The sequence below is a fragment of the Citrobacter freundii complex sp. CFNIH9 genome (assembly GCF_002903305.1).
GTDB lineage: Bacteria > Pseudomonadota > Gammaproteobacteria > Enterobacterales > Enterobacteriaceae > Citrobacter > Citrobacter portucalensis.
This window is the reverse complement of sequence record NZ_CP026241.1, coordinates 1-55,328: the sequence shown is the minus strand read 5'-3', so window position 1 is coordinate 55,328 and position 55,328 is coordinate 1. Positions and strand designations below refer to the sequence as shown.

Annotated in this window: 63 protein-coding genes and 4 pseudogenes (1 of these 67 running past the window's edge); 58 read left to right on the top strand and 9 right to left on the bottom strand. The window is 55.9% G+C overall.

What is annotated here, in order from left to right:
- On the top strand, window positions 1-320 hold the end of the coding sequence (locus C2U43_RS26315; protein ID WP_022652237.1) for a DNA cytosine methyltransferase. The gene continues 1,114 nt to the left of window position 1, outside the view; only the last 320 of its 1,434 coding nucleotides appear in the window; its start codon lies off the left edge, out of view; the stop codon is at window positions 318-320.
- 33 nt (window positions 321-353) lie between these two features.
- Here the strand turns inward: C2U43_RS26315 and C2U43_RS26310 are convergent, their stop codons facing one another.
- The 6 genes and pseudogenes from C2U43_RS26310 to C2U43_RS26285 form a co-directional block, all read right to left on the bottom strand.
- On the bottom strand, window positions 354-1,562 hold the full coding sequence (locus tag C2U43_RS26310; protein WP_032430834.1) for a type II site-specific deoxyribonuclease: 1,209 nt from the start codon (window positions 1,560-1,562) through the stop codon (window positions 354-356).
- 154 nt (window positions 1,563-1,716) lie between these two features.
- Complete coding sequence (locus C2U43_RS26305) at window positions 1,717-3,843, bottom strand: tyrosine-type recombinase/integrase (protein ID WP_022652239.1); 2,127 nt, start codon at window positions 3,841-3,843, stop codon at window positions 1,717-1,719.
- Window positions 3,827-4,831 (bottom strand): annotated as a pseudogene (locus C2U43_RS26300) (tyrosine-type recombinase/integrase). Before C2U43_RS26300 ends, C2U43_RS26305 begins: the two are co-directional and overlap by 17 nt.
- A gap of 73 nt (window positions 4,832-4,904) precedes the next feature.
- Window positions 4,905-5,132: pseudogene (locus C2U43_RS26295) on the bottom strand (Y-family DNA polymerase); the annotation flags it as partial.
- Complete coding sequence (gene umuD / locus C2U43_RS26290) at window positions 5,132-5,554, bottom strand: translesion error-prone DNA polymerase V autoproteolytic subunit (RefSeq protein ID WP_022652242.1); 423 nt, start codon at window positions 5,552-5,554, stop codon at window positions 5,132-5,134. The pseudogene C2U43_RS26295 and the gene umuD, both read right to left, overlap by 1 nt.
- Window positions 5,555-5,733: 179 nt before the next feature.
- Entirely contained in the window at window positions 5,734-6,405 is a 672-nt protein-coding gene (locus tag C2U43_RS26285) for an SOS response-associated peptidase family protein (RefSeq protein ID WP_022652243.1), read from the bottom strand.
- Window positions 6,406-6,764: 359 nt separating this feature from the next.
- Between C2U43_RS26285 and C2U43_RS26280 the strand changes: the two genes are divergently transcribed.
- The 8 genes from C2U43_RS26280 to C2U43_RS26240 all read left to right on the top strand — a co-directional run bounded on the left by C2U43_RS26280 (window position 6,765) and on the right by C2U43_RS26240 (window position 10,871).
- Complete coding sequence (locus tag C2U43_RS26280) at window positions 6,765-7,442, top strand: DNA methylase (protein WP_022652244.1); 678 nt, start codon at window positions 6,765-6,767, stop codon at window positions 7,440-7,442.
- Window positions 7,442-7,663: a hypothetical protein gene (locus C2U43_RS26275; RefSeq protein WP_022652245.1), complete on the top strand. Its 222-nt coding sequence runs from the start codon at window positions 7,442-7,444 to the stop codon at window positions 7,661-7,663. Before C2U43_RS26280 ends, C2U43_RS26275 begins: the two co-directional genes overlap by 1 nt.
- Window positions 7,664-7,673: 10 nt before the next feature.
- Window positions 7,674-8,093 (top strand): DUF1380 family protein, encoded by a 420-nt coding sequence (locus C2U43_RS26270; protein ID WP_022652246.1) that lies wholly within the window; start codon window positions 7,674-7,676, stop codon window positions 8,091-8,093.
- A gap of 53 nt (window positions 8,094-8,146) precedes the next feature.
- Window positions 8,147-8,926 carry a hypothetical protein gene (locus tag C2U43_RS26265; RefSeq protein ID WP_022652247.1) on the top strand — a complete coding sequence of 260 codons (780 nt, stop codon included), beginning with the start codon at window positions 8,147-8,149 and terminating at the stop codon, window positions 8,924-8,926.
- Window positions 8,927-9,332: 406 nt separating this feature from the next.
- On the top strand, window positions 9,333-9,839 hold the full coding sequence (locus C2U43_RS26255) for an antirestriction protein ArdA (protein WP_015062672.1): 507 nt from the start codon (window positions 9,333-9,335) through the stop codon (window positions 9,837-9,839).
- Window positions 9,840-9,881: 42 nt separating this feature from the next.
- Window positions 9,882-10,073 carry a hypothetical protein gene (locus tag C2U43_RS26250; RefSeq protein ID WP_022652248.1) on the top strand — a complete coding sequence of 64 codons (192 nt, stop codon included), beginning with the start codon at window positions 9,882-9,884 and terminating at the stop codon, window positions 10,071-10,073.
- 191 nt (window positions 10,074-10,264) lie between these two features.
- Window positions 10,265-10,519, top strand: coding sequence for a DNA polymerase III subunit theta (locus C2U43_RS26245; protein ID WP_072200699.1), 255 nt, complete (start codon window positions 10,265-10,267; stop codon window positions 10,517-10,519).
- A gap of 34 nt (window positions 10,520-10,553) precedes the next feature.
- Window positions 10,554-10,871: a hypothetical protein gene (locus tag C2U43_RS26240; RefSeq protein WP_022652250.1), complete on the top strand. Its 318-nt coding sequence runs from the start codon at window positions 10,554-10,556 to the stop codon at window positions 10,869-10,871.
- A 117-nt stretch (window positions 10,872-10,988) separates the two neighbouring features.
- On the opposite strand, the pseudogene C2U43_RS30275 reads toward C2U43_RS26240, so the two are convergent.
- A pseudogene (locus tag C2U43_RS30275) lies at window positions 10,989-11,212 on the bottom strand (hypothetical protein); the annotation flags it as partial.
- Between the two features lie 284 nt (window positions 11,213-11,496).
- Between C2U43_RS30275 and C2U43_RS26230 the strand changes: the two are divergent.
- From C2U43_RS26230 to C2U43_RS26175, 12 genes are all read left to right on the top strand, one after another.
- Window positions 11,497-11,727: a DUF905 domain-containing protein gene (locus tag C2U43_RS26230; protein WP_008324190.1), complete on the top strand. Its 231-nt coding sequence runs from the start codon at window positions 11,497-11,499 to the stop codon at window positions 11,725-11,727.
- Between the two features lie 70 nt (window positions 11,728-11,797).
- Window positions 11,798-13,807 (top strand): ParB/RepB/Spo0J family partition protein, encoded by a 2,010-nt coding sequence (locus C2U43_RS26225; protein ID WP_008324188.1) that lies wholly within the window; start codon window positions 11,798-11,800, stop codon window positions 13,805-13,807.
- Window positions 13,808-13,849: 42 nt separating this feature from the next.
- A complete protein-coding gene (gene psiB, locus C2U43_RS26220; protein ID WP_008324186.1) occupies window positions 13,850-14,281 on the top strand; it encodes a conjugation system SOS inhibitor PsiB in 432 nt (143 codons plus the stop codon).
- On the top strand, window positions 14,278-15,006 hold the full coding sequence (locus C2U43_RS26215; RefSeq protein WP_008324185.1) for a plasmid SOS inhibition protein A: 729 nt from the start codon (window positions 14,278-14,280) through the stop codon (window positions 15,004-15,006). The genes psiB and C2U43_RS26215 overlap by 4 nt, the downstream gene beginning before the upstream one ends.
- Complete coding sequence (locus tag C2U43_RS26210; RefSeq protein ID WP_008324183.1) at window positions 15,003-15,326, top strand: hypothetical protein; 324 nt, start codon at window positions 15,003-15,005, stop codon at window positions 15,324-15,326. The genes C2U43_RS26215 and C2U43_RS26210 overlap by 4 nt, the downstream gene beginning before the upstream one ends.
- 61 nt (window positions 15,327-15,387) lie before the next feature.
- Window positions 15,388-15,654 carry a hypothetical protein gene (locus C2U43_RS26205; protein WP_022652251.1) on the top strand — a complete coding sequence of 89 codons (267 nt, stop codon included), beginning with the start codon at window positions 15,388-15,390 and terminating at the stop codon, window positions 15,652-15,654.
- 720 nt (window positions 15,655-16,374) lie between these two features.
- A complete protein-coding gene (locus tag C2U43_RS26200) occupies window positions 16,375-16,749 on the top strand; it encodes a hypothetical protein (RefSeq protein WP_008324180.1) in 375 nt (124 codons plus the stop codon).
- A gap of 53 nt (window positions 16,750-16,802) precedes the next feature.
- Window positions 16,803-17,090: a hypothetical protein gene (locus tag C2U43_RS26195; RefSeq protein ID WP_008324178.1), complete on the top strand. Its 288-nt coding sequence runs from the start codon at window positions 16,803-16,805 to the stop codon at window positions 17,088-17,090.
- Between the two features lie 46 nt (window positions 17,091-17,136).
- Window positions 17,137-17,481: a hypothetical protein gene (locus C2U43_RS26190; protein ID WP_022652252.1), complete on the top strand. Its 345-nt coding sequence runs from the start codon at window positions 17,137-17,139 to the stop codon at window positions 17,479-17,481.
- Window positions 17,482-17,566: 85 nt separating this feature from the next.
- On the top strand, window positions 17,567-17,830 hold the full coding sequence (locus tag C2U43_RS26185) for a hypothetical protein (RefSeq protein ID WP_008324174.1): 264 nt from the start codon (window positions 17,567-17,569) through the stop codon (window positions 17,828-17,830).
- Between the two features lie 156 nt (window positions 17,831-17,986).
- A complete protein-coding gene (locus C2U43_RS26180) occupies window positions 17,987-18,703 on the top strand; it encodes an N-6 DNA methylase (protein ID WP_369700117.1) in 717 nt (238 codons plus the stop codon).
- Window positions 18,704-19,329: 626 nt separating this feature from the next.
- Entirely contained in the window at window positions 19,330-19,860 is a 531-nt protein-coding gene (locus C2U43_RS26175) for an antirestriction protein (protein WP_008324170.1), read from the top strand.
- A gap of 46 nt (window positions 19,861-19,906) precedes the next feature.
- On the opposite strand, the gene C2U43_RS26170 is transcribed toward C2U43_RS26175, so the two are convergent.
- On the bottom strand, window positions 19,907-20,383 hold the full coding sequence (locus C2U43_RS26170; protein WP_008324168.1) for a transglycosylase SLT domain-containing protein: 477 nt from the start codon (window positions 20,381-20,383) through the stop codon (window positions 19,907-19,909).
- A 431-nt stretch (window positions 20,384-20,814) separates the two neighbouring features.
- Between C2U43_RS26170 and traM the strand changes: the two genes are divergently transcribed.
- The 35 genes from traM (at window position 20,815) to C2U43_RS25995 (ending at window position 53,703) form a co-directional block, all read left to right on the top strand.
- A complete protein-coding gene (gene traM / locus C2U43_RS26165) occupies window positions 20,815-21,207 on the top strand; it encodes a conjugal transfer relaxosome DNA-binding protein TraM (RefSeq protein WP_008324167.1) in 393 nt (130 codons plus the stop codon).
- A 188-nt stretch (window positions 21,208-21,395) separates the two neighbouring features.
- A complete protein-coding gene (locus C2U43_RS26160; protein ID WP_008324166.1) occupies window positions 21,396-22,085 on the top strand; it encodes a hypothetical protein in 690 nt (229 codons plus the stop codon).
- A gap of 86 nt (window positions 22,086-22,171) precedes the next feature.
- The gene (locus tag C2U43_RS26155; protein ID WP_008324165.1) at window positions 22,172-22,396 is read left to right on the top strand and encodes a TraY domain-containing protein; all 225 of its coding nucleotides are present in this window, start codon (window positions 22,172-22,174) and stop codon (window positions 22,394-22,396) included.
- Between the two features lie 57 nt (window positions 22,397-22,453).
- Window positions 22,454-22,804: a type IV conjugative transfer system pilin TraA gene (traA, locus tag C2U43_RS26150; RefSeq protein ID WP_008324162.1), complete on the top strand. Its 351-nt coding sequence runs from the start codon at window positions 22,454-22,456 to the stop codon at window positions 22,802-22,804.
- A gap of 150 nt (window positions 22,805-22,954) precedes the next feature.
- Complete coding sequence (gene traL, locus C2U43_RS26145; protein WP_008324160.1) at window positions 22,955-23,260, top strand: type IV conjugative transfer system protein TraL; 306 nt, start codon at window positions 22,955-22,957, stop codon at window positions 23,258-23,260.
- 14 nt (window positions 23,261-23,274) lie between these two features.
- On the top strand, window positions 23,275-23,841 hold the full coding sequence (traE, locus tag C2U43_RS26140; RefSeq protein WP_008324158.1) for a type IV conjugative transfer system protein TraE: 567 nt from the start codon (window positions 23,275-23,277) through the stop codon (window positions 23,839-23,841).
- Window positions 23,828-24,571: a type-F conjugative transfer system secretin TraK gene (gene traK / locus C2U43_RS26135; RefSeq protein WP_008324157.1), complete on the top strand. Its 744-nt coding sequence runs from the start codon at window positions 23,828-23,830 to the stop codon at window positions 24,569-24,571. Before traE ends, traK begins: the two co-directional genes overlap by 14 nt.
- Window positions 24,558-25,952, top strand: a complete 1,395-nt coding sequence (gene traB / locus C2U43_RS26130; protein ID WP_008324156.1) for an F-type conjugal transfer pilus assembly protein TraB — start codon at window positions 24,558-24,560, stop codon at window positions 25,950-25,952. Before traK ends, traB begins: the two co-directional genes overlap by 14 nt.
- A 21-nt stretch (window positions 25,953-25,973) precedes the next feature.
- A complete protein-coding gene (gene traV, locus C2U43_RS26125) occupies window positions 25,974-26,513 on the top strand; it encodes a type IV conjugative transfer system lipoprotein TraV (RefSeq protein ID WP_008324154.1) in 540 nt (179 codons plus the stop codon).
- Between the two features lie 119 nt (window positions 26,514-26,632).
- On the top strand, window positions 26,633-26,857 hold the full coding sequence (locus C2U43_RS26120) for a TraR/DksA C4-type zinc finger protein (RefSeq protein WP_008324141.1): 225 nt from the start codon (window positions 26,633-26,635) through the stop codon (window positions 26,855-26,857).
- Between the two features lie 3 nt (window positions 26,858-26,860).
- Window positions 26,861-27,046: a hypothetical protein gene (locus tag C2U43_RS26115; protein WP_022652254.1), complete on the top strand. Its 186-nt coding sequence runs from the start codon at window positions 26,861-26,863 to the stop codon at window positions 27,044-27,046.
- Window positions 27,030-27,431 carry a hypothetical protein gene (locus C2U43_RS26110; RefSeq protein WP_008324137.1) on the top strand — a complete coding sequence of 134 codons (402 nt, stop codon included), beginning with the start codon at window positions 27,030-27,032 and terminating at the stop codon, window positions 27,429-27,431. Before C2U43_RS26115 ends, C2U43_RS26110 begins: the two co-directional genes overlap by 17 nt.
- Window positions 27,421-27,987 (top strand): conjugal transfer pilus-stabilizing protein TraP, encoded by a 567-nt coding sequence (gene traP / locus C2U43_RS26105; protein ID WP_008324135.1) that lies wholly within the window; start codon window positions 27,421-27,423, stop codon window positions 27,985-27,987. Before C2U43_RS26110 ends, traP begins: the two co-directional genes overlap by 11 nt.
- Window positions 27,980-30,610: a type IV secretion system protein TraC gene (gene traC, locus C2U43_RS26100; protein ID WP_008324134.1), complete on the top strand. Its 2,631-nt coding sequence runs from the start codon at window positions 27,980-27,982 to the stop codon at window positions 30,608-30,610. Before traP ends, traC begins: the two co-directional genes overlap by 8 nt.
- Window positions 30,607-30,954, top strand: a complete 348-nt coding sequence (gene trbI / locus C2U43_RS26095; protein ID WP_008324133.1) for a type-F conjugative transfer system protein TrbI — start codon at window positions 30,607-30,609, stop codon at window positions 30,952-30,954. The genes traC and trbI overlap by 4 nt, the downstream gene beginning before the upstream one ends.
- Window positions 30,954-31,601, top strand: coding sequence for a type-F conjugative transfer system protein TraW (gene traW, locus C2U43_RS26090; protein WP_008324132.1), 648 nt, complete (start codon window positions 30,954-30,956; stop codon window positions 31,599-31,601). Before trbI ends, traW begins: the two co-directional genes overlap by 1 nt.
- A 2-nt stretch (window positions 31,602-31,603) precedes the next feature.
- Window positions 31,604-32,590: a conjugal transfer pilus assembly protein TraU gene (gene traU, locus C2U43_RS26085; protein WP_032160671.1), complete on the top strand. Its 987-nt coding sequence runs from the start codon at window positions 31,604-31,606 to the stop codon at window positions 32,588-32,590.
- A 16-nt stretch (window positions 32,591-32,606) separates the two neighbouring features.
- A complete protein-coding gene (trbC, locus tag C2U43_RS26080; RefSeq protein ID WP_008324130.1) occupies window positions 32,607-33,236 on the top strand; it encodes a type-F conjugative transfer system pilin assembly protein TrbC in 630 nt (209 codons plus the stop codon).
- Window positions 33,233-35,086, top strand: coding sequence for a type-F conjugative transfer system mating-pair stabilization protein TraN (gene traN, locus C2U43_RS26075; protein ID WP_022652255.1), 1,854 nt, complete (start codon window positions 33,233-33,235; stop codon window positions 35,084-35,086). Before trbC ends, traN begins: the two co-directional genes overlap by 4 nt.
- A 31-nt stretch (window positions 35,087-35,117) precedes the next feature.
- Complete coding sequence (gene trbE, locus C2U43_RS26070) at window positions 35,118-35,306, top strand: conjugal transfer protein TrbE (protein ID WP_008324128.1); 189 nt, start codon at window positions 35,118-35,120, stop codon at window positions 35,304-35,306.
- Window positions 35,307-35,336: 30 nt separating this feature from the next.
- A complete protein-coding gene (gene traF / locus C2U43_RS26065) occupies window positions 35,337-36,086 on the top strand; it encodes a type-F conjugative transfer system pilin assembly protein TraF (RefSeq protein WP_008324127.1) in 750 nt (249 codons plus the stop codon).
- A 16-nt stretch (window positions 36,087-36,102) separates the two neighbouring features.
- On the top strand, window positions 36,103-36,351 hold the full coding sequence (gene traQ / locus C2U43_RS26060; protein ID WP_008324126.1) for a type-F conjugative transfer system pilin chaperone TraQ: 249 nt from the start codon (window positions 36,103-36,105) through the stop codon (window positions 36,349-36,351).
- Window positions 36,341-36,895, top strand: a complete 555-nt coding sequence (trbB, locus tag C2U43_RS26055; RefSeq protein ID WP_008324125.1) for a type-F conjugative transfer system pilin assembly thiol-disulfide isomerase TrbB — start codon at window positions 36,341-36,343, stop codon at window positions 36,893-36,895. The genes traQ and trbB overlap by 11 nt, the downstream gene beginning before the upstream one ends.
- Window positions 36,888-37,316 carry a hypothetical protein gene (locus tag C2U43_RS26050; RefSeq protein ID WP_008324122.1) on the top strand — a complete coding sequence of 143 codons (429 nt, stop codon included), beginning with the start codon at window positions 36,888-36,890 and terminating at the stop codon, window positions 37,314-37,316. Before trbB ends, C2U43_RS26050 begins: the two co-directional genes overlap by 8 nt.
- Window positions 37,303-38,673: a conjugal transfer pilus assembly protein TraH gene (gene traH, locus C2U43_RS26045; protein WP_016247527.1), complete on the top strand. Its 1,371-nt coding sequence runs from the start codon at window positions 37,303-37,305 to the stop codon at window positions 38,671-38,673. Before C2U43_RS26050 ends, traH begins: the two co-directional genes overlap by 14 nt.
- Entirely contained in the window at window positions 38,673-41,495 is a 2,823-nt protein-coding gene (gene traG, locus C2U43_RS26040) for a conjugal transfer mating-pair stabilization protein TraG (RefSeq protein ID WP_008324119.1), read from the top strand. Before traH ends, traG begins: the two co-directional genes overlap by 1 nt.
- Window positions 41,496-41,516: 21 nt before the next feature.
- The gene (locus C2U43_RS26035) at window positions 41,517-41,948 is read left to right on the top strand and encodes an entry exclusion protein (RefSeq protein WP_008324118.1); all 432 of its coding nucleotides are present in this window, start codon (window positions 41,517-41,519) and stop codon (window positions 41,946-41,948) included.
- Window positions 41,949-42,022: 74 nt separating this feature from the next.
- Window positions 42,023-42,526, top strand: coding sequence for a tetratricopeptide repeat protein (locus tag C2U43_RS26030; protein ID WP_227522316.1), 504 nt, complete (start codon window positions 42,023-42,025; stop codon window positions 42,524-42,526).
- A 303-nt stretch (window positions 42,527-42,829) separates the two neighbouring features.
- On the top strand, window positions 42,830-45,031 hold the full coding sequence (traD, locus tag C2U43_RS26025; RefSeq protein ID WP_023307203.1) for a type IV conjugative transfer system coupling protein TraD: 2,202 nt from the start codon (window positions 42,830-42,832) through the stop codon (window positions 45,029-45,031).
- Window positions 45,031-50,271: a conjugative transfer relaxase/helicase TraI gene (gene traI / locus C2U43_RS26020; protein ID WP_022652257.1), complete on the top strand. Its 5,241-nt coding sequence runs from the start codon at window positions 45,031-45,033 to the stop codon at window positions 50,269-50,271. Before traD ends, traI begins: the two co-directional genes overlap by 1 nt.
- A gap of 1 nt (window position 50,272) precedes the next feature.
- Window positions 50,273-51,010, top strand: a complete 738-nt coding sequence (traX, locus tag C2U43_RS26015; protein WP_008324912.1) for a type-F conjugative transfer system pilin acetylase TraX — start codon at window positions 50,273-50,275, stop codon at window positions 51,008-51,010.
- 66 nt (window positions 51,011-51,076) lie between these two features.
- Entirely contained in the window at window positions 51,077-51,796 is a 720-nt protein-coding gene (locus C2U43_RS26010; protein WP_022652258.1) for a fertility inhibition protein FinO, read from the top strand.
- A complete protein-coding gene (locus C2U43_RS26005) occupies window positions 51,789-52,580 on the top strand; it encodes a DsbA family protein (RefSeq protein ID WP_008324924.1) in 792 nt (263 codons plus the stop codon). Before C2U43_RS26010 ends, C2U43_RS26005 begins: the two co-directional genes overlap by 8 nt.
- A gap of 147 nt (window positions 52,581-52,727) precedes the next feature.
- Window positions 52,728-53,273 carry a phospholipase D family nuclease gene (locus C2U43_RS26000; RefSeq protein ID WP_008324931.1) on the top strand — a complete coding sequence of 182 codons (546 nt, stop codon included), beginning with the start codon at window positions 52,728-52,730 and terminating at the stop codon, window positions 53,271-53,273.
- 151 nt (window positions 53,274-53,424) lie between these two features.
- Window positions 53,425-53,703 (top strand): replication regulatory protein RepA, encoded by a 279-nt coding sequence (locus C2U43_RS25995; RefSeq protein ID WP_008324932.1) that lies wholly within the window; start codon window positions 53,425-53,427, stop codon window positions 53,701-53,703.
- Between the two features lie 35 nt (window positions 53,704-53,738).
- On the opposite strand, the pseudogene C2U43_RS30270 reads toward C2U43_RS25995, so the two are convergent.
- Window positions 53,739-53,842, bottom strand: a pseudogene (locus C2U43_RS30270) (replication protein RepA).
- Between the two features lie 79 nt (window positions 53,843-53,921).
- Between C2U43_RS30270 and tap the strand changes: the two are divergent.
- On the top strand, window positions 53,922-53,999 hold the full coding sequence (gene tap / locus C2U43_RS30265) for a RepA leader peptide Tap (protein WP_011201829.1): 78 nt from the start codon (window positions 53,922-53,924) through the stop codon (window positions 53,997-53,999).
- Window positions 53,980-54,855: an incFII family plasmid replication initiator RepA gene (repA, locus tag C2U43_RS25980; protein ID WP_085952537.1), complete on the top strand. Its 876-nt coding sequence runs from the start codon at window positions 53,980-53,982 to the stop codon at window positions 54,853-54,855. Before tap ends, repA begins: the two co-directional genes overlap by 20 nt.
- The last annotated feature ends 473 nt before the right edge of the window (window positions 54,856-55,328 follow it).

Below are 55,328 nucleotides of genomic sequence, written 5' to 3'. Positions count from 1 at the left end.
TTTCTGCTCGCTATCACAAAGACGGGTCTGAAATTCTGATAGACCGTGGCTGGGATATGGTCACAGGTGAAACAGACTTCGCGAACGAAGAAAATCAGGCGCATCGGCCCCGCAGGCTGACTCCACGAGAGTGCGCGCGCCTTATGGGTTTTGAAAAAGTAGATGGCAGGCCTTTTCGCATTCCTGTGTCAGACACTCAGTCGTACAGGCAGTTCGGTAACTCCGTAGTGGTGCCCGTGTTTGAAGCCGTAGCCAAACTGCTTGAACCTTATATCCTGAAAGCGGTTTATGCCGATTCGTGCAAGGTTGAACGAATCTGAACGCTCCTCCCGGTATTTATGCCGGGAGATTATCTATGGAATATCTGCGTAAAGCCCTGTCAGCTCAGCAATAAACGCGCCTAGCGTCATTAGCTCAGCTCTCACCGCCTCCGGGTATTTTTTGTGCAGAGATGATGGCACGACCAGTCTGACACCCGACTCCCGCATCTCCCGATATTGAGCCAGAGAAACTCCCTCCTGGAGTGTAAACAGATGCACCTGATGAATTTTATCGGCCTCATTCAGTATCTGACGCCAGCGATCCTTACAGGTAGTCTTGACTGCCAGCATGCGCAGATTTTCTACGGGAAACTCAGTATCGTGGTAAGCCCCTGCGGAAGGGAAAAGGAAATCGGGCTTTTTATTACCTTCTGTGACGGCCTGCGTCGCAAAGTGTCGCAGGCCGTGCTCAATGAATAGATGCTCCAGGTGCAGTTCCAGCGACTTCCCGGCTCTGGATTTACGGCGATTGCTGACAGAATTGGCCAGCGCAATAAATTCATCCACAGAGCCAAATCCTTTTCGGATGATATCCAGAACATGCAGTTCCTCAACCAACAGAAATATGTCGTACTCCACGCGCCGGCGGTCAAGAAGTTGCTCATCCGGATCAAGGGAATTTTTCACATAATGGCTGGCTGCATACTGAATAATTTCACTTCCCGACGGAAAGCGCAGGTGCCAGTCTTCAGGTAGAATATATTTATGATTTACTGGCGCTTGCTGTAGAGATAGTCCGCCAAGAATCTGTCCTGCGGGGCCGGATATAAGCGCTCCGGGTATAACTTCACCAATAGCGGTCTCAATGACGTCCTCTTCATCAGTGCTGGCGCATACCCAAATATTTACTTCCTTACAGTCCCCCCCTTGCTCATCAAGCTTGAAAGCCAGGAGCGTCAGAGCCCCTGTATTTTCAGGATCCTGAAGTGGGCTGCCTCTACCCCAGCGGGTAATCCTTTTTTCATTCCGGGTTTTACCAAAATGACGGCTGTTATAATAAATTGCCCGGGCTTCGCTGTCTGGGCAATCATGCGATGACACATGTGCGGTGAGAAAAACCGAAGGGTTCAGTTCACGGGTATGGTTGATAGACGGAAACAGTTTTTCAACGATACCTGAAGGGATATAAAGCCCTACCTGGTGACCACCTGTTGCGCCGGTATCGTTGGCGGAAAGGCGTTTGATGTAGACGAAGTAATTCTCACATGCGATCTCAAGTAGCCAGTTGTGGAAAACCGACATAAGCATCCCCTGTTACCCTGAAACTCTACTCACCATTTTTTCATAATTATATACAAACAGCCAGAAAGGCTGTTACAGGCGATTTGATCTGCAACCTATTGGTTAATATGCTCTGATGTGCGCAATCTTCGTTTTTTGCTCATATTGGTTCATTTTATCCTCCGGATTTACCGGTTAATTTTGCAAGAGCCTGTTCTACTTTTTTAATATCCTGCTCTACAATGGCTTTCTCATCAGGCGTGAGCGGGACCTCTTCGAGATAACGCCTGATAGATGTTTTACTCTCCAGCATCAGTCCGCGCGCACTGTCTTTCAGCAGATTAAAATCGCAACCAATGCAGGCCATTCTGTGCGGGCAACTGCTCCAGAATGGATTCATGCAGAAGGACTCACCAAGGTCATAATAGGTCGCCGGATCAGTGGGCGAGACCGCTTCCGGATCGTGATCGACCAGTACGCTTATCATATGGGCTATCCGATCGGCCTTCACAAATGACGCTGCCAGCTGTGTAGGGCGGATGCGAATGTAATGCAGGGTTGACTGTGGTGATGAATGACCTGACCACTGCATCAGTTCATACAGCGACATGCCCTGTGGTACGCTGGCAAGCGCAGTCAGGGCTGAAACCCGTCCACGGTGGCTGGTTATGGCGCCTCCGCTGTCTTCAACCGGCAGCCCCGCTCTGGCGCAGAGGACTGGGATGACCGTCCGGTTAATCACATCGCTGCCTGCCGGCTTGCCGCGATACTGGAAGAGATAACGGACTTTTTCTCCGGTGCGATCATCATTCAGTTTTGCCTGATCCACGGGGCGGATGTTCAACCATATGTCTACATATTTTTTTACAATGACAGAGACGGGTTTAACAAATGCTTTCGATGTCTTTCCTGCCGGGACGTTTAGATAACATAGTGTTCCGGCAGGAACGACACTACCATCCTCCCTGATAATGTCTTCTGACTGAGGCGTGACGCATTCCGTAGTCAGGCGCAGGAGTTCATTCTGTCGTAAACCTGCATGGGTCCAGATAACAGCCATTGCCTGAAGCATGGAAAGGGGATAGTGAATTTCACTGAGCAGGTCTTCGTGGCGCAGGTTCAGACTGGCCCAGATGAGTTTGAGCCAGACGGGATCATCTATCACTCTCGGATTTACACCACGGCGAAAAAGTGGGGTATCCGGCGTGAAAAGGTGACGGGCGGGGCTGAAATTAAGGCGTCCCCAGCCCCAGAGTTCGAAATCGCTCATAAATCGTCGCAGCGAATAGATAAAATGTGCACGTGAATGTGGCATCATGGGCTCTCCGGAGCGTTTGGACTTCCGCAGTCCATGTTCAGTCCCCAGAGACAGCTCATCCACTTTCATTCGCCCCACAGCAGCGATAAAACTGGCACATGTCTCAATAGACCAGTCTGTCGGGACCTTCACCTCGGGATGCTCCTTTGCCAGCCAGAGGCCGCAGCGAAGAATAAAGCTGTACTGGTTTTCACGGGTTCTGGGACGAAGCACAGATGTCTCACGCCAGCGTCTGCACCATGCGACCCATTCAGGGCTGATATTTTCGACCGGCTTCTCATGCCATTCGGTGTAGTTACGCATTCGTACCGGCTTTGCAATAATGCCAAGTGCGGCAAGCCCATGAGAAATTTTCCCTACGTGTCTTGATACGCGCTTATCGTGGTACTGCTGAGCTTGCCAGAGAAGCTCTGTGGTCATCTCTTCAAGCCTGGGATTATCATTGAGTAGCATCAGCAGACCCAGGGGGGAGGAAACGGCATGCCGCAGGTGCTGAGGGGAATAGCCCAGTGATATCAGTGCTTCCGAGAGCCGGTTCAGCTGGTCCCGGAAAATCGCGTTGCCGTAGATGGCACTGGCGTAAAGCGACAGAGTGTTTTCATGAGGGATCTGAAGCGGCGACGTGAATGAACCGAGATGATATGCAAATGCCATCATAAGTGGTTTACCGCGACGATATTTATCAAACAGGGAGATCCACTGGTCTTTCCGCCAGTTCCAGCAAGGTTGCCCTACATTTTGCATTTCAGTCAGCATCGCCATAATTACAGTGCGGGTAAGTCTACAGCCGGTGCCACTGGTGTTGGCGATATCCAGCAGGGGGGTGATCAGGGAAGAGAGGGAACCGGACCTGCCATAGTTACGGGAGCGTTTATGGCTTGTACTTAGCGCTTCTTTCTGCTCAGGACTAAAGCCAGCGTGCAGGTCATAATCTGCACGGCAAAAATGCGCGTATATGAAACCTTTATCACGCTTGCCTGTCATTCTCTCTCTCCGGGCCAAACATGATAGCTGCGATTTTCCGGTCAGTCTCCGCAACAGTCATCGCCATTCTGGCCGCAAGATCAGTGCCTGAAAGATGGATATATATCTGCGTGGTGCGTAGATCACGATGACCAGCATAGGTTGCTATCTCATGCAGCTTCCATCCCGCCCGGGCAAGATGTGTCAGTCGCAGGTGACGAAAGGTGTGCGTGGTCAGAAATGGCATGCTGGTCCTGTCTGACCACTAGCGAACCGTTTTACTCCAGCTCCAGTATGAAAGCGGTGAGCCATAATTTCTGTCAGAAAACGAACGGAACAGTGCTCCACCAGTAATACCCGCTTGCCTCAGGTTCCTGAGATGTGCTGCCAGTACCGGCGTAATCGCCGGGCCGTAGCAGACCACCCGTTCGCGTTTGCCTTTAGTGTTTTCGGCGCGAATCCGTATAAGCCTGTGGGCAGGATCGATATCCTCTATGGTTATTGTTGTCACCTCAGTGCGTCTTAGCGCACCATGATACGCCAGCGCTAGCATCAGGCGATCGCGCAATGAACAGTCTGATATATAACCCAAGAGATGATACCACTGGCCGTCATCCGGAATTTGTGGCAGTCGTGTTATTCGCTGGACCATACCGCGTCCTGCTGAAGGCATGTGGGGTGTGCCTGCTCGCGGTAAAGGGTTCCGGCTAATTACCCCCATGTAAATCAGATAGTCAAACCACAGACGTATAGCAGAAAGGCGAAGCTGAAGCGTTGCACTGGCTGCAGGCTGAGGCATGCCGGGTAACTGGGGGCGAATGTACGCAGCGATATCTTCAAAGCTTGCCTGCTCGGGGGGCAATTCCCGCTGGCAGCAGAAGTGAAAGAAGTGAGTAAGTGCGCCGCGGTAGGCATGAATTGTCGCCGGTGACCTGCCGAGATCGGATAATAACCCCAACCATCGTTCTGCCTGTGAACTGGCAGGAGTACAGAATAAAGTGGTGAGCATTGTGTTCTCCTTCGTAATCAGGAATCCTGTTCAAAGTTTACACAGAAAATGTTGCATTCCACTTAACTTACTAGAGGGCGTAATTACTGGAGAACGCGATAACCGGCTCCGGAAATTTCATCGACTTCAGCTGAAACCACGGTACCCCCATTTTGATACCCAGCCGCTTCGCTTCAGGACTTCTCGCAATGACACAGCCATCGTTATTTGAGAGAACGACGACGGGTTTGTTTCGCAGGTCAGGGCGAAAAACCTTTTCGCAGCTGGCATAGAACGAATTCACGTCAGCAAGCGCGTACATCAGTCCATGCCCCGTGTTTTGTGTATGAAGGCTGTCACCACCCCAAAAATCTGCAGGTCTTCCGGATAGAGAGTGGGATAGGCCGGGTTCATCGGCAGCAGGGCGATACGGGGTGTCAGCTGCAGGCGTTTAACCGTGAATTCGCCATCAGTCTCCGCGATGACAATGTCACCCTGCAGCGGCTTTTCGGCTTTGTCGACCACCATCAGGTCGCCGGAATGCAGGCCCATCTCTTTCATCGAATCCCCGATAGCCCTGACGAAGAACGTTGCAGCCGGACGCCGGATGCAATAGGCATTCAGGTCCAGTTCCTCCTCCGTGTAATCGGCGGCCGGTGACGGAAAACCCGCCGGGCAACGTTCGGTGAACAGCGGGGCAGTGGACGGCACCGGCTCCTGTTCGGGGGCGACAAAAAGTAACATGGCATACCTCTTAAAATACCTGTTTTTATATACAGTATTATTTAAGATATTTCCCGTCCTGCAAGAAGAATTTTACCTGCTCCTGCCAGGTCATTGTTCTGGCGGATAAAACAGGCTCAGGGTTATCCACAGAAACGGTGCATAACCCTGTGAGTGGATACCGGGTATCTCACCGTCTGCTAAGCCTGTGGCTCTATCAGTTCCCGGCCCTGGTTCCGGGGATTGCCAACAGCCCGGCTGACGGGGTGCCATGTGAAATCTTCGGAGCAAAGACTGCCCTCACGGGCAATGTCTTCCGCCTCTTTACTGGTTGTGTTTTCGCTGAGCCATTTACGTGCGGCAGCCGGTGAGTACACGAGCGGTCGTCGATCGTGAATGTCCAGCAGTCCCTCATCCGCAGTTGCTGTGACGATCAGGAATCCTTTTTGGTCATTGCCGTTCTCAAAAGGTGGTTTCCCGATGGCTGCGAGCAGGAGCGGATTTCCGTCCTTACGGTAAATGAAAAACGGCTGTTTCACGCCGTTTTGCTGTTTCCACTCGAACCAGCCGTCGGCAAAAACAATGGCCCGTCCGTGCTCCCAGAGTGGTCTGAACATCCGGCTGTTGGCCGCAGTTTCACTTCGGGCGTTGATAAGAGCGGGCTTGTTCCACCACTCCGGGGCATAACCCCAGTGAACTGGATCAAGCTGCAGCTGCGAGCGGCGTTCACTCAGCAGCAACACCCGGGTTCCGGGCGCAACGTTGTAGCGGCCGACGGGCTCCGGATCATACGGAATATCCCGTTCTGCTTCTTCTCCGAGAAAGGCCATGTACTCCTCGCGGGAGTTGTACTGCGTAAACCGACCGCACATTATCGTTTCTCCGGTGAAGATTTCGCATGCGAAATCTGTGTTTTCTTCAGTTCAGAACATAGGTTGTATTTCAGGTTCCTGCCATCGTGTGGCCGCCGTGCCGCTACTGTAGCCGGGCCACTTCGAATGCAAGGGTTCGCTCTGCCGGTGTCCTCACCCGGTCGCAGTTAATTTCAAAGGCATTACCCGCTGTCTTCCCGTCGTTTTCCGTCTCAATTTTCGCCGTCAAACCGTCCAGCCAGCGTGGGCTTTTTCACTGCGCTGCGGCTTGCGGCACCGCCCCTGCATTCTCCGCTTTTCGCTTGGCTGTCGTATCGGCACGGCGTAACTGGCGCCGCATTTGAGAAAGGAGAACTACCATGTCCCGATTTATCCAGGGTAATTGCGTCCATATCATGTCCGGCTTTCCGGATAATGCTGTCGATTTCATTCTCACCGACCCGCCATATCTCGTCGGTTTTCGTGACCGTCAGGGGCGTACCATCGCCGGCGATAAAACCGATGAATGGCTGCAACCCGCCTGCCATGAGATGTATCGCGTGCTGAAAAAAGACACGCTGATGGTGAGCTTCTATGGCTGGAACCGCGTCGATCGCTTTATGGCTGCCTGGAAAAATGCGGGATTCAGCGTTGTCGGCCACCTGGTGTTTACCAAAACCTACACATCGAAGGCCGCATACGTGGGCTATCGCCACGAATGCGCCTACATCCTTGCAAAAGGCCGTCCACGTCTGCCACAAAACCCGCTGCCGGACGTGCTGGGCTGGAAATACAGCGGCAACCGGCACCACCCTACCGAAAAACCCGTAACCAGCCTGCAACCGCTGATTGAGTCCTTCACACATCCCGGCGCGATTGTGCTCGACCCCTTTGCGGGCAGTGGCTCTACCTGCGTGGCCGCGCTCCAGTCTGGCCGTCGCTACATCGGTATTGAACTGCTGGAGCAGTATCACCGGGCCGGACAGCAACGTCTGGCCGCCGTCCGGCGCGCCATGCAGTACCCGGCCGCTAACGACGAGTTCCCGGAGGCTGCGTAATGAACTATGCAGGACACGAAAAACTCCGCGCAGAAGTGACGGAAGTCGCCAACAGCATGTGTGACCTGCGGGCGACGCTGAACGGGATGGAGCACCGCTATCGCTTTGATTCCGATGTGCTGGCCGAACGCCTGACCCGTCAGACCCTTTTTCGCATCAATGCCCTGTTTATGGCGGCGTACAACGAAATTCTTGAGCTGGATGCCTGCTTTAAGGACTAAGGAGAAAAACATGTACGGAACCTGTGAAACCCTCTGCCGGTTGTTGCGTGAGCAGTATCCCGCAGAAACCCCGCTGAACCTCATTATCTGGTCCCCGGCGGATATCGAAGCACTGGCCGACGGAATGGAATATGCCGTTTCGGAGCAGGACACAAGGGCGGTACTGGCGCGTATGGACGCCATTCCGGAGGAACAACGGCTTGAGTCGGGCGTGTCTGCCGGTGCGGTGATGGATCTGATTGAACAGGTGAAACAGGCCGCAGCGGCGGTGAGTGTGCCGGCTGACCTGCTTGAAACCCTGCTGACCACTGCCGAACAGGCGTTATGGCACAGGGAATGGACCGCCCGTGACAGCAATCATCCGGTCCCGGAAAGCGTTACCCGCCGCCTGGCTGATGCGGCGAAAGTTCGCGCCTTACTGAAAAACTGAAATCAACACGCCGCCCGGGCGGCGTGTACTGACCCCGTTCAGAGGAACCCATTATGCAGGAAATCACCACGTTAACCGCCCTTGTTATGCGCCGTGCGCGCGATTTGATTGCTGATTATGGATGGCCTGACCATACCGATGTTGATCAGCGTGATCCGGTCAATAAACCGGGCTGGATAAGCATTTATGTCCGTCTGGATGCGGCAAATATTGTTCATCTGCTGCCTTTGCTTTGTACCGGTGACGTACCCGCAGAGCTGCAAAGTGCCATGACAAAAATATCCGGGACGCCAGCGCAGATTATTTTATCCGGCAGCCGCTATGCCGACGCGCCGCAGCTTCCGGAGGACGGAACACAGATAGCTTTCCCCTGGGCCGGGGAATGGCTGACGGAGCCGGAGATTCAGGCTGTAACGGATTGCCTGTCCCGCGCCGTGCGGGATGTATCCCGGCAGGTATGGGAGGATGCGCGCCGGATAAAGGCGGCACTGAACACGCGCGGGGAAACGCTGTTTTATCGCCAGACCCGAAACTTCCGTCTGGTTGTGAAGGAAAATGATATGCCCTGCTGGCTGGACGATGATGACAATTTGCCGGTGGTGCTCGATGCCATCCTGAACAAAGGGGCACGCTACAGTAGCGTCGAGTTCTTTGTTATCAGCGACAAAGTGGATCAAATCCTGGCATGTGGCCAGATGTGCGATGTGCTGCGTATTCCGGGCGAGCCTCCGCGCCGGTGGATGGATTTAACCCTGTTACATGAGGTCATGGCAGAAGCGCGTGCAGAAATCAGTCTTGTCCGCAATGCCCTGTCAGCAATCCGGCCAGTTTAGCGAACAGCAGGGGGCGGCGGCCCCCTGAATCTGGCACGAAGGATAAGGATGTCGCCGGCTCCGCTTTTACGGCTCTTCCTCCACGTTGTTCCGGCTTCGCGTTGAGTAACGTCCCGTGCGGCCTGCGGCAAACGCCGTGCCTCTACTGTAGCCGGGCCGCGGCTGATGCAAGGGAAGCGTAAACGCCGTCACCTTCACCCGGTCGCAGTTTATTTCAAAGGCATTATCCGCCGTCTTCCCGTCGTTTTCCGGCTCAGTTTTCGCCGTCAAACCGTCCAGCCTGCTCCTGCTTTTTTACTGCGCTGCGGCTTCGGTGACGCCCTTGCATCCTCCGCTTTTCGCCCGGCTGTCGTGTCGGCACGGCGTAAGCCGGAACTCAGACGACATCGACTAGGGAGGATTTTTTATGAGCACTACGACCACCACACCCGCTGTTTACGTGGGCACGTATCACAAATACAACTGCGGCAGCATTTTCGGCAAATGGTTTGATCTGACGGAATTTGACGGCAGGGAGGATTTTTACGAGGCCTGTCAGGCGCTGCATGCCGATGAATGGGATGCCGAGTTTATGTTTCAGGACTGGGAAGGTATCCCGTCGCAGTTCGTCTCTGAATGCTCCATTGACTGGGATTTTATCGCCGCTTACAAACGCGCCGAAGAAGAGGGCAGGGAAGCCGCTTTTATCGCCTGGGCGGAGTATACTGGCGAGTGTGATTATGACGCGTTTGATGATGCGTACCGGGGCGAGGCGGAAAGCGAGGAGGACTTTGCGCGGGAGATGGTGGAGGACAACGGCCTGTTAAATGAGGTGCCGGAGCCGTTGCGCAGCTATTTCGATTTTGAAGCCTGGGCGCGTGACCTGTTCAGCAGCGGCTATGTGTTCCATGACGGCTATGTCTTCAGCAACTGATTAATGTCCGGCGGGGAAACCCGCCGGTTAAGGATAAAACGTATGAAACTTGCAACGGAAACCCGCGAGATCCTGCGACAGTACAAAGCGCTTATTAATGCCCGCCGCCGCGAGAATGGGCAGTCGGCGCTTCGGACAGAACAGGTGATCGACGAAATATGTTACTACATGACCTGTCAGAGCGCTGTTTACCTTTGCGGCCAGTTTATACGACAGGACGGATACGGCCAGTAAACATGATGGCAGGCGTCCGGCCGGAGGGCGCCTGTCAGCCCGCGCGAAAACCCGGGCAGGCTGCGCCTGCCGGAGAGAAACTTCGCCGCGCCTGCGGCGCCGCGCACTCTCCTCTCCATTGTCAGTCGCTGTTGCCCGGGAATGTGCGTATTATCAGGGATATCTTCCTGTAAAGCAGACCGGTGATGCATATGTCGAAGTGGAATATCGCCTCTTTCTCAAAAGAAGATCAGGATAAGGTCTCGGTCGATAAAGCCGCCGCTGCCGTTGCCTGGCAGGAAAGGATGAACAGGCCCGTGGTGCCGGAGCTGGCTGAACGGGAACAGCCTGAACATCTTCGCCAGTATTTCCGTGAACGGCTTGACGTTCATCGGCAGAACAGTCAGCAGCTGCCGCGCGCAAATGCGCCCGAATATCATAAACCCGGAGATGAGCAGCAGAAGTGATTCTTATCATCAGTGTGTCCAGGGAGGATATTTTATGCGTATTTCTCTGATGTTTGCAGCCGTGACTCTTTTAACCGGTATTAACCTGTTGTTTATTCCGTTTCAGCCTGTACCGGCTCTATGGGGGGGAATCTTGGCCGTTGCTTTTATCCTGATTAATGTCGCGGCGGATAAACTGCGTCTCTGGAGTGGCGTTGCATGGATTATCGTTGCCGGCATCATCATAATGTTGATGCTGAAGGGGAAGGAACCGGGGGACGAATTAAGAGTGCTGATCACCGTTTTTGCTTTCCTGGCTTCGGCCTGGTATAGCGTTGTGCAGTACAGAAAAGAAAAGCATTTTCGCTCCTGATGTTCCCGGCTGGCATCAAGCTGGATGATCGTCAGCCATCATTTTAGCCGCATGTAATCCATTCTTATCCTCCCGTTTTCTGTTTTCTGCCCGTTCCCGTTTTCATTGCGGGCGTCCGGGCGGGCTGTCGTGAACGGAGCCGGTAAACCGTCTCCGCCCTTCGGGCTTCCATCCCATGACGCAACACCAGGGCTTGCAGCATCCTTATCAGGATGCGCCGCCTCTGTCGCGCCGTGGTCTGCGCTCCCTGCACCCCGGCGAAAATCAACGGCCGCCGGGCTGTAAGGGGCAACGCCGTTTCGCGCCCGCGCTTTCCGTCGTTGCGGCGGGTTCCTGCTCATTCCTTGCCTGGTTTTTTCACCCTTTTGAGTCCTTTCGCCGGGGCTGAGACAAGCACAGCCGCTGTCAGCTGTCCAGGGTAAATGGCACGCGGTAAACCGCGCCCCGGACATCCGCCATCGCCCGCGCTGGTTTACGCCCCTGCGGCGAACGGCTCTCAAACGGGTGAAGGTAACAACCAGCGGGGGCGTTCAGCAGGTCCCCGCAAAACGTCAAAACCGCGGCCCCGGCAACTCAATGGGTGATGGTTTTTTAAAAGCAAAACAGGTTCAGAAGGAGGGGCAACATGAGCGAGGCGCTGGCGGTTTTACCCGACGACACCTTTACCCGCGAACAGGCTGAGGTCGTTGCGGCGCAGTACACCAACGTGGCAATTGAGGACGATCAGGGTACACATTTTCGTCTGGTCGTTCGTCAGAACGGCGTAATGGTCTGGCGCGCGTGGAATTTTGAAGCGGATGCCGGGAAATGGCTCAACCGTTACATCGAACGTTACGGTATTCGTAAACAGCAGTAAATAAGAAGGTGCCCTGCCGGAGCGGTAACTCCGCAGGGCCGGACAATCATCAATCAGTGAGGTATCAACTATGTCAGTAACCGATGTTAAAGCAAAAGCACCCAAAAAAGCGAGCAGCAAAAAAATTACGAAGGCACAGGAGGCTGCCCTGAAGATCGCCCTTGAGGCCGCTGCGGTCGAGTACGTTCCGCTGTCCGATCTCGTTAAATCCCCGCTGAACGTGCGCTCCATCCCCTATTCCGTGGACAGCGTTCGCGGTCTGGCCGACTCCATCGAGACGCTCGGACTGCTGCAGAACCTTATTGTTCACACCCTCGCGGACGGACAATCCGGCGTGGCCGCAGGTGGCCGCCGATTAACTGCCCTGCAACTGCTGGCGCAGGAAGGGCGTCTCGCTGCTGACCATACCGTTATGGTGAAGCGTGTTTCCGACGACATTGCCGCCCTTGCCTCCGTCGCCGAGAACGAGCAGCGCGCCGCCATGCATCCCGCCGAGCAGATTGCAGGTTTCCGTACGCTGGCAGGGCAGGGCAAAACCCCCGCGCAGATTGGCGACGCGCTCGGCTTCGGCTCCCGTCACGTGCAGCGCATGCTGAAGCTGGCAAACCTCGCCCCCTCCCTGATGGAGAAGCTTGCACAGGACGAACTGACCGTTGAGCAGTGTCAGGCGCTCTGTCTCGAGGACGATCCTGCCCGTCAGGTCGAGGTATTCGAAAACGTGAAGGCCAGCTGGTCAAACGCGCCCGCACACCTGATTAAACGCGCTATTACCGAAACCGAGATGCGCACCGACAACGCCAAATTTCGTTTTATCGGGCGCGATGCCTACGAGGCGGCAGGGGGTTACATCCGTGAAGATCTGTTCAGCCAGGACGAGGGCGACGGTACGGCTGACAGCGTGCTGGTTGAGCGTCTGGTGCAGGAAAAGCTGGAGCGTATCGCGCAGGACATTCAGCAGCGGGAGGGCTGGGCATGGAGTCGCGGACGCGCAGCCCGCATCTGGTACCACGGCGAAGACGGTAAGGAGTTCGTGCAGCCTGCTGAACCCGATCCGGTGTACACCCCTGAGCAGCAGCAGCGTCTTGGTGCGCTGCGGGAGCAGTACGATACATATGACAGCGTTTGCGACGAGTCAGATGCGATCGAAGCGGACATCCTCGCCATTCAGGCGGCGGCAGAAGCCAGCGCGTGGACTGACGACATGAAGTCAGGCGCGGGAGTGATGGTCAGCCTGTACGAAGGGCAGGTGTACGTGCAGCGCGGTGTGCGCCTGAAAGCGGATATGCCTGAAGAAACCGTAACCAGCAGCGTAACGGTGCCATTCACCTCACGCCAGCCCGACGCCGCAGAGGGGATCAGTGTTCCGCTGCTCACGAAAATGACCTCCGAACGTACGCTGGCAGTCCAGGCGGCGCTGATGCAGCAGCCCGAAAAGGCGGTGGCGCTGATGGTCTGGCGCATGTGTACCTGCGTCTTCTCGGGCTGCCTGACCACGACGCATCCGTTCCGTATCAGCCTCACTGTATCTCACGGCAGCCTGACGGAGAACGCCCCGTCCGGTAAGGATGGCGCAGCGTTTAACATCCTGATGACCGAACGGGCAAGGCTGAAAGCCCTGCTGCCGGAAGGGTGGGAGAAGGACTTCACCACCTTCTTTGCCCTTGACGGCGGGGTGTTGATGTCGCTGATGGCCTTCTGCACGGCCTGTTCCGTTGACGGGGTGCAGACCCGCGATATGGGGCACACCTCGCGCAGTACCCTCGATGCGGTCGAGGCGGCAATCGGCTTCCACCTGCGCGACTGGTGGCAGCCGACGAAGGACAACTACTTCGGCAGCCTGAAACATCCGCAGATTGTCGCCTCCCTGAAAGAGGCGGGGCTGACGGGCGCGGCGGGTGACGCGGAGAAGATGAAGAAGGGCGATGCTGCAGCGCATGCGGAGCACTTTATGCAGCACACCCGCTGGGTTCCGGCATGGCTCAAAGGACCGGAGTCAGCGGGTGAATCCGGTGCAGACGACGCGGCTTCAGATACCGACAGCCCTGACAACGACACCACCAACACGGCACACGCCGCCTGATAACGGAGCGCCGCCCTGCGGGGCGGCGATAAGGAGATACCCATGCGCACTATTCTGACCCCCGATGTACTGAAAACGATGTCCTGTGATGAGTTTGAGGACTGGCGGGACAGCGGCGAAGACTTCCGCCGCGAACTGACCCACGCCGTCATGCGTGACCTGTCCTGCCCTGAAAACTGGGATGTGAACGGCGAGTACCGCAGCGAGTTCGGCGGCTTCTTCCCCGTACAGATACGCTTTACCCCCTCGCACGGCAATTACCATATTGCGGTGTGCAGTCCTGGTGCCATCAGTCCGGCGTGGATGGTGGTGTTCGTGCCCGCCAGCGGTCGCCCGTTCTCCGTCATTCGTACCCTGAGCGGCTACCAGCCGGAGCTTGTCAGCCACACCGTCAGCCTGACGGCGCGTCTCGATGCGGACGGATACAGTCAGGCCAGCATCATCAGTATTCTGGCAGCGGAGGGCGCGGCATGATACCTGCAAACCTGTCACTGGTTCCCTTCAGCCCTGAGCGACGCGCCGCGATGGAGGCCATCGCGGAGGTTGAACGCCGGCGGTCGCGCGGCGCGGTGTCCACGATGTATCCGTATGCCAGCGCCTTTTTCCGGCGGCTCACGGGCAGCACGCGCATCACTATCAGGGAAATCCATCATTTTGCGCCGGTGCTGACGGCGCGGGAGCTGCGGGGCAGCAGGGACAGCTGGCTCAGTGCCATCGATGCGCTGATTGAAAGTCGCGGGACGCGTTGCTGGCTGCCGCTTCCCGTTGGTGCGGGTCAGCGCCTCTTTCCGGAGGTGGCCTTTCAGCAGACCGAGCGGGTTCGCTGTCAGGACGCCCTGCGGGATGAAAAATACACCCGACAGCGTCACAAAGAACGGTGCCAGCGTGAGCAGGCGTACCAGGCGCTGGCGGGGCAGGCGGAGATTGAGCTGGCATTCCATACGCCTGAAACGGTCAGCAGCTGGAGCGCACGCTGGTCGGGGACTGAACTGCGCCAGTACGACCTGGAAGAGATGTTCTGGCGCTGGAGCGAGCGTTTCCCGTCACTGGAGCCAATGGAGCGCTGGACGATGGAGAGTCAGCCTTTCTGGACGGTGATGGCTGAAACGAATGCGCTGGCAAGGGAAAGTCCGGGATCTGTCCGGCAGCTGGAGCGCTGGATGGTACCCAACAAGCTGACAGCGCGGAGTCAGGTATGAAGTGGCGTTACTCGCTGCGCTGGAAGCGTCCCGGTCCCTGTCCCGGTGAACCTGAACTGGCGTCAGAAGTGGTGGAGGCCGGGAAGCCAGCCCCTGAGTCCGTGATGTCACTGTGGGTGGCAGGAGCCGGATATGCTGTCTGCGTTGATTTTCTGTATGAACGGCCGATCAGGCGCTGGAGCGATGAGCGAAAGGCGGCCACGCGGCGACGGAATCTGGCGCGTCGTGTTAACAGGATCGCGCCCCTGTTTGCAGATGAACTCATTGAGCGGGAACTGACGGTGCGACCGGATTATTTTCGGGGAAAGTCGCCTCACTGAGTCTGATATCATATCCTGCCAGAATACGGTCGGCAGGGTGCTTAAAAGGGATAATTTAGAGATGAGATACTGGATACTGGTCGCGCTGTTAAATGGCCTGTTTACGCTGGTCATACATTACGCGGCGCCGGAGATGTTCGGAAGCACGGCGTACTATGCCGGGGTGGCAATCTGTGCCCTGATTGCGCTGGTTATCACCTGGCGCGATCCGCCAGGTATGCTGGACAACGTGCTCTTGTTTCTCCTTAAGTGGGGAATTGTGGCTTCAGGTCTGGCGTTTTTTATCTGGGGGTATCGGATACAAGCTGGAATTCTGGGGAGATCATAACCCCGATGAAATTGGCGGTGCTGAGCGGTGTTCTGCTTCTGGTCAGTGGCTGGGTGTACTGGAGGCGAAGGTAACAAACTATACGCCAGCGTGAGGGCAGGAAAGTAAAAAGAGCGGTTATGCCTGCGGTATAACTGCTCTTTTATATGGTCCTCACGCTTTGTAATTTCCTGCTGTGAATCACCTCTGAAGAACGAACGCTGCGAATTATGGTGGCAGTTGTCTGTATCATCTTTTCAAATTTGCCTGCTGTCTGACGGGGTCACTGGCCATGACTGCGGGCGACCTCCCTGACGGGAACCGGGGCTGTCGTAAACGGAGCCGGTAAACCGTCTCCGCCCTGACGGGCTTCCATCCCACTGTCGCAACGTCAACACCGGCTCGCAGTGACCGTTCCGGTCACGCCGCTTTCACCATGCCGGCGATAAAGCCGCCGGCACTCAGGTGACGCCACGTCGTTCCGCCGTGTCGGGTGTGTTCATCCTCTCCCCGTACCTCTGGCGAGCCCTCTCCCGTTAAGTCCCCGGGCGGAGGGCTTGTCGTAGCACCGTCGTGTCGTCATCCGAAGGGTGAAATGCACTCCGCCAAAACTTTTTGCGAGGGACCGCAAAAACTTTAGTCTCCGCCCTTCTCCTGCCGCCCCGCCGTTGCTCCTTTGCCCTTTGCCGCCAGGGAACTCACCGAGAGATGGATAAACCACCAGACAGGAGGAAAAGCAGGATGAACACACAGAACGTCAACGTCAAAACCGCCACCAAAGAATCTTCCGAAAGATGGGTGAAAACCTCGTCCCTGCGTACTGATGGCTTTGTGCGCAATATCCATTCCCGTAACCCGTTCGATGTTATTCGCGCGGACGTGGTGCTGGCCCGTATGGAAATACAGGCTAACCGGGGATGTGGCCTGCACTACGAGATTTATGAGTCCCGTCTGCTGGGTATGGCTATGCATTACCTGGCAGAACTGCCACTGAAAGACCGTCCGGCGTTTATGGGGGCGGCAGCGAAACGGGGTTACATGCTGACGACTGCGGAAGAAGAACGTGCCGATGGTGAATGTGCTGACCTGATGATCGAGCTGGCGGCGGATTACTGATTACTTAACCGGCTGGCGGCAGGGGATGCCGCCAGTCACACCGGAGAAACATTATGAGCAACAGCAACACGAACAGTACGTTCAGCTTTGACGCATGGGAGAAAAGCGCGCTCAGCGAACTTGATACCCTGCAAAACCACGTCAGTAAAGCCCTGATGAAGTACCAGAGCAATACGGACAAAACGGCGCTGGGCGAGTCTGCAAACCGCTATATGGGCGAACTCAGAACCGCTGTCACGCGCATCCTGAAAGCCACGCCAGCCATTCAGCAGAAAGTCGACGAGATTGCCGACATGCTGCACCTGATGGCGCATTTTTCCGGCATCACGTTCGACGAATAACCACCACGGCGAAATATCAACGCCATTAACCAGAAGGAGATAAACCATGCACTTAAATCTGACCGAATCCTGCGCTGAAGCGGGTATTTATGCGACCAGTGAGGCCGAACGCGCGTACTGGCTGAGCCGCGAAAAGTCATATCTGACCGCGTCCGTCGAAATCGACGTACACGCCTTCCATGATGCGCTGGGGCTGATGTACCCGATGAACTGGCGCAGCAGTCAGAACGGCGAGTGTGAAACCTTCATGCTGGCGGAAATGGTCTGCGGCAATGTGACCGAAATCTACGCGCGGATCGGTATCCGTTATTACCGGATGTGCGACTACAGCAACCTTGACCACGCGGAGATTCTGGCACGCGTTAAGGAGGGAGTGCAGCGCCAGAAATGAAAAAGGCAGACTTTCGTCTGCCATATCCCGCCGGATTTACCCGCTTGCAACGATTAATCCGGCCTTCACCAAAAGGAACAAACCAATGCAATTCAGTGAAGTTTCGATTGTTACACCGACCGCCCTGTATGTCCAGATGCTTGAGGCGGAAAACGCACCCGTAAAAAAACAGGTGCGTATTAAACGCAGTGATATCGACCGTGACGACATCAGCGCCGAAATGCGGGCGCTGGGCCGTCACATAGCGCACTGCCGGAAGAAGGGGCGCGCCGTTCGTATTCCTGCCATGCGCGGGAGTGAGTGGGGGCAGGTGTTACGCACGCTCGAACTGAAGCGGGCATTTAACTGATAACTGAGCCGCTCCTTACGGGGCGGCATTTAAGGAGGAAATATGTCTCAACTCAGTTTTGCCAGCTTCTTTGATCAGGCGAGAGAAGCCGCACCCTTAACACCCGCTAAACCCGTATTGCCCACCGTGAATGCGCAGCCGATACTGCACCGGATGATGACAATCGACCAGGCCCGCCGCCAGTTTATCAGCGTGTTCAGGGATACCGCCCGCAGCCTGCGCCGCTGGGAGGTGTTCAGCGACTTTATCACGCTGGCCGCCAGCGAGCTGGATATGGCGCGGATAAGAACGCCAGAGAATATTGAGCAGAGCCGCAAAATCTGCGCGAAGTACAGCGAGAGTGATATCAGCAACCTGCATACGCTTTTCTGCCTGATGGTCTGCGCACTGGAGGCCAAATTCCACGACTTCCTCGGCGCGATCTTCATGGAGCTTGAGCTTGGCGACGACCGCAACGGACAGTATTTCACGCCGTATCACGTCCAGTCACTGCTGGCGAGGCTGCTGATGCCGGACGTCGACGAAACGATACGCCGTGAGGGATTCGTTACCGTCAGCGATCCGGCAAGCGGTGCGGCGGGAATGATTGTGGCGTATGCGGAATATCTGCTGGAGGCGGGCTATAACCCGTCTGAACATATGTTCGGAAGCTGCATCGATATTGATTCTGTTGCGGCCGATATGGCGTTTATTCAGCTTTCCCTGCTGGGTATTCCTGCCGAGGTGGTCACGGGCAATACGCTGACGATGAAGTTAAACAGGGTGCGGTATACGCCTGTGTACTACATCAACAACTTTGGTAAGCGGCTGGACGATCAGCGCCGTATCAGTGCCATGCGCGACTTTTTGCGCTGTATAAATGACGCTGCATAGCTATCCAGAAGGGCAGGGGAGTGTCCTGCCTTTCGTGGCATCAAAGGCCGCGCGCCTGCGGCGCAGAATAAGCAGGCTGCGCTGACGCGCTGCCTGCATTATTCCGGCGCGTGGTAGTCTGAAGCTCCTGTCTTTTGGTCAGGTGGTTAATATTCCTCATTCTCCTGCTGGCGATGGTCTTTATTATTCTGCCGCGGATATGGATATTATCCTTTCTTTTCCGGGCGTCGTCCCTGAAGGGACACGGCTGTCGTGAACGGAGCCGGTAAACCGTCTCCGCCCTTCGGGCGTCCATCCTGACGTAAATTCAAATTCACGCTTGCTGCATCCCGAATGGATGCGCCGCTTTCACCGTGGCGGTAATAAATTACCCCCACTCTGAAGCCCGTAACGGTAATTCGTCTTACGCCGATTTTCCGTTACGGGATGTGTGCATTCTCCTGGTGTGACTATCGCCCGATTTCATCAGTTCGCGGAGGGCTGCTTTTAGCATCAGCCAGTAAGGAAATAAAGGGGTATATAAACGCTGCGCGCCCCTTTATTTCCTTACTGTCAGCTGCTCATTGCCCTTCGCCGCTCAGTGATGAAGTCGAACGATGTAATAACCCAATGAGGAGAAAACCAGAATGCACACATTAAACGTCAAAACCGCCACTCGTGAATCAGCCGAACAATTTAAGATCGATGAACGCCAGCGCTACTCTGTTACAGATGGTGATGAACGTCTGGATTTTATTCCTGCGCTCTTTTTTACGCCTTCTGCTGATAACATGATTGCCAGCTGGTTACGTCAGCATTCAGATTATGATGGCGGTTTCTGGAATTACTGGATTATTCCGCAGGGCACCGGAGGAAACATTGCTCCGAACTGTGTCAGATTCACCACGACGCAAACCGGATATATCGCACCGGAAGGTGAACAGCGCTATAACATGGTTATTCCCGGTAATTACTTTGAAGCAGAGGTCAGTGCCGATGCTGCCGGAATTATTGCGACCCTGATGATCATGAACTGGTTGTCCTGGCAGGTTGCAGATATGGGGCCTGAATATTCGAAAGTCTGTAAACACCTCGTCGCTCGTCAGGATGCACTGAAAGACTACATCAGTATCATAAAACACCCTGAAGCAGATTTAATTTATCGGGCTATTGATTGACGACATAAATACTGGATGAATAAAAAGACCTCCTGTTGAGGTCTTTTTACTGTTTTGCAAGAGTCTGCGCTGCATTTTTATTATTCTTTATAGCCCGATATGTTGCCTCAATTTTTCTGGCATAGACATATCTTCTCTGCGCCTGTTCTTCTGTTTTCCTGAAACCTGCATTATAAGCGCCCACGGCCTGCCAGCTGACTCCCCACTTTTTGAATGCAATTGCAAGATAGTAAGCCCCGGTGTAGATATTCATACACGGATCGGAAAGAAGATGCTCCGGTTTTATTCCATAACGAGCCAGTTCGTTAAAGTGCTGGGAGTCCACCTGCATAAGTCCGGAGCCAAAACCCGAAACAGGATTGTAGCCTTTTACGTATGTGCGGAAGTTCGATTCATTCCAGGAGATTGCCCGAAGCAGATCCGGATCTATATGATAATCCCTTCCTGCCAGATCAAAACAATCAGCAGCGTTCAACATTCCAGAAAAAGCCAACATTAAAAACGTAAGAGCAATCCGTTTCATTTCTTCCCTCCGGGCACCATGCCGGAAATACGTTAACCCATCCCATGCCCAGACTCAACTAATATGCACTCCTCACCACCAAAAGCTCCACACCCCACGCAAAATTAAAGTTTTTCTGATTGGGTATTCAAATCATGCAGTTAGTGAAAAAGTAATGTGAAATAATTTATTTTAATGTGTGTAAACGACTCGGTAGCGAGTTCTATTCGACTCGGTAAAAACTCTACTCAGAGTCATTTGTGACTATTTTTAATAAATCCATTGAGTTATGACTACGGCGAGTCTATATTCGAGTCGTGAATTTTTACAGTGTGTGTCGGCATGCAAGTCGTCTGTTTTCTGGCAGGGAGTTTGTGCCGAGTCGTGCATTTTTAGCTTTTCAAAATATTCTGAGGTACAGAAGTTTTGGAACTATAAATAAGGAGAAAATTATGGCCAGAGTTCAGGTCTATGTAAGCGATGAAGTGTCAGAGAAAATAAGAGTAATCGCTGAAAAACGTCGCGCTGAAGGAGCGAGAGATAAAGATGTAAGTTTTTCGAGCATTGCATCAATGCTGGTCGAACTTGGTCTTCGGGTCTATGAAGCGCAAATGGAAAGAAAAGAGTCTTCCTTTAATCAGGCGCTCTATAATAAAACTATTCTTGAAAATGTAATGAAAACTCAATTTATAGTCAGCAAGCTCCTGGCGATGGAGTCGCTGAGTCCGCATCTCGCAGGAAATGAAAAATTTGATTTCAGGGATATGGTTACGTGTATACGTGAAGATGTGCAACAGATTGTTGAAAAATTCTTCCCCCAGGAGGAAGAGTCTCAAGATAATTAGCTGAAAATGTTTGATAAATAGGATTTAGATCTGCTGTTTTTGAGTGACTTTGGCGTCAGTAATTGATATATTTTATGCAGACATAAGTAAAATTTGATGCTCGCCATTCAGTTTGGCGGGTCGCCGGTACACCGGGCTAGACCCCCGGGTGTACCGACTATACACAGAAACCTTCAGAGGAGGCTTCAATGCACCCGCGCGATCCTAGAGATCTCTCCCAATCAAGTCAATCATTAGATGATATTGTGAAGCGTTTTGATGCGCTCTATAAGTACTCACCTTTGCCTTTTTGCATTCGGAATCAATCCAGAAACCCCATATATAAAAATGATGCATATTTAGATTTCTTTCACCCATTATCAAAGTGTTTTTCAGGTGTCAGTTTTGATCCTGATGAAGTTGAGCTTGATTTGTCGACAATTGAGTTGGAGGCCTTTGTTATGGGGCCTGATACAGCTATTTGTAGAACTTTTAATTTGAATGGTGAGTTTTATCAGTTACGTGTTGAAATTCGTATGGTAAATAAAGAATTATATGCTTTATGGTTTATTAATTACTTCCCGGATTATCAAGCTTTATTCAATACCTCGAATAGGATAAAAAATGATGAGTTTGATTTTGATATTTTTATATCAGGGTTGACGAATAAAAAGATGATTACGTTATGTTTTTCAATTCTTGGTTTTCAACTTCATACGATGGCGCAATATTTAGGTGTCTCTGAAAAAGCAATTTCAAGCAGACTTTCTAGTGTGAAGAGTGAGCTTGCGAAATATTTTATTGATTACGATGACTTCAGATTCTACTGCATGAGAATGGACGTATACAGAAAGGTGAGAATGGTTGTTCTTAAGGTTTTGAATGTTAAATTTATGTAAAAAATATAGTGGAATTTTTCGCGTATTGAATAAATTGTATTCAATGTGTCACTATCCTGACGCAGGAATATGTTGAGAGGGAAAACATGATTAGACGTCACAGGCTTCGTGGCCCAACGGTAACTATGTCGATCTACCTTGACCCACAAACCGATCTTCTTATTTTGAAGGCGAAGGACAGAAGTGGTCGTTCTAAATCAGCTGAAGCGCTGATTCGGTTACGTGACCACCTGGAAAAATTCCCTGATTTCTATAACTCTGAAATGGCGGAGGTGATCCCAAACAATCTTGAACCCAAGTCACAAAATTAGTTTCTTAGGATTTTTATTTCAACAAATCTATCCGGTGTAATTAAAGGATTAATGAATATGACTGATGTGTCTGTTATTAACGCTGTACCCGCGACCCCTGCAAAGAAAAAATTCAGCAAAGTCCCGTTACTCAAAGCGCTGAAGTTTGCCCTGCCTGTCGCAGCCCTTGCTGCGTTTTTCCCTGATACGGTTCTTGCCTCGACTGCGGGTAAAGATCTGATGTCCAGCGGCGATGCAACCGTTAAAGGAACATTTGGTAAAGACTCCAGCGTGGTTAAGTGGGTTATTCTTGCCGAAGTTCTGGTGGGCGCCGTGATGTATATGACGACCAAGAACCTCAAGTTCCTGGCGGGCTTTGCGATCCTGTCCGTATTCGTCACGGTAGGTATGTCTGTCGCAGGATACTGATATCCAGCGACAGCCGTTCAGAGCCACTTCCGACTATTAAATTCCGGTTTAATTCTGAATGCCCTTCACGAGCATTCACGGGAGGGCTTTGCCTGTAATCCGGCTGGCAGGTATTTCCATACTGCCAGCTGTACCGGAGACGGAACATATATGGCAGATGAATCTCTCAAAAAATATCGCTTTCCCGAAACCCTGACGAATCAGAGCCGCTGGTTTGGCCTTCCTGTGGATGAGCTTATTCCGGCGATTGTCTGCCTGGGGTGGGGATTCTGGACCCAGCATTATATCCCCGGAATTATCGCTGCCGTACTGGCCTATCTCGGAATTAAAAAGCTCAAAAAAGGGCGGGGCAGTTCATGGCTACGGGACCTGGTCTACTGGTATATGCCGACCTCACTGCTGAGGGGGATTTTTCATGATGTACCCGACTCATGCTACCGCCAGTGGATTAAATAGACAGGAATAATCAGATGGAACACGGAGCACGATTAAGTACACAGCGGGTTATTGCCATCGGCTTTATTGCCATGGGGGTGGTTATTCTGGGAAGCATCACCACCAATGTTATTCAGGCCGTCAACAACTACCGCCTTCAGAATGAGCAGAAGTCTATCGTCACGCCAATGCTTTTCAACGCGCCGTTTGCCGTGTCGCAGAACCAGGCAGATGCCTCCTACCTGCAACAGATGGCCCTGTCGCTTATCGCCCTTCGCCTCAATGTTACCCCGGAAACCGTTGATGCCTCTCATGAGCAGCTGCTGTCCTATGTCAAACCCGCAGCGCAGAACGAGCTGAAAATCCGGCTTGCTGAGGATGCGAAGCGCATTAAGGACAACAACGTTAACTCGTCTTTCTATATGACCAGCGTGAAGGTTTACCCGGCAAGCAGCCGCGTGGACGTACGCGGCCAGTTGAAGACCTGGATAGGCGACTCGAAACCGTATCCCGAGCTGAAACAGTACGTTCTCAAGTTCGAGCGCGAGGACGGCATCAGCTGGCTCAGTCACTTCGGAGAAATCATCGATGAACAAAAATAGTCGCCGTGCGCTGCTGGCGTTGCTGATGCTCGCTTCCGGTCAGACGGTCGCCGCACCCGCTGCGCTTTCTGCCACGATTGTCCCGTTGACGAACGGCGGACAGGCCAGCATCGCGGTCAGCAATACCGACCCGAACCTTTTTACAGTCGCAGGTGACCGCGTGACGGCCCTGACCAGCCTCGACGGTGAGCTGACGCGTCAGGAACAGACGGCAAGCGGTGGTGTGATTGTCAGCACCCTCAACAAAAAGCCTTTCACGTTCATTCTGGAAACCGAACGCGGCCTCAACTTCTCGGTACAGGCCGTGCCACGTGCGGGCGCGGGGCGAACCATCCGGCTGGTCAGCGAGCTGTCCGGTACGGGTGAAGCGGCGCGCACCTGGGAAGAGTCTTCCCCCTACGAGGCCACGCTGGTTTCCCTGAGCCAGCATCTGCTGGGCGGGCAGCTTCCGTCCGGCTGGCAGGCTATCCCCGTTACGCATGAAGCCCTCAACGCTCCCGCCGGACTTTCTGCAGTCCCCGAGCGCGTCTGGGTGGGTAATCACCTTAAGGTGGTGCGCTATCGCGTCACCAACAATACCGGGATGGCCCGCAACATCGCGGAAAGCGACTTCTGGCAGAGCGGCATTCGCGGCGTGCTGTTTGGTGAAGCCTCGCGTCAGCTGATGGCGGGCGGCGCCCTGCAGGTCTTCATTATCAGCAGCGGAGGTGCGGCTGATGGCCAGCATTAATTCAGTGGTGAAGCGCAAGCAGTTTATCTGGCTGGGTATCGTGCTGGCGACCGTGGGCGTGGTGGGCGGCGGCGGCTGGTATCTGGCGGATGCACGCTACGAGGGCAGCAGCGATGCGGCAGCCGCCGGCGAGCCTGCGCCCGATATGACCGGCGTGGTGGACAGCACCTTTGACCAGAAGGTGCAGCAGCATGCCACGACCGAGATGCAGGCTACGGCCTCCGAGATGCAGAAGCAGTATGCCGAAATGCGCCGCGAGCTTGAGCTGCTCAGCAAGGGGCAGGCAGGCTATCAGCACCAGATTGACAAACTCAGTCAGGATAATGCGGCGCTTTCCGCTCAGGTCAGCGCGCTGGGGGCGAAACCCGTCACCGCATCGGGTGAGCCGGCCCCGCAGCCGCCAGTGCCTGCGCCGGGGCCTGAAGGTGAGCCGCAGCCGACCGGTTTCCCGCCGCAGACGGGGGCCGTCCCGCCGCCGACCGCGTTCTATCCTGGTAACGGCGTCACGCCGCCGGCGCAGGTGCAGTACCAGCCCATCCCCGTACCCAACCAGCTGCGCCGGCAGTCTTTTGCCCACAGCGACGAGAGTAAAGGTCCGTCCCTGCCGTACATCCCGTCGGGCAGCTTCGCCAAATCGATGCTGATTGAGGGGGCTGACGCCAACGCCTCCGTAACCGGTAACGAGTCCACGGTGCCGATGCAGCTGCGCATTACGGGCAGGGTGGAAATGCCCAACAGCAAAAGCTACGACCTGACCGGCTGCTTCATCGGGCTTGAAGCCTGGGGCGACGTGTCCAGCGAACGCGCCATCGTACGCACCCGCAACATCAGCTGCCTGAAGCACGGCGTCACCATCGACCAGCCCATTGCCGGGCACGTGAGCTTCCGGGGAAAAAACGGCATCAAGGGCGAGGTGGTGATGCGAAACGGCAAAATCCTCGGCTGGGCATGGGGCGCGGGATTTGTTGACGGCATCGGTCAGGGCGTGCAGACCGCGTCCCAGCCTTCGGTCGGCCTCGGCGCCACGGCATCACTCGGCGCGGGTGACGTGATGAAGATGGGGATTGGCGGAGGCGCCTCCAAAGCCGCCCAGACCCTCAGCGACTACTACATCAAACGCGCAGAGCAGTACCACCCCGTCATTCCTATTGGGGCGGGTAACGAAGTGACCGTTGTCTTTCAGGACGGTTTTCAGCTGAAAACCATTGAAGAGCTGGCGCACGAGAATGACAGAAGCAAAGCGGAGGGCGACGACCGCAGCCCGGTTCCGCCGCCGTCAGTCCCGCAGGGCGGCATGAACGGGTTCAGTACCGACCAGATGCTCAACCAGCTGGGCAGGCTTAACCAGAGCCAGTTTATGCCGAAGGCCGACTCACAATAACCCCACGTAAAGGAACCGCAAATGAACAAGACAGTGCCTGTTGCGCTCACACTGGCCAGTCTCCTGACGCTGTCGGGATGTGCCGGTACAACGAGCGATTTTGAGTGTAACGCGACGACATCCGATACCTGCATGACCATCGAGCAGGCCAATGAGAAAGCCAAACGACTGGAGGAGGCCAGCGCGGTAAAGCCGGGTGCGACATCGCTGCCGCGCCTGGCTGAGGGTAATTTCCGGACCCGGTCCGTGCAGCCCCTGACGCTGCCGGCTGAACCGGTGCATGCCATCGCATCCAGGAATGCACCTCTGACGGGTATACCGACTCTCCCCCGCCCGCAGCCGCACTCAGCCTCACGGGCGCCGCTCTCCACGGTCACGCCGGTTACTGTGTCGCCGCCAGGGCGCGAGTCCATCGTGGACCCGAGGCCGCTTCGCGTCGGTGAAAAGGCGGCCGGGCTGTGGATCGCGCCCTATATCGATACGCAGGACGTTTATCACCAGCCGACGCGGGTGTTTTTTGTTGTGAAACCCTCAGCGTGGGGAACCCCACGCGTTAACTGAAACCTGAACCGCCACCGCGTGTGGCACCCATTTTAACAATCTGTCGTTATCACGCGTGCCCTGAAACGTAAAAAGGGATGGGCGGTAGCGTGTCCGGACAGTGTGAGCAGGGAGCGTTGATGGCAGACGAACTCGATCTCCTGCAGGAGCAGGACGAATTGCTGAACCAGCTTCATATACAGGCCGCGAGGCAGCGATCCTGCCTGCAGGGCAAAAGCCGCAACCGGTGCGAATGCTGTGGCAATCGCATCCCCCTCAGGCGGCAGCAGGCCATCCCGGGCGTACGTACCTGTACGGAATGCCAGCGGGTTCTGGAAATACGAGAAAAACAGTATCTGAGGTGACCGATGGGAAGAAGAAAAACCAATGTGATGGTCGTGGGGAAAACCGGTAGCGGTAAGACAGCCATCAGCGTTGAGGTTATGCGGACCTTTTTATCAGAACGACAACTCCGCGACTGGTGTGAATTGCGCAAAGACATTCAGAACGATGGCAAAAAACCAGGAGACGAACATCATGACAACCAACAGTAACAGCGGTCCGGGTAAGACCCGCCACCTTAACGATATAGCGGCCTGCTGCGAGGCGATGGGGATGCGTGTCATCTGTGTTAATGCCGCAGAGCGCGACTTCTGGCTTTCAGCGTCTCAGCAGAGCGCTCCCGCCCTTGACGGGAAGGCTGGGATTTCTCAACACATAATGCAACGGCAGCGTGGGCACTGTCTGTTCCTGGGTAAAGCAGGCTCAGGTATGAGCGTAACAAAACAGCAGATGAGGGTTTTCCTGGCGAAGTCTGACGTCAGCCGGATTAAAGCGCTGTACAGCGGAGAGGACGGGGAGAGGCTGGCGGAGGCTATCAGACACAACTGCAGCGTCTGGTTTCCGCTGAATCCCGGAGGTAAAGGGAATGATGCTTAAGCTTCTGTCCGTCCTGCTGTATTGCCTTAGATGGCTTGCCTGGGCTTTTCACTATCTGATTATCTGGCCTGCCGCCACGCTGATGCTGCTGGTTGCCATGCTTTTGTGGATGGATAACACCACGCCCGGAGAGGCGATGGCGCAGGAAATTATGGCCGTCACGCATAACGTCAGCAGTGGCGAGTTTCGTATTGCGGTCTGCCGTGATGAACCTTTACAACCCTTTATACCGCCTGCTCCGCAGAACAAGTCCTCCGGCCTCACGCTGCATGACGCTCCCTCTGCCGTCTGCCATGACCGGGGCAGCGTCGTCACCGATGCTAAAGGATATGCCGGTCATGTTGACGGGGCGCTGAGTGCGTTTAAGTTGCTGTGGATTGTGATGGCCATTGTGTTTTCAGGGGCGGCGCTGCTTATGGGATGCCGTCCGTATTTCTGCCTGTACGGTCAGATGCGCTCAGTGCGTTTTCGCTACGGTATCCCCGCCAGCCGCCCGGCCCCTGCGACGGAAGCGGTCAAAACGGCCGACAATAAAAAGGAGGGGGATCATGAGTAATCCGCTGGACTCCGTCACCCGCACGGTCAACTCGCTGCTGACGGCCCTGAAGATGCCCGATGCGTCCTCTGAGGCGAACGATGTCCTCGGGCAGATGCGCTTCCCGCAGTTTAGCCGCGTGCTGCCGTACCGCGACTACGATGCGGAAACCGGCCTCTTCATGAACGAAAAGACGATGGGCTTTATGCTCGAGGCGCAGCCCATCAACGGCGCCAACGAAACTATCGTTTCGTCGCTGGAAAACCTGATGCGCACCAAGCTGCCCCGCGAGGTGCCGGTGGCCGTTCACCTGGTGTCCAGCCATCTGGTGGGTCAGGATATCGAGTATGGCCTGCGCGAGCTCTCATGGACGGGGGAAAAGGCTGATACGTTCAACGCCATCACCCGCGCCTACTATCTCAGGGCCGCAGAAGAAGGGTTCCCGCTGCCCGATCACCTCAACCTGCCGCTGACCCTGCGTAACTACCGGGTGTACATCTCCTGCTGCGTCCCCCGTAAGCGCGGAAGTAAGGCCAGCGTGATGGAGATGGAAAACCAGGTCAAAATCATCCGCGCCTCGCTGCAGGGGGCGCAGATAGCCACCCGCAGCGTGGATGCGGATGCCTTTATCCGCATTGCGGGCGAAATGATTAACCACAACCCGGATGCGCTGTATCCCACCGAACGGGAACTGGACCCGCTCAAGGATCTGAACTACCAGTGCGTGGACGATACCTTTGACCTGAAGGTGAAGGCCGACTACATGACGCTGGGGCTGCGCGGTAACGGTCGCAACAGCACCGCGCGCATCATGAACTTCCAGCTGACCAAAAATCCGGAGCTGGCCTTCCTCTGGAATATGGCCGACAACTACAGCAACCTTCTCAACCCGGAACTGTCCGTTTCGTGCCCGTTTATCCTGACGCTGGTCCTTAGCGTGGAAGACCAGGTAAAGGCGCAGAACGAGGCCAACCTGAAGTTCATGGATCTTGAGAAGAAGTCCAAGACCAGCTACGCCAAGTTCTTCCCGGGCGTGGCGCAGGAGGCAAAAGAGTGGGGCGATCTGCGCCAGCGCCTGTCGTCCGGGCAGTCCTCGCTGGTGAGCTATTTTCTGAACGTGACCCTCTTCTGCCGCGATGACCAGGAAACTGCGCTGAAGGTCGAGCAGGACGTACTGAACAGCTTCCGTAAAAATGGCTTCGAGCTGATTTCCCCGCGCTTTAACCATATGCGCAATTTTCTCGTGAATCTGCCGTTTATGGCGGGCGGCGGCCTCTTTAAGCAGCTGCGCGAGTCCGGCGTGCTGCAGCGCGCCGAAAGCTTTAATGTCGCCAATCTGATGCCGGTGGTGGCGGACAGCCCGCTGGCCACTTCCGGCCTGCTGGCACCGACCTACCGCAACCAGCTGGCGTTTATCGACCTGTTCAGCCGCGGCATGGGTAACACCAACTTCAATATGGCGGTGTGTGGCACCTCCGGCGCAGGGAAAACCGGGCTTATCCAGCCCCTGATACGCAGCGTTATCGACTCCGGCGGCTTCGCCGTGGTGTTCGACATGGGCGACGGCTACAAGTCCCTGTGCGAGAACATGGGCGGGGTCTACCTCGACGGCGAGACGCTGAAGTTTAATCCGTTCGCTAACGTCACCGACGATACCATCGATGAGATGGCCGAACGCCTGCGGGACCAGCTGTCCGTGATGGCCAGCCCCAACGGCAACCTGGACGAGGTGCACGAAGGTCTGCTGCTCAAGGCGGTGAAGGCCACCTGGCTTACGAAGAAAAACCAGGCGCGCATTGACGACGTGGTGGACTACCTGATGATGGCCCGCGACAGCGAGGAGTACAGCGGATCGCCAACCATCCGCAGCCGCCTCGATGAGATGGTGGTACTGCTGACCCAGTACACCCGCGACGGGGTGTACGGCAGCTACTTCAACTCCGACGAACCGTCCCTGAAGGACGAAGCCCGGATGGTGGTGCTTGAGCTCGGCGGACTGGAGGACAGGCCGTCCCTCCTGGTGGCGGTGATGTTCTCGCTCATTCTCTACATTGAGAACCGCATGTACCGCACGCCGCGCAGCCTGAAGAAGCTCAACGTGATAGACGAAGGCTGGCGCCTGCTGGACTTCAAGAACAACAAGGTCGGGGCGTTTATCGAGAAGGGCTACCGTACCGCCCGCCGCCATACAGGTTCGTACATCACCATTACGCAGAACATCGTCGATTTTGACTCGGAAACGGCCTCCAGCGCCGCCCGCGCGGCATGGGGTAACTCGTCCTACAAAATTATCCTCAAGCAGTCCGCCAAAGAGTTCGCCAAGTACAACCAGCTGTACCCGGACCAGTATTCGCAGCTGCAGCGCGACATGATTAAAGGTTTTGGCAGCGCGAAGGACAACTGGTTCAGCAGCTTTATGCTGTCGGTTGAGCACCTGACGTCCTGGCACCGCCTGTTCGTCGATCCGCTCAGCCGGGCAATGTACTCCTCGGACGGTCCGGACTTTGAGTTTCTGCAGCAGCGACGCCGGGAAGGGCTGAGTATTCACGAAGCCGTCTGGGAGCTGGCGTGGAAAAAATCCGGGCCGGAAATGGCCGCGCTGGAGCGCTGGCTTCACGAGCATGAAGGGAAGACCATCTCATGAAAAAACACGTACTCATTAACGCCGCGCTGATTGCCGGCACGCTGGCTGCGGGCGCAGGCATCAGCTGGCTGGTCTGCCAGCTTAACCGTCCTGTGGTTGTGGCCTTCAACATGAAATCCACGGTGGATGCCTTCTTTGACAGCGCCGGTCGCCGTTCACTGGACGAGGCGCAGACAAAAGCACTTTCAGACCGCTTTAACGCGTCACTGGAGGCCAGCCTCAGGGACTGGCAGGTCCGCCATCGTGCCCTCATCCTTGTCGCACCTGCCGTGGTGCAGGGGGCGCCGGATATCACGCGTGAAATCCAGACTGACGTGGCCCGCCGGATGAAGGAGGGGGGGTGATGCGCGCCCTTGCCCTGGGCCTGACGCTGCTGACCGGCAGCGTGACGGCCGCTGACCTCGGGACGTGGGGCGATCTCTGGCCGGTGGCGGAGCCGGATATGCTGACCGTTATCGAAAGCCGGCTGCAGACGCTGGCGCAGTCCGGCGAGATGGACAAAAAGATGGCGGAGTTTAAGGCGCGCGTGGTGCGCAACAGCCAGCGCCCGCCTGCCGTTGAGGGAATAACCCGCGCGGTGCGCTACGAGCGGCGCTGGTTTGACCCGAGCGTGCGGGTGGACAAGGCGCTTGCCGACGACAGGGGCAACGTGTTTGCTCAGGCGGGGCAGGTCTTTAATCCGCTTGATGTGGTGCCGTTTAACGAAACCCTGCTGTTTATCAACGGCGACGATGCGGAGCAGCTCGCGTGGGTACAGCGACAGAAGCCTGACACCCTGATCACCCGCATCATTCTGGTTCAGGGCAACATTCCGCAGACGTCGGAGAAGCTCGACAGCCGCATTTTCTTCGACCAGAACGGGGTGCTGACCGCCCGGTTCGGCATAAGCCAGGTGCCGGCGCGGGTAACGGCGGCACCCAGCGGAAAGCGCCTGCAGGTGGAAATCATTCCGCCCGATATGGCGCAGCATGATGCAGGAGGTGTCCGGTGAAAATGCTGACCGTCTCTCTGTTCGGGCTGCTTCTGTGGGGTAACAGCCACATGGCAGCGGCGGACGCCGCCTGCGAAGGGCGCTTCGTCAATCCGATCACTGATATCTGCTGGCGCTGCATGTTCCCCCTGTCGCTCGGCAGCACAAAAGTCACGGGCGGGGATTTACCGGACACGTCCAATCCCGGTAGCCCGATACAGTTTTGTCCCATGCCACCGCCGGTATTTCAGCGCGTTGGCCTGGCAATAGGGTACTGGGAGCCGATGGCCATGACCGATGTGGCACGTTCTCCGGGCTGCATGGTGAACCTCGGCGGATTCACCGTTAATCTCGGGAAAATGGGGATGGGCGCCGCCAAAAAAGATGACAAACAGGTCAATGGCGCGTTCTACCACGTGCACTGGTACAAATATCCGCTGACGTACTGGCTCAATATCATCACCTCCCTCGGGTGTCTGCAGGGCGGCGATCTGGATATCGGATACCTGTCTGAAATCGACCCGACATGGGGGGACAGCGCCCTGACCTCCATTCTGAATCCGGAGGCGGTCATTTTTGCCAACCCCATCGCGCAGGGCGCATGTGCGGCCGACGCGGTGGCCAGTGCAGCAAAAACGTCGGTTGACGCGCTGTTCTGGTGTGCCGGATCGCAGGGGTCAATGTATCCCTTTAACGGCTGGGTGAGCAATGAGTCCAGCCCCCTGCAGTCTTCCGTTCTGGTCAGCGAGCGCATGGCGTTCAAGCTGCACCGTCAGGGTCAGATAATGGAGAGCGTCGGGGAGGATAAAAAGGTCTGCTTCGAGTATCCGTCACCCATTATTCCCAAAACGCGCTGGCGCTATCAGATGGTGAATATGTATCCGGACGTGGCGCAGTGCCATCCCTTCGGCCGAACGGTCATGCGCTGGGAAACGGGGCGTAACCCGCCGAACACGAAGAAAAACTACGGCTATCTTCTCTGGCGCAAGCGCAACTGCGTCTTCCTCTGAGAAAAAGGAAACTTCCATGAAAACTCTGTCCGGTCTGACGGCGGCGCTGCTGCTGTCAGCATACTGTTGCACTGCGCTGGCGTCAGGGGCTGATGAGGCGAACCGCGAGTTTATTCGTCAGCAGGAGTCTTTCAGCCAGCAGCTGAGGGGGCAGGACAACGCGCCGCTGCGCCAGATGCTGGAGCAGCAGGTGCGCCAGAACCCTCTTTCAGCAGACGACGCCCGCTTTATCGGGGAGCTGAAACAGCGCCAGCGCGAGGACCAGCAGGATAAACCCACGCACGGTGCCCTGTATTTCGTCTCCTTTGCCATCCCGCAGGCGGGGCTTAAGCGCATGCTGACCGAGGCCCGCCGCTACGATATTCCCGCCACCCTGCGGGGTATGGTCAACAACGACATGAAAACGACGGCAACCGCCGTGATGGCGCTTGTTCAGGACGGCTCAGCCAGCGGCGTCGCCATCGACCCGACCCGCTTTCGTGAGTACGGGATCACCAGCGTGCCGTCCCTGGTGGTGTACTGCGAGGCGGGCCACGACGTGATTCGCGGCAATCTTCATCTGAAGCAGGCGCTGGAAAAGGTGGTGGGGAAGGGCGAGTGCAGGGATGAGGCGCAACAGCTGCTTAATAAAGGAGATGCCCGATGAAAAGAGCAATACTGATGTCGGTGCTGGCCATTGCCACCACGATGGCAAGCGTGAATGCATTTGCCGATGCTGACGCGCAGTACAGGGCGGGGGCTGATTTTGCCCGTCAGGTACAGGGGCAGGGTGAGAGCAGCCTGAAAAACTTTAACCCCTCAGCGTCTATCCCCAACTATACCGCCTCACCCGGTGAGAAAAAGTACTATGGCGGTGTGACGGCGACCGGTGATGGTGCGCTGAAAGCGGACGGTACCACGGGCTGGACTACTAATGAGGCTACAAAAGCCGTCACCGACTCGTTTGTTAACAACCCGAAGGAGCCCATTTCGCCCGACGCGCCGTTTATTAAGGCCAGCCAGGATGTCCAGTCCCGCGCTGATACCATCATCGGCAAAACGGGGCAGACGCAGTGCGAAGCGCAGAATATCAGCCGCAGTGAGTTCACCAACTATACCTGTGAGCGCGACCTGCTGGTTGAGCAGGCCTGTACGCGCACGGCCAGCATTACCGGCCACTATGAAGATACATCTGAAACAAAACAGATTGTTATCCAGTCTCAGAATATTTCGTTTGCTTCCTCCGAAGCGGGATACACAGGAACATGGACTGCGCCGGTGACAGGGAAGGTTGTTGCTGCAACAGCCACCTATTCCTGGAATAAACGTCTGGCGTTCAGTAATCCTAACTGGTTTATGCGAGTAACCACGCCTTTCGGGTTGATTTCCATGGATAACGATACCGGTAGCCTGGCGCTGAGTAGCGGCATGCAGCTGAAGAAAGGCGCAGGGATGGTGTTTTCCATTCGTACCAGGAGAAACAATCCCACTACAGATTCAATCTGGAAGCACAGCAATATGCGCTACAGCTTCACCGTTACGCTCCAGATTGAAATTCCCGCCAAAAAATGGGTACCAGACGTGGTCTGGAACGAATCCTGCCCGTTCAGCAAGAGCGAAGGTACGCTCAAAAAGACGGAATGTATTGAGCCGGGGAGCACAAAAACGGTGGTGGTTGACGGCGTGTCATACCCGGTCACGCAGGCTTGCTGGAAGTACAAAGACACGTATATGACCCAGGCTGCTGACAATGGCACCTGCAAAACCTACATGAACAATCCGGCCTGTACGCTTGCCTCACGCACCTGCGCCTTCACGGCAGAAGACGGCAGCGGCTGCCTGCATGAATACGCGACGTACTCCTGTGAAACACGTACTTCCGGCCAGGTGATGATATGTGGCGGCGACACCTTCTGTCTCGATGGTGACTGTGAGCGGGCGCAGAACGGTAAAAACAACGATTTTGCACCTGTCGTTTCGGCACTCGCCGCGCTGGCCGCTGCGGGCAAGGACGTGGCAGCCATTAACAGCGTTAACGTACGCGCCTTTACCGGCAGCGCGAAGTTCTGCAAGAAGTTTGCGGCAGGCTTCAGCAGCTGCTGTAAGGACGGCGGCTGGGGCCAGGACGTCGGGCTTGCCAGGTGCAGCAGCGAGGAGAAAGCGCTGGGCAAGGCCAAAGAGAATAAGCTCACGGTCAGTATCGGTGAGTTCTGTTCAAAAAAAGTGCTCGGCGTCTGTCTCGAGAAGAAGCGCAGCTACTGTCAGTTTGACTCAAAGCTTGCCCAGATTGTGCAGCAGCAGGGACGTAACGGTCAGCTTCACATCGGCTTTGGCAAGGCCAGCAGCCCGGACTGTCGCGGCATCACCCAGACTGAGTTGCAACAAATCAAGTTCGACAAACTCGACTTCTCAAACTTTTTCGACGATCTGCAAAAGAACAAGAAAATCCCGGATAACGACACCCTGACGAAGCGCGTCCGCGAGGAAATCGCCGCGCAACTGAAGAACAAACAGTAAGCCACTCATCACTCACTCAGGACTCTCCATCATGAAAATTAAAGGATTTACTGGACGCCTTATCATCAGCCTGATTGTCGCCTCACCGGTGCTTTACTGGCGCGGGAATATCGTTGATGAAACAACCCGCATCGATGTGTTTTTTATGGCGCTGATGGTTGTGCTTTTCGTGGCGGGAGTTCTGCTGGCGTGGCTGTTAAACCCGCTTTTCAAACGATAACCGACCTGCTTCGGGATAAGGAAGGTTCCAGTGAAAAAGAGAAAGACAGCGTTAGCGCTGCTGCTTCTTGGCAGCGTTTTTACCGCCACAGGAAAAGATGCCGGCTGGCAGTGGTACAACGAAACGCGCAGAACGCCGGAGGACGACAAATCCTCTTCAACACAGCCTCAGCAGGCCTCGCCGGACATCATGGAGAAGCTTGCCACGCTTCAGCAGGCCACGAAGCGCGCCATGTACGAGGCCATTCTGTATCCGGGCGTGGAGAACTTTACCCGCTACTTCCGCCTGCAGAACTACTGGACGCAGCAGGCCGGGCTGTTCTCGATGAGCGCCAAAAAAGCCATGCTCGAGCACCCCGAACTGGACTACAACCTGCAGCACAGCCACTACAACGGTACCGTGCGCAACCAGCTGGCGGCGGACTTTGCCGACCAGCGCCGCGCCATTGAAACGCTGGCTCAGCACTATGGCGTGATGTTCTTCTACCGCGGACAGGACCCGATCGACGGCCAGCTGGTTCAGGTCATTAAAAACTTCCGCGAAACGTATCACCTCAGCGTCATTCCGGTTTCCGTGGACGGTATCGTGAATCCACTCCTGCCGGATACCCGAATGGACGGTGGACAGGCCAGCCGGCTGGGTATTCGTTACTTCCCGGCGCTGATGCTGGCCGACCCTAAAAGCGGGGCGGTCAAACCCGTCTCGTATGGCTTTATCAGCCAGGATGACCTGGCGAAGCAGTTCCTCAACGTTTCCACAGATTTTGCCCCCAACTTTTAATACAGGAAGAGTTCGCATGCGCAAATTCCGTTTTCGCCTGCCTGAGTTCGACGTGCCCGGATTATGGGTGCTGAGCCTCGGGATATGGTTTCACATTGTTTCCCGCCTGGTCCGGCGCGAGCCGGAGATGGCCATTCTTCTGGCGCAGATAATCGGCGTATCGATGGCGCTCTGGGGGGGCTACCGCATCATCAACCGCTGGATTGATGCCGCCCGTGAGGCCGAAAAGGCCCGTGATGCCGGAGGATGCCGACATGAACCTTAGACATACCGTGTTTACCGTGGCGCTCATGTCCCTCTGCCTGGCCACACAGGCTTCCACAATGGACGAGATCAAATCGTTATGGCATCCACAGGGGGCGCGAACGTCGGGATCTCTGCCAACATCCCCGGAAGACCCTGAAGTTAAGCCACTTCCGGCGAAGCCGCCGGTCTGGTACCGCCTCAGCAACGGCCGCCAGATCAATCTGGCCGACTGGAAGGTCGTGCTGTTTATGCAGGGACACTGCCCGTACTGCCACCAGTTTGATCCGGTCCTGAAGTCGCTGTCGGCACGGGTGGGGTTTGGGGTGATGGCCTACACCATCGACGGTCAGGGGGATGCGTCCTTTCCCGATGCGTTGCCCGCGCCGCCGGAGGTGATGAAAACCTTTTTCCCTAACCTGCCCGTGGCCACGCCAACCACCTTTCTCGTCAACGTAAACACCCTTGAAGCCCTGCCCCTGCTGCAGGGCGCGACCGACGAACAGGGCTTTATGGCCCGCATGGATACGGTCCTTCAGATGCGTGGAGTGGGTAACAATGGCTGATCAGAACAATGCAGAGGAACACGACATGATGACCTCCGGAATGCTTCAGAGAGCTACGACGCCAGAGTTAATCGCGCTCAGGGCACGGAAAGAGGACGCACGGTTCGGCGTTTATGCTGAGTGGGCGGGCATTTTGCTCATTGCCGGCGTGCTGTCGCGCGTCTTTATGACATACGTTTTCAATGCCTGCGTCGGCGACTGGCTCAGGGACGGTCACCTGCAGCTGAAAGATTTGTGGAACGTGTTGATGTACGCCATTCCACTGATATTTATCGCGCTGAGCGGCGGGCTTGCCGTTGCAGGTGGCGTTTATGCAATCCTGAACTCGCTTTATACGAAAGGGCAAATGTTCATACTAAAACGAAAAATGGGAAAACTCGCCCTGCAGGCGAGTCGGGAGGGTGCCGATGTTCGTCCGTAAACCTCTCTCCATACTGTGTGGCCTCCTTCTTGCGTGTTCAGCGAGCGTGAGTGCCGACGTGAACAGTGACATGAACACCTTCTTTAATAAGCTGGGCTTTGCGTCCAACACCAGCCAGCCACAGGTCTGGCAGGGCCAGGCCGCGGGCTACGCCACGGGCGGCTCACTCTACGCGCGCACGCAGGTGAAAACCGTCCAGCTTATCTCCATGACGCTGCCCGACATCAACGCCGGCTGCGGCGGCATCGATGCCTATCTGGGCTCCTTCAGCTTTATTAACAGCGATCAGTTGCAGCGTTTCGCCAAGCAGATTATGTCCAATGCGGCCGGATACTTCTTCGATCTGGCGCTGCAGACCACGGTACCGGAAATCAAGACCGCTAAAGACTTCCTGCAGAAGATGGCCAGCGACATTAACAGCATGAACCTCAGCTCCTGCCAGGCGGCGCAGGGGATTGTCGGCGGTCTGTTTCCGCGCACTCAGGTCTCCCAGCAGAAGGTCTGCCAGGACATTGCCGGTGAGAGCAACATGTTTGCCGACTGGGCGGCATCCCGCCAGGGCTGCACGGTGGGGGGAAGCATGGATAAGGTCCGTGATAAGGCCAGTGATAAGGATAAAGAGCGCATAACGAAGAATATCAATGTCATCTGGAATGCGCTCGGAAAGAACCGCATGTTTGACGGGAATAAAGAGCTTAAGGAGTTCATCATGACCCTGACCGGAACAATGGTCTTTGATGAGAAGGGTAATATAACCCCGCTTCCGGCAAGAACGACCGATCGCGACCTTATTCGGGCCATGATGGAGGGGGGGACTGCACGGGTGTATCACTGTAATGACAGCGATAAATGTCTGAAGGTGGTTGCCGATGCTAATGTCACGATCAGCCAGAAAAATGCACTGAAAAATCAGATAAAAGACATCCTTTCCAGCATTCAGAATAAAGCCGTTGCCGATCTAAAGTTAACCGAGAAAGAGAAGGGATTTATCACAAGTACTACCATCCCGGTCTTCAAGTACCTGGTTGATCCACAGATGCTGGGGGTTTCTAACAGCCTCGTTTATCAGCTAACCGATTACATCGGCTACGACATTCTTCTCCAGTACATCCAGGAGCTGGTCCAGCAGGCCCGTGCAATGGTGGCAACGGGAAACTATGACCAGGCGGTTATCGACAGCATCAATAATAACCTCAACGAAGCCACGCGGCAGATAGCCTCCTTCCAGGCACAGGTGCAGGTACAGCAGGATGCGCTTTTGGTTGTTGACCGCCAGATGAGCTACATGCGCCAGCAGGTCTCGGCACGCATGCTGCAGCGCTACCAGAACAACTATCACTTCGGGGGGGCGCGCTGATGCAGGAAATCTATGTCATCGCGGGCGGCGACTGGCTGACGCAGACGCTGAATGCCATCGTCACGTTCATGTCGACGGAGAACTGGGTTGTTATTCGGCGTATTGCGACGGCTTTCTCTGTGCTGGTTGTAGCCATTTCGTGGATACGACGGCACAACATCATGGATATGCTGGGCTGGGCAGGCGTCATTGTGCTGATGTCGCTGCTGGTCAGTGTTCGCACCTCCGTACAAATAATCGATATCAGTAATCAGACAAAGGTCTATAAAGTCGATAACGTGCCCGTCGGGCTGGCACTGCCTGCATCGCTGACCACCAAAATCGGATATGCCCTTGTTCAGGGGTATGAAATGGTCTTTTCACAGCCCGACAGCATCACCTACAGCAAAACCGGCATGATATTTGGGGCGAATCTGGTTTCACGCAGTACGGACTTTTTATCACAGAACCCAGAGATAACTACGATATTCACGGACTATGTGCAGAACTGCGTGATGGGCGATATTTTCCTGAACGGAAAATATACCATGGAAGATCTAATGAACAGTGCAGACCCGTATACGCTGATTTTCTCAAAGCCGAGTCCGCTGAGGGGGGTATTCAACAACAATAATCAGTTTTTAACCTGTGAAGAAGCCGCTGCGGTAATTAAGCCAAAGCTTGCCCTGGATACTCAGACCGGAGGAAAAACATGGAGTTACTACGTGCGTCAGCTTTTTGGCGGACGTCCGAATCCTGACATTTTGTTCAGCCAGATGATCGGGGACAGCTATAACTATTTCTATGGTGCTGGTCAGAGCGCCGCGTCGATTGTCCGTCAGAATGTGACGATGAACGCTTTGCGAAATGGCATCATGAGCTATGCAGCCCGCAACGGTGACACCTCAAGCCTGCTGAATATCGCCACTACGTCATCGATGGAGAAGCAGCGGCTGGCGCATGCGACGGTCGGTCAGGTGGCATTACGCTCACTACCTATGTCTCAGACGTTGATTGTCGGTCTGACCATCGGAATATTCCCCCTGATGGTGCTGGGCGGGATGTTTAACGCCGTCACCCTTAATGTGCTGAAGGGGTACGTGCTGGCTATCATGTGGGTGCAGAGCTGGCCACTGCTTTACGCCATCCTCAACAGCTGCATGACCTTCTATGCGAAGGCCAACGGTTCACCAGTGGTTCTCTCGGAGTTGTCACAGGTGCAGATAAAATACTCAGACCTCGCTACCACGGCAGGCTATCTGTCGATGCTTATCCCGCCACTGGCATGGGGAATGCTGAAGGGACTGGGGGCGGGGTTCTCAAATCTCTACAGCCATCTGGCCTCTTCCGCTATCAGCCCTGCAGCCACTGCTGCCTCTGGTGCTGTTGATGGTAACTACTCTTACGCTAACATGCAGACAGAAAATGTGAGTGGTTTTAACTGGAATACCAATAGCTCAACAGTATTTGGACAAATGAGCCAACAGTTGGCTAACGGAGCCAGTTCGACGCAAATGCGTGATGGTAGTGTAGTGACAGATTCCAGTGGTGCTACGTCACGTATTCCTATGAGTATCAACATGACTCGTCAGATTGCAACCGCACAGCAGGCAATGGCCCGCGAGGCACAAACCCAGTCAGAGAGTGCATTGCATGGATATAACAGTAGTTTGAGTAGCGCATGGAATACGCTTAGTCAGTTTGGCTCAAACCGTGGTAGCAGTAATTCAATGACCAGTGGCGCAGACAGCACTATGAGTGCTCAGGATTCTATGATGGCCAGCAGGATGCGCAGCGCAGTAGAAAGCTATGCGAAAGGGCATAATATTAGTAATGAACAGGCCACTCAAGAGTTAGCGTCAAGGAGCACCAGAGCGTCACTCGGATTGTATGGTGATGCACATGCTAAAGGAAGTATGGGGCTGAATGTGCTGGGTACCGGAGGAGGGGTAGGGTTTCAGGCAGGAGTTAAGGCGGGAGTTGATTTTTCCGATGACGATATGCACCAAGCAACAAATAGCTCTCGAGCTAGCCATGATGCTCGACATGATATGGATGCTAAAGCAACCCAGGACTTTAAGGAGGCGAGTGATTACTTTACTAGCCGTAAAGTCAGTGAATCTGGGAGCCATACGGACAATAATGCGGCTTCCCGAGCAGATCAACTTTCGGCATCGTTGAACTCAGCAAAACAGAGCTATGATCAGTACACCACAAGTCAGGCTCGTAGCCATGAATATGCTGAAATGGCGTCTCGTACAGAAAGTATGAGTGGTCAAATGAGCGAGGATCTAAATCAGCAGTTTGCCCAGTATGTCCGTAAACATGCACCTCAAGATGCAGATACATTGCTTACTAATACCAGCTCAGCAGAAATCGCAGGAAAACGTCGGGAACTGGCTTGGGGATTTGTTCAGGAGCAGGTACAACCGAGCGTTGATGCATCATATTCAGCAGCTAAAGGAAATGTTGGCCATGGTATGGGGGCCATTTCTGGTGGCGGTGGAAATAGCGATGTTAGTGCCGATCACCAGTCTCATCAGGCTACTATCGAACAACGTACACAGGACAGCGGAATTCAGAATAATGTAAAAGACCAAGTTGATAATATGCTCACAACATCGAGAGAGAATATAGCCGATACTAAAGGAGGAATACGCGATGAAGAAGGCAGCATAAATAAACAGTATTCTGATCTGCAAAAACATCATAATTCAGAGCAATCTTCGCAAATGAATACGTATAATAAGGAAAAGGAGTCTCAAGAACGAGTGCCGGGGGCTGACAGTCCTGAAGAACTGATGAAGAAGGCAAAAAAATATCAAGATAAACATAAGCAGTAACAGGATGCCAGAGAGGGTGCGATGAGAAATCTGCTTCAGATATTCATGGTAGTGTTGTTTCAGTCTATTGCTTGTTATCTGGCTGGATGGTTAGTTACGGAGGTGGTATTCATTGGTGCAACTGTGCTCTTATGGCAAGGATTGTTCATCTATTTGTTTTATAAAATATCTAAGAATAAAGGCAGTGTTGAACCCTACACATACAACAGGGTAGTTTGGTATGTGATAATGCCTATATGTTCACTGGCTCCTCCTCTTGTTACTTTTTTTGTATTCATTGTGGGTACATTGATGGATTTATATAAGGTTAGCGGGTGTATAAGCATCAAAGAGTGGCTTGAAAAAAACAAGGTAGATGGCGCCCACTCTATAAATAATGACTTTGAATCCGTGGACTTTGATAATGTTAATTATAATCCGGAAAGTAATTATCCAATGGGTTGGAAGCGTTAGATTGAGTTGTAGGATTTCATAGTCAGTTTCATGGTTGTGTATGGATATAATATTTAGTTTTATGGAGGTAAACAATGCGAGTGTTCTATGGGATGTTGGGAGTTTTTGTTTTCCTGTCGTGTACCTTGAGTGTAAGGGCTAGCGACGACTACTACACTAACTTAAAAAAAGATGCGAATTCTGGAAACGCATTAGCTCAATATAAGCTAGGTGCAATGTATTTGGTCGTATCTGGTGATTATAAAAAAGCTTTTTATTGGACTAATAAGTCGGCGATTCAGGGTAATTCAGATGCCCAAAATAACCTAGGTCTGCTCTATTATTATGGGCAAGGTGTTGATAAAAATATAAAAAAAGCAGGCTATTGGTGGGGGAAGGCAGCAGATGCAGGGAATGCATCTGCTCAGAATGACTTGGCAATGCTTTATAAAAATGGATTATTGAAAGATGCCCGTTGTGATAAAATAATGGATTTGCTTAACTCCTCAGCTCAAAAAGATTTTGAGTTGGCATATTTGAATATTGGAAACCTGTATTCTACAGGTGGTGTGTTAATAGGGATATGCACGAGGCGGTGATCTGGTGGGAGAAAGCATCCATTAAAAATAACGGACAGGCTGAGTTTAATTTGGCAGGGGCTTATATGAGAGGTGATGGTGTATTTCCAGGTTCTGGAATGGCAGATATCTATTTGAAAAAATCATGCTCACATGGATATGCAGGAGCGTGTGATTTACTTAAAAAATAACATTCATTATTAATAATCTCCCCGCCTTTAGTTAAATGATGTCATCCTAGTGTTTTGTAACGGATGACATTAAATCAATTGCTTTCTGAAATCATGGTCGCTATACATATAGACCAACCTCTATGAGGCTAATATGAGTTTTAATGCTAAGGATATGACCCAGGGCGGTCAGATCGCGAGCATGCGTATCCGTATGTTCAGTCAAATTGCCAATATCATCGTGTACTGTCTCGTCATTCTCTTCGGCATCATTGTCGCGATTACGCTGTCGGTTAAACTGACCTGGCAGACGTTCGTGAACGGCATGGTTTATTACTGGTGTCAGACGCTGGCCCCCATGCGCGATATTTTTAAATCCCAGCCTGTCTATACCATCCGTTATTACGGCCATGAGCTGAAGTACAACGCGCAGCAAATACTGCAGGACAAATATATCCAGTGGTGCGCCGACCAGGTCTGGACGGCCTTTATTCTTGCTGCCATCATCGCGGCCGTGGTGTGCGTTATTACCTTCTTTGTCACCACCTGGATTCTGGGCCATCAGGGTAAGCAGCAGAGTGAGGACGAGATAACGGGAGGGCGCCAGCTGACTGACGACCCGAAAGCGGTGGCGAAAATGCTCAGGCGCGACGGTCTCGCATCCGACATCAAAATCGGTGAGCTGCCGCTTATTAAGGACTCGGAGATCCAGAACTTCTGTCTGCACGGTACCGTCGGGGCCGGTAAATCAGAAGTTATCCGCCGTCTGATGAACTACGCCCGCCAGCGTGGCGATATGGTCATCGTGTATGACCGCTCCTGTGAGTTCGTCAAAAGCTACTATGATCCGGCCACAGATAAAATCCTTAACCCGCTGGATGCGCGCTGCGCTGCATGGGACCTGTGGCGGGAGTGCCTGACGCAGCCTGACTTCGACAACGTTTCCAACACGCTTATTCCTATGGGCACGAAGGAAGACCCCTTCTGGCAGGGGTCGGGACGTACCATCTTTGCCGAAGCCGCATATCTGATGCGCAACGACAAGGACCGCAGCTACAGCAAGCTGGTCGACACGCTGCTTTCCATCAAGATTGAGAAGCTGCGCTCGTACCTGAAAAACTCCCCGGCGGCGAACCTGGTGGAAGAGAAAATCGAGAAAACGGCCATCTCCATCCGCGCCGTGCTGACCAACTACGTCAAGGCTATCCGCTACCTGCAGGGCATCGAAAATAACGGCGAGTCATTCACCATACGCGACTGGATGCGCGGCGTTCGTGAGGATGGTAAAAACGGCTGGCTGTTTATCTCCTCCAATGCTGACACCCACGCTTCCCTCAAGCCGGTTATCTCCATGTGGTTGTCCATCGCCATTCGCGGGCTGCTGGCGATGGGGGAAAACCGTAACCGCCGCGTGTGGATCTTCGCCGACGAGCTGCCTACCCTGCACAAGCTGCCGGACCTGGTTGAGATCCTGCCGGAGGCGCGTAAGTTTGGCGGCTGCTACGTCATTGGCATTCAGTCCTACGCCCAGCTGGAAGATATTTACGGGCAGAAGCCGGCGGAAACGCTGTTCGACGTGCTGAACACCCGTGCCTTCTTCCGCTCGCCGTCGCGCAATATCGCCGAGTTCGCCGCTGGCGAAATCGGTGAAAAAGAAATCCTCAAGGCGTCCGAGCAGTATTCCTACGGTGTGGACCCGGTACGCGACGGTACCTCGGTCGGCAAGGACATGGAGCGCGTCACCCTGGTGAGTTACTCCGACGTCCAGACGTTGCCGGATCTCTCCTGCTACGTCACGCTTCCCGGACCTTATCCTGCCGTGAAAATGGCGCTGAAGTATCAGCAGCGTCCAAAGGTGGCACCGGAATTCATTCCGCGCACCATCGACGGGAAAGCGGAGGAACGCCTGAATGCCGCGCTGGCTGCACGTGAACATGAATCCCGCAGCATCGCCATGCTCTTTGAACCGGATGCCGATGTTGTCGCGCCAGAGGGCGGTGCGGAGAATGTTGGTCAGCCACAGCAGCCACAGCAGCCACAGCAGCCACAGCAGCCACAGCAGCCACAGCAGCCACAGCAACTGACGCCCGCGCCCCGCGCTGCAGACGCGGCATCCGTAGCAGGTGCGGCAGGCGCCGGCGGTGTGGAGCCTGAGCTGAAGACAAAGGCGGAAGAGGCAGAGCAGCTGCCGCCCGGCATCAGTGAAAGCGGTGAAGTAGTGGATATGGCGGCATGGGAGGCGTGGCAGGCGGAGCAGGACGAACTGTCTCCTCAGGAGAGGCAGCGTCGTGAAGAAGTGAACATCAACGTTCACCGGGCGCCTGAAAAGGATCTTGAGCCGGGAGGATACATCTGATGATGAGCATCGGATCGGTAAAATCCGCCGGCAGCGCGGGCAATTATTACACCGACAAGGACAACTACTACGTTATCGGTAGTATGGGCGAGCGCTGGGCCGGAAAAGGGGCTGAAGCGCTGGGGCTCAGCGGCGGGGTGGACCAGAAGGTCTTTACGAAGGTTCTGGAGGGACGCCTGCCGGACGGCAGCGACCTCAGCCGGACTCAGGACGGGGCGAACAAACACCGTCCGGGCTACGACTTCACCTTCTCTGCGCCCAAAAGTGTCTCCGTGATGGCCATGCTGGGAGGCGACAAGCGTCTTATTGAGGCACACAACCGCGCGGTGGAGACCGCCATTAAGCAGATAGAGGCAATGGCCTCCACGCGGGTTATGACGGAGGGCAGGAGCGAGACGCAGCTGACCGGCAACCTGGTGATGGCGCTGTTTAACCACGATACCAGCCGCGACCAGGAGCCGCAGCTGCACACCCACGCGGTGGTGGCCAATGCCACTCAGCATGGCGATGAGTGGCGAACGCTCAGCAGCGACAAAGTGGGTAAAACCGGGTTTATTGAGAATATCTACGCCAACCAGATTGCCTTTGGCCGCCTGTATCGTGCCGCGCTGAAGGATGACGTCGCGGCGATGGGCTATGAGACTGAGACGGTCGGCAAACACGGCATGTGGGAGCTGAAGGGCGTACCGACGGAGCCGTATTCCAGCCGCAGCAGGACCATCAGCGAGGCGGTCGGGGATGACGCGTCCCTGAAGTCCCGCGACGTGGCGGCGCTCGATACCCGCCAGTCGAAGCAGAAGGTTGACCCCGAACAGCGCATGGCCGAGTGGATGCATACCCTGAAAGAGACGGGGTTTGACATTAAAGCCTACCGTGAGGCGGCAGACCTGCGGGTTGTGCAGGGGAATATTCCCGCAACGACGCCTGAAGCCATTGATATTAACAGCAGCGTCGGGCAGGCCATCGCGATGCTGAGCGACCGGCGGGCGCGGTTCACGTATTCCGAACTGCTGGCCACCACCCTCGGGCAGCTGCCCGCGCGGTCGGGCATGGTGGAGATGGCGCGTGACGGCATCGATGCGGCGATAAAAAATGAGCAGCTCATCCCGCTGGATAAAGAGAAGGGGCTGTTTACCTCGAACATCCACGTGCTGGATGAGCTGTCGGTGTCGGCGATGACCCGCGATTTACAGCGGACGGGGCAGGCCGACATTTTTCCGGATAAAAGCGTGCCCCGCAGCCGGTCATACAGCGATGCCGTGAGTGTCCTGGCCCAGGACCGTCCGCCGGTGGCGATCATTTCGGGTCAGGGCGGGGCGGCCGGCCAGCGTGAGCGCGTGGCGGAGCTGACGATGATGGCGCGCGAACAGGGGCGTGACGTGCAGATTATCGCCGCCGACAGGCGTTCGCGCAGCGCCCTTATGCAGGATGAGCGCCTCAGCGGCGAGCATATCACCGACAGGCGGGGGCTGACGGAGGGCATGGCCTTTACGCCCGGCAGCACGCTGATTGTGGACCAGGGGGAGAAGCTGACCCTGAAAGAAACGCTCACGCTGCTCGACGGTGCGCTGCGCCATAACGTCCAGCTGCTGATTGCCGACAGCGGCCAGCGCACCGGGACCGGCAGCGCCCTCACCGTCATGAAGGAAGCGGGAGTGAGCACGCTCGCGTGGCAGGGCGGTGAGAAGACGCAGGTCTCGGTTATCAGCGAGCCTGACCGGCGGCAGCGGTATGACCGCCTGGCCGCTGACTTTGCCCGAAGCGTCCGCGCAGGTGAACACAGCGTGGCGCAGGTCACCGGTCCGCGCGAGCAGGCGGTGCTCGCAGGCGTAGTCCGCGAGGCGCTTAAGGCGGAAAAGGTGCTGGGCGAGCGGGAGGTCAGTATCACCACGCTGGAGCCGGTCTGGCTCGACAGCCGCCATCAGCAGGTGCGCGACCACTACCGGGAGGGGATGGTCATGGAGCGCTGGAATGCCGAAGAGCGCAGCCGGGAACGCTTTGTCATTGACCGCGTGACGGGCCGCAACAACAGCCTGACGCTGCGCAACGCCCAGGGTGAGACGCGGGTGACCCGCCTGTCTGAACTCAACAGCAGCTGGTCGCTGTACCGCACCGGCACGCTGCAGGTGGCCGAAGGCGACCGTCTGGCAGTGCTGGGTCAGGCGCAGGGGACGCGGCTCAGGGGAGGCGATACGGTGACCGTTAAGGCGCTCGGGGAGGCGGGGCTCGTCGTCAGCCTGCCGGGGCGTAAGGCGGACGTGGTCCTGCCCGCCGGCGACAGCCCGTTTACCGCCGCGAAGGTGGTTCAAGGCTGGGTGGAGTCGCCGGGCCGCTCGGTGAGCGACAGCGCCACGGTTTTTGCCTCGCTGTCGCAGCGCGAGCTGGATAACACCACGCTGAACAAACTGGCGCTCAGCGGCCGGGCGGTGCGGCTCTATTCCGCGCAGACGGCGCAGAAAACGACGGAGAAGCTGTCGCGTCAGTCTGCCTGGAGCGTCGTGTCCGAACAGATTAAGGATGCGGCGGGGCATGACAGGCTCGATGATGCCCTGGCGCACCAGAAGGCCGGTCTGCACACGCCGGAGCAGCAGGCTATCCATCTGGCCATTCCGGTGCTGGAGGGGAACGGCCTGGCGTTCACGAAGCCGCAACTGATGGCCGCCGCGAAAGAATTTGAGCAGGACAGCCTCAGCCTGCAGGCCATCGAAAAGGAAGCGGACCGTCAGGTGCGCAGCGGCGACCTGCTGTCGGTGCCGGTATCGCCGGGAAACGGCCTGCAGCTGCTGGTCTCACGCCAGTCGTACAACGCTGAAAAAAGCATTATCCGCCACGTCCTTGAGGGAAAGGAGGCCGTCACCCCGCTGATGGATAAGGTTCCGGACGCGCAGCTGGCGGGCCTGACCGACGGGCAGCGGAACGCCACGCGCATGATACTTGAATCCCCCGACCGCTTTACCCTGGTGCAGGGCTACGCCGGGGTGGGTAAAACCACCCAGTTCCGGGCAGTCATGTCGGCCATCGGCACGCTGCCGGAACGGGAGCAGCCGCGCGTTATCGGCGTGGCCCCCACCCACCGGGCGGTGAGCGAGATGCGCGATGCGGGCGTGCCTGAAACGCAGACGCTGGCGGCCTTTATTCACGACACGCAGCAGCAGCTGCGCGGCGGCGAACGAACGGACTTCAGCAACGTGCTGTTTCTCGTGGATGAAAGCTCAATGGTCGGTAACGCCGACATGGCGAAGGCGTACAGCCTGATTGCCGGGGGCGGGGGGCGCGCGGTCTCCAGCGGGGATACCGACCAGCTGCAGTCCATTGCCCCGGGCCAGCCCTTCCGCCTGCTGCAGAAGCGCAGCGCCATTGACGTGGCGGTGATGCAGGAGATCGTCCGCCAGACGCCGGAACTAAAACCTGCCGTCTACAGCCTGATTAGCCGCGATATCGGCAGCGCCCTGACGACCATTGAGAGCGTGGTGCCGGCACAGGTGCCGCGCAGGGCGGATGCCTGGCAGCCGGACAGCTCCGTCATGGAGTTCAGCCGCGAACGGGAGGAGGCCATTGCGAAAGCCGTGGCGGCCGGCGACCTGATGCCCGGCGGGCAGCCCGCGACGCTGCTGGAGGCCATCGTGAAGGACTACACGGGGCGCACGTCAGAGGCGCAGGCGCAGACCATCGTTATCACCGCCCTGAACGCCGACCGCCGCCAGGTGAACGCCATGATTCATGACGCCCGTCAGGGTGCCGGCGAGGTGGGCGAAAAAGAGGTCACGCTGCCGGTTCTCACGCCTGCCAATATCCGCGACGGGGAGCTGCGGCGCATGGCAACGTGGGAGGCATCCCGCGACAGCCTGGTTCTGCTGGACAGCACCTATTACAGCATTGAGGCGCTGGACGGGGAGGCGCACCTGGTGATGCTGAAGGATGCGCAGGGCAACACCCGCAGCCTGTCGCCCGCGCAGGCGGCGACAGAGGGCGTCACGCTCTACCGTCAGGACACCATTACCGTGTCGGAAGGCGACCGGATGCGCTTTTCGAAAAGCGACAACGAGCGGGGCTTCGTGGCCAACAGCGTCTGGTCGGTCAGTGAGATAAAAGGTGACAGCGTCACGCTGTCGGACGGGAAACAGACCCGTACGCTCACGCCGTCAGCCGAGCAGGCAGAGCAGCACATCGACCTGGCCTATGCCGTCACCGTTGAAGGCTCACAGGGTGCGAGCGAGCCCTTCTCCATCTCCCTGCAGGGTACGGACGGCGGACGTAAGCGGATGGTGAGCTTCGAGTCAGCCTACGTGGCGCTGAGCCGCATGAAGCAGCACGCGCAGGTCTATACCGACAACCGGGATAAGTGGGTGGCCGCGATGGAAAAATCGCAGGCGAAAAGTACGGCGCATGACATTCTGGAGCCGCGCGGCGACCGCGCCGTCGCGAATGCCGCCCGCCTGACGGCGACGGCAAAAGCGCTGGGTGAGGTGCCTGCCGGTCGCGCCGCGCTGCGCCAGGCCGGGCTGCAGCCCGAGGGCTCGATGGCGAAATATATCTCGCCGGGGCGTAAATACCCGCAGCCGCACGTGGCGCTCCCGGCCTTCGACCGCAACGGCAGGAAGGCGGGCGTCTGGCTGAGCGCCCTGACGTCCGGAGACGGGCAGCTTAAGGGGCTCGCTGGTGAAGGCCGGGTGATGGGCAGCGGGGACGCGGCGTTTGCGGGTCTGCAGGCCAGCCGTAACGGCGAGTCGCTGCTGGCGCGGGATATGGAAGAGGGCGTGCGGCTCGCGAGGGAGAATCCGCAGAGCGGCGTGGTGGTGCGGCTCGAAGGCGAGGCGCGACCGTGGAACCCCGGCGCCATTACCGGCGGTCGGGTCTGGGCCGACGGCCTGCCCGATGCCACTGGTACGCAGCCCGCAGAAACGGTGCCGCCGGAGGTGCTGGCACAGCAGGCCCGGGAGGCTGAGGTGCAGCGGGAGCTGGATAAGCGTGCCGAAGAGGCGGTCCGCGAGATGGCCCGCAGCGGCGACAGGCCGGCCGGAGGGGCTGACGTCGCCGTCCGGGATGTGGTGCGGGATATGGATCGGATAAAAGAAACGCCGGCATCTCCCCTCACGCTGCCGGATGCGCCGGAAGAACGCCGCCGGGATGAGGCGGTGTCTCAGGTGGTGCGCGAGAGCGTGCAGCGGGACCGCCTGCAGCAGATGGAGCGCGAAACGGTGCGAGACCTTGAGCGTGAAAAGACCCTGGGAGGCGACTGATATGCGCGCTGAAAACCATCCGCTCTTCCCCCTTGTGGTGGTGGCCGACTGCTGGCTGCAGCGTCTGCTTGTGTGGACGCCGGGCCAGACCGACCTTATCAAAACCGTGGCGCTGCTGCTGATGGTGGCCGACCACATCAGCATGCTGTGCGGACTGGATAATGACTGGCTGCGTCTTGCCGGTCGGGGAGCGTTTCCGCTCTTTGGCCTGGTCTGGGCCATGAACCTCGCCCGCCATCCGCAGATTCAGCAGCGCGCCCTGAACCGGCTCTGGATATGGGCCGGGGTGGCGCAGGGCGGCTGGATACTGGCCGGGCTGCGCCCGGACCTGGGCAATATTCTGTTTGCCTTTGCGGTCAGCGGACAGGCACTGGCGATGATGCAGCGGCACGGGCCGCGCACGTGGCCGCTCTCCCTGATGCTGGTTCTGGCCTGGCTGCCGTTTTCGGCGGGAAGCTACGGGCTGGCGGGGGTAGTGATGCTGATGCTGGCCTGCGGCGTATGTATGACGGGCCGGCGCACCACGCGCACGGGGCTGGCGCTGTGTCTGGCACTGGCGATACTCGCGCTGAATGCCGCGGACAGCCCCGCCTTTGCCATCGCGGGTCTGGTAATACCCGGCGTTACCCTGACGGTGCTGAGCCGGACCTGTTGCCGCGTGCCGAGGTTCTGGCCGCGCGAATTTTTCCCGCTGTTCTACGCGGTGCACCTTGCCGTCATCGGACTGATGGTGATGTGATATCTGCCGTGTCAGAATAGGGTCAGTCAGGGGAGTATACGTGAAACAGATTTATCCGGAGGCAGGATGACAGAGCAGGGGCGCCCCACGCTGACGCTGCGCCGCAAAGCGGAGCCAGAAGGTCAGCGTGCCGTAAGCAACAGTGAACCGGACGGTGCGGGTCCGGGCCGGGTCACGCGTAAAAAGACCGTGGTGGTGAACACGACGCCTGCCTGGAAGGTCAGGAAGCAGGCGGTGGATGAGAGCGCGAAAAAGGCGCAGGCGGACGAGAAGGCCGCCAGAAAAGCAGAGAAAGCCCGGCAGTGGGCTGAGCGACAGGCCCAGGAGAGGGAGGCCATGCGGGCGGCCAGGCGCAAACCTGCCCCGGAACCGGTGTACCGGAAGGTCATGCCGCTTGCGGACGCGCTCGCGCTCCTGAAGCGTTGCTGGCCAGCCCTGGTGACGGACGGCCAGCCGCAGCTCCTGGCGGTCAACATCCGGGAGGCAATGGTCAATGACATTCGCCGGCGCGGGCTGGAGATTTCCGTGAAGACGCTGAAACGCTGCCTTGCCGCCGTCACCCGCTCGGATGCGTATCTGGGCGCCATGACGGTGGGCGCGTGGCGTAAAAACCTTGCCGGTGAACCGGTCGCAGCGGTGAGTGCGGAGGAGGCGACGTATGCCGTGGAGCGCAGGGCTCAGGAGCACGCTAAACGACAGCGCAGGGCGGTTAGAAGCGTCGCCACCCGTGCACGGAACGAACTGATAACAACCGAGAAGAGAAAAACACAGGATGAACATGAATAAAACCCTTTCAGTCATGCTTGCCGCAGGCCTTCTGGTCTCCGGCGTGGCGGGGGCAGCAGAGAAACCTGCCGTTGCCTTTACCCCGGAACAGGAAGCCCGCATTGGTGAAATCGCGAAAGACTACCTGCTGGCTCATCCGGAAGTGCTGGTTGAGGTCAGCCAGAAGCTGCAGGCCCAACAGCAGGAGAAGCAGCAGCAGGCGATGACGGCCGCCGTGGTTCAGAATCAGGCAGCGCTGCTGAACGATAAAGGCACACCATCATATGGTCCTGCTGATGCGAAAGTGACGGTCGTTGAATTCTTTGATTACCAGTGCATCTACTGTGCCCGCCTGGCGCCGGAACTGGAGAAGGTAATAAAAGCTAACCCGGACGTGCGCTTTGTGTTCAAGGAATTCCCGATATTTGGCCAGCGCTGGCCGGCGTCGCTCAGTGCGGCGAAAACCGGGCTTCAGATCTGGAAGCAGAAGGGGGCCGATGCTTACCTTAACTATCACAACGCGATTTACGCTACCGCCCACAACGAGGGTAAGCTGACCGATGCTGATATCAGCGCGGCCGCAAAAGCCGTGAAGTTCGATGCGAAAACAGCCCCAGATGTTCAGGGGACCCTGGATGGCATAAACACACTTGCGCAGCAGCTGGGCTTCAGCGGTACCCCGGCCCTGGTGGTTCTCCCGTCAGCCGGCGCCAGTGCTGATAACGTGACGGTTATTCCGGGATACACCAGCGCGGAGGCCCTGCAGCAGGCCATCAGTCATGCTGCCGGTGATACCAAAAAATAATCAGGCGTCCGCCAACTGATACCGCTAAAAGAGACTGACGCCTTCGCCGTGCTCAGTTGTCCAACCCCGGAGAAGGGTAAAAGCAAGTTTTCCCCGTCTCCGGCGTTTCTGGTTAACACATCCGAACAGTATTTCTGAGGTTATTTAATGCGTAAGTTCACCTTTCGCCAGCTGGCCGTGTCCGGTCTGGTATGTCTTTCGCTGAGCTGTATTCAGCCCGCAGCAGCGGCATCCTCCGTTCAGGTCGGCTTTTCACCTGAAGGCAGCGCGTTGCAGCTGGTCCTTAAGACGATTGAGTCAGCACAGCAGGAAATTCGGCTGATGGGCTACTCATTTACGTCTCCGGAGGTGGTTAGTGCGCTTGTCAGGGCAAAACGTCGTGGTGTGGATGTGAAGATAGTGCTTGATGAAAAGGGCAACCGGAGCAAAGCCAGCCAGGCGGCGATGAACATCGTGGTGAACGCGGGAATTCCGCTGCGCACCAACGGTCGCTACGCCATCATGCATGACAAAGTCATTATTGTTGATAATCATACAGTTGAGGCTGGTAGCTTTAACTACACTCGCTCTGCTGCATCGCGGAATAGCGAGAATGTGCTGGTTATTAATGAGGTGCCGGAAGTGGCACAAACCTACCTTCAGCACTGGCAGTCGCGCTGGGACGGAGGAACGGACTGGCATTCTTCATACTAAGTCGCATCGTCATTTGATCCGCAATCTACATCTATCCTGGTGAACCATGCGCCAACATGGCTCACACCTTCGCGTAAAGTTAAGTCGCTGATTTCAGATATCTGTAGTATTCTCTGCAAACGATCCAAGTTTGATCCTTGAGGAGGCAGAGATGTCGCAGATCGAAAATGCAGTAACTTCCTCATCGAAAGAAAAGCGTTCTTACCGAAAAGGTAAGCCGATGTCGGCGAGTGAAAGACAGCTTGCCGCGATTGCGCGTAAACGTGAAACACATAAAGAAGTGAAGGTTTTTGTTAAAAATCCTCTTAAAGATTGGATGATTACGATCTGTGAAGAGGAAGGGCTCACTCAAGCTCAGTTTATTGAGACCTTACTCGAACGTGAACTTTCTGAACGCGGCGTTCTCGATGTAAAGACTTCACATTCTTGAACGTTTTCTCATTGGATGCTAGATTACTGATCGTTTTAGTGAATTCTTGGTTGGCCACGCCATAAGGTGGCAGGGAACTGGTTCTGATGAGGTGTCTACCCGGGACCAGAAAAGCAAAAACCCCGATAATCTTCACCAGGTTTGGCGACTAAGAGAAGATTAACGGGGCCTACTTAAACTGTATAGAAGCTGTTGCTCTATGCAGGGAGTATAGTTTTATGCTCAGAAAACTGCAATACCCGTTTCTGTGCCATTTACTCCTTCCGTGCAACATAAGTGCGGGAAGGTGTGACTGACGCCCAGACCCTGTTCTCCCATTACCGTCAGGTCAAAAACCCGAACCCGGCATTCACGCCGCGTGAAGGCAAAAAGACACTGCCGTTCTGTCGTAAGCTGATGGCGAAAGCCGAAGGCTTCACGTCCCGTTTTGACTTTTCCATCCATGTGGCGTTCTTACGCTCGCTGGGTAAACGTCACCGGATGCCGCCACTGTTGCGCCGCCGGGCCATCGATGCCCTGCTCCAGGGGCTGTGTTTCCACTATGACCCGCTGGCCAACCGCGTTCAGCGCTCCATCACCAATCTGGCCATCGAGTGCGGTCTCGCCACCGAGTCGAAAAGCGGTAATCTGTCCATCACCCGCGCCACGCGGGCGCTGACGTTTATGGCGGAGCTGGGGCTGATTACCTATCAGACCGAGTATGACCCGCAGATTGGCTGCAATATCCCGACCGATACCACCTTCACGCCGGCACTGTTCTCCGCGCTCGACGTCTCTGACGTGGCCGTTGTGGCCGCGAGGCGCAGCCGTGTGGAATGGGAGAATCAGCAGCGTAAGAAGCAGAACCTGAAGCCGCTGGAGATGGACGAGCTGATAGCGAAGGCCTGGCGGTTTGTGCGCGAACGGTTCCGCAGCTACCAGTCCGAACGTAAACAGCATGGCCTGAAGCGCGCCCGCGCCCGACGTGACGCGGACAGAGCCCGTAAGGACATTGTGACGCTGGTGAAACAGCAGCTGACGCGTGACTACGCCAAAGGGCGTTTCGTCGGCGACAGGGATGCTCTCCAGCGTGAGCTGGAGCGGCGCGTGAAAGAGCGCATGCTGATGTCGCGTGGTAACAACTACACGCGGCTGGCCACCGTCCCCATATAACCCTTCCTGTGTGAAAAATCCGGCTGGCGCCGGAGGGTTTCGCACGTCTGCAGTCCATCGTTGACGGTTTTCTGCACGAAATGACGGCCGTCCTTCCTGACATTCACCCCATTCCGCCATCAGAATGGCCAGAAATTGCATCAGAGTGGCCACATCTCGTCGCCAGATTCAGTTACCCACAAATAACTGCAAGGGACCTTTCCATAAGGTTACAACCGTTATGCTTACAGAGCGCCAGCCGACCTGATTTCAAAGTGCGTGGCTTCCTTTAAAAACCTGCTCTGTACTTCTTTTAAATATCTTTTATTTCATTCATATAAATATATAACCTGTTCGTCGCCTGACCTGTGGACAGGCTCCTGAAAATGCCCGCCCTTGCAGCGGACTCACGTCCGCGCCGGTTCGGCAACTGCCTAAAGTAGCTCCCATCGCTACGCGACGGGCCCCGGCACGGCACATATAGTTACAACATT

Bases quoted from the DNA above. Each gene is read 5' to 3' on its own strand.
- C2U43_RS26230 (WP_008324190.1), top strand. From the start codon at position 11,497: ATGAGCGAGGCGCTGGCGGTTTTACCCGACGACACCTTTACCCGCGAA.
- C2U43_RS26120 (WP_008324141.1), top strand. From the start codon at position 26,633: ATGGCAGACGAACTCGATCTCCTGCAGGAGCAGGACGAATTGCTGAAC.
- C2U43_RS26160 (WP_008324166.1), top strand. From the start codon at position 21,396: ATGCACCCGCGCGATCCTAGAGATCTCTCCCAATCAAGTCAATCATTA.
- C2U43_RS25995 (WP_008324932.1), top strand. From the start codon at position 53,425: ATGTCGCAGATCGAAAATGCAGTAACTTCCTCATCGAAAGAAAAGCGT.
- C2U43_RS26185 (WP_008324174.1), top strand. From the start codon at position 17,567: ATGCAATTCAGTGAAGTTTCGATTGTTACACCGACCGCCCTGTATGTC.
- C2U43_RS26050 (WP_008324122.1), top strand. From the start codon at position 36,888: ATGGCTGATCAGAACAATGCAGAGGAACACGACATGATGACCTCCGGA.
- C2U43_RS26280 (WP_022652244.1), top strand. From the start codon at position 6,765: ATGTCCCGATTTATCCAGGGTAATTGCGTCCATATCATGTCCGGCTTT.
- C2U43_RS26275 (WP_022652245.1), top strand. From the start codon at position 7,442: ATGAACTATGCAGGACACGAAAAACTCCGCGCAGAAGTGACGGAAGTC.
- C2U43_RS26110 (WP_008324137.1), top strand. From the start codon at position 27,030: ATGACAACCAACAGTAACAGCGGTCCGGGTAAGACCCGCCACCTTAAC.
- C2U43_RS26305 (WP_022652239.1), bottom strand. From the start codon at position 3,843: ATGACAGGCAAGCGTGATAAAGGTTTCATATACGCGCATTTTTGCCGT.
- C2U43_RS26035 (WP_008324118.1), top strand. From the start codon at position 41,517: ATGAGAAATCTGCTTCAGATATTCATGGTAGTGTTGTTTCAGTCTATT.
- traV (WP_008324154.1), top strand. From the start codon at position 25,974: ATGAACAAGACAGTGCCTGTTGCGCTCACACTGGCCAGTCTCCTGACG.
- C2U43_RS26210 (WP_008324183.1), top strand. From the start codon at position 15,003: ATGAAGTGGCGTTACTCGCTGCGCTGGAAGCGTCCCGGTCCCTGTCCC.
- C2U43_RS26180 (WP_369700117.1), top strand. From the start codon at position 17,987: ATGACAATCGACCAGGCCCGCCGCCAGTTTATCAGCGTGTTCAGGGAT.
- C2U43_RS26200 (WP_008324180.1), top strand. From the start codon at position 16,375: ATGAACACACAGAACGTCAACGTCAAAACCGCCACCAAAGAATCTTCC.
- C2U43_RS26195 (WP_008324178.1), top strand. From the start codon at position 16,803: ATGAGCAACAGCAACACGAACAGTACGTTCAGCTTTGACGCATGGGAG.
- traH (WP_016247527.1), top strand. From the start codon at position 37,303: ATGTTCGTCCGTAAACCTCTCTCCATACTGTGTGGCCTCCTTCTTGCG.
- C2U43_RS26155 (WP_008324165.1), top strand. From the start codon at position 22,172: ATGATTAGACGTCACAGGCTTCGTGGCCCAACGGTAACTATGTCGATC.
- C2U43_RS26310 (WP_032430834.1), bottom strand. From the start codon at position 1,562: ATGTCGGTTTTCCACAACTGGCTACTTGAGATCGCATGTGAGAATTAC.
- C2U43_RS26010 (WP_022652258.1), top strand. From the start codon at position 51,077: ATGACAGAGCAGGGGCGCCCCACGCTGACGCTGCGCCGCAAAGCGGAG.
- C2U43_RS26270 (WP_022652246.1), top strand. From the start codon at position 7,674: ATGTACGGAACCTGTGAAACCCTCTGCCGGTTGTTGCGTGAGCAGTAT.
- C2U43_RS26205 (WP_022652251.1), top strand. From the start codon at position 15,388: ATGAGATACTGGATACTGGTCGCGCTGTTAAATGGCCTGTTTACGCTG.
- C2U43_RS26115 (WP_022652254.1), top strand. From the start codon at position 26,861: ATGGGAAGAAGAAAAACCAATGTGATGGTCGTGGGGAAAACCGGTAGC.
- C2U43_RS26175 (WP_008324170.1), top strand. From the start codon at position 19,330: ATGCACACATTAAACGTCAAAACCGCCACTCGTGAATCAGCCGAACAA.
- traB (WP_008324156.1), top strand. From the start codon at position 24,558: ATGGCCAGCATTAATTCAGTGGTGAAGCGCAAGCAGTTTATCTGGCTG.
- traC (WP_008324134.1), top strand. From the start codon at position 27,980: ATGAGTAATCCGCTGGACTCCGTCACCCGCACGGTCAACTCGCTGCTG.
- C2U43_RS26285 (WP_022652243.1), bottom strand. From the start codon at position 6,405: ATGTGCGGTCGGTTTACGCAGTACAACTCCCGCGAGGAGTACATGGCC.
- C2U43_RS26255 (WP_015062672.1), top strand. From the start codon at position 9,333: ATGAGCACTACGACCACCACACCCGCTGTTTACGTGGGCACGTATCAC.
- C2U43_RS26005 (WP_008324924.1), top strand. From the start codon at position 51,789: ATGAATAAAACCCTTTCAGTCATGCTTGCCGCAGGCCTTCTGGTCTCC.
- traD (WP_023307203.1), top strand. From the start codon at position 42,830: ATGAGTTTTAATGCTAAGGATATGACCCAGGGCGGTCAGATCGCGAGC.
- C2U43_RS26190 (WP_022652252.1), top strand. From the start codon at position 17,137: ATGCACTTAAATCTGACCGAATCCTGCGCTGAAGCGGGTATTTATGCG.
- trbI (WP_008324133.1), top strand. From the start codon at position 30,607: ATGAAAAAACACGTACTCATTAACGCCGCGCTGATTGCCGGCACGCTG.
- trbE (WP_008324128.1), top strand. From the start codon at position 35,118: ATGAAAATTAAAGGATTTACTGGACGCCTTATCATCAGCCTGATTGTC.
- C2U43_RS26215 (WP_008324185.1), top strand. From the start codon at position 14,278: ATGATACCTGCAAACCTGTCACTGGTTCCCTTCAGCCCTGAGCGACGC.
- traI (WP_022652257.1), top strand. From the start codon at position 45,031: ATGATGAGCATCGGATCGGTAAAATCCGCCGGCAGCGCGGGCAATTAT.
- traW (WP_008324132.1), top strand. From the start codon at position 30,954: ATGCGCGCCCTTGCCCTGGGCCTGACGCTGCTGACCGGCAGCGTGACG.
- C2U43_RS26170 (WP_008324168.1), bottom strand. From the start codon at position 20,383: ATGAAACGGATTGCTCTTACGTTTTTAATGTTGGCTTTTTCTGGAATG.
- C2U43_RS26240 (WP_022652250.1), top strand. From the start codon at position 10,554: ATGCGTATTTCTCTGATGTTTGCAGCCGTGACTCTTTTAACCGGTATT.
- traX (WP_008324912.1), top strand. From the start codon at position 50,273: ATGCGCGCTGAAAACCATCCGCTCTTCCCCCTTGTGGTGGTGGCCGAC.
- C2U43_RS26000 (WP_008324931.1), top strand. From the start codon at position 52,728: ATGCGTAAGTTCACCTTTCGCCAGCTGGCCGTGTCCGGTCTGGTATGT.
- C2U43_RS26250 (WP_022652248.1), top strand. From the start codon at position 9,882: ATGAAACTTGCAACGGAAACCCGCGAGATCCTGCGACAGTACAAAGCG.
- C2U43_RS26225 (WP_008324188.1), top strand. From the start codon at position 11,798: ATGTCAGTAACCGATGTTAAAGCAAAAGCACCCAAAAAAGCGAGCAGC.
- traN (WP_022652255.1), top strand. From the start codon at position 33,233: ATGAAAAGAGCAATACTGATGTCGGTGCTGGCCATTGCCACCACGATG.
- traE (WP_008324158.1), top strand. From the start codon at position 23,275: ATGGAACACGGAGCACGATTAAGTACACAGCGGGTTATTGCCATCGGC.
- trbB (WP_008324125.1), top strand. From the start codon at position 36,341: ATGAACCTTAGACATACCGTGTTTACCGTGGCGCTCATGTCCCTCTGC.
- traL (WP_008324160.1), top strand. From the start codon at position 22,955: ATGGCAGATGAATCTCTCAAAAAATATCGCTTTCCCGAAACCCTGACG.
- C2U43_RS26245 (WP_072200699.1), top strand. From the start codon at position 10,265: ATGTCGAAGTGGAATATCGCCTCTTTCTCAAAAGAAGATCAGGATAAG.
- traM (WP_008324167.1), top strand. From the start codon at position 20,815: ATGGCCAGAGTTCAGGTCTATGTAAGCGATGAAGTGTCAGAGAAAATA.
- C2U43_RS26030 (WP_227522316.1), top strand. From the start codon at position 42,023: ATGCGAGTGTTCTATGGGATGTTGGGAGTTTTTGTTTTCCTGTCGTGT.
- traP (WP_008324135.1), top strand. From the start codon at position 27,421: ATGATGCTTAAGCTTCTGTCCGTCCTGCTGTATTGCCTTAGATGGCTT.
- traG (WP_008324119.1), top strand. From the start codon at position 38,673: ATGCAGGAAATCTATGTCATCGCGGGCGGCGACTGGCTGACGCAGACG.
- umuD (WP_022652242.1), bottom strand. From the start codon at position 5,554: ATGTTACTTTTTGTCGCCCCCGAACAGGAGCCGGTGCCGTCCACTGCC.
- traK (WP_008324157.1), top strand. From the start codon at position 23,828: ATGAACAAAAATAGTCGCCGTGCGCTGCTGGCGTTGCTGATGCTCGCT.
- traQ (WP_008324126.1), top strand. From the start codon at position 36,103: ATGCGCAAATTCCGTTTTCGCCTGCCTGAGTTCGACGTGCCCGGATTA.
- tap (WP_011201829.1), top strand. From the start codon at position 53,922: ATGCTCAGAAAACTGCAATACCCGTTTCTGTGCCATTTACTCCTTCCG.
- trbC (WP_008324130.1), top strand. From the start codon at position 32,607: ATGAAAACTCTGTCCGGTCTGACGGCGGCGCTGCTGCTGTCAGCATAC.
- traU (WP_032160671.1), top strand. From the start codon at position 31,604: ATGCTGACCGTCTCTCTGTTCGGGCTGCTTCTGTGGGGTAACAGCCAC.
- psiB (WP_008324186.1), top strand. From the start codon at position 13,850: ATGCGCACTATTCTGACCCCCGATGTACTGAAAACGATGTCCTGTGAT.
- C2U43_RS26265 (WP_022652247.1), top strand. From the start codon at position 8,147: ATGCAGGAAATCACCACGTTAACCGCCCTTGTTATGCGCCGTGCGCGC.
- traA (WP_008324162.1), top strand. From the start codon at position 22,454: ATGACTGATGTGTCTGTTATTAACGCTGTACCCGCGACCCCTGCAAAG.